Consider the following 57,671-nt stretch of genomic DNA (forward strand, 5'->3'; position numbering starts at 1 on the left):
CTAAATGGAAGCCTTTTAATCGCGAAACAGTCCTGCAAGCCTAGCGGGCTAAGTTAAAGGACTGTGACAAAGAGTAAAAGGCTTCCATAACGACCCCTTTGGGCAGCGCCTTTGTGCCATCTATACTGCGTTGAATGTTCTCGATTTAGAATCACTAAACCGTCAAACATTCGCCTTGCCTAGATGGCACACAGACCGCAGCAAAAATGTACAGCAAAGGTCAACAGGCCCTAGCTAAACACGTTTAATTAGAAAGAAAAAAGCTAAACAGTGCAGGAGCAGCGTAGCGTGAAAGTGTGGTTTTATTGGGTAATTTTTTTATCATTGTTTATACACTTAAGCGCTGGCGCTCAGTCGCAAGAAGACGAACGCGACGCTGCTAGGCAGCTTGCTGATAGCGCTGTACAAAATGCTCAATCAAACAACGCAACAATAGATACATCTCCTCTTACAGAGCTCGGTGACGAATACACCAACTCCATTCAATTGTTACAAAACCGCTTTCGCGTTGACTATAACGTTAAAGAAATCACCATGGTTTTCTTTAGGGAGTACGGTTCTGCTCCTGTAGTGCTGGTTAGACCCGATGGTTCAAAGCTATTTCAAGGGCGGGTCGACGAAGAAAAGGTGCAGTGGTACGACGCTGATACCTTTGACATGATCACCATCAAAGATCCTGTGCCTGGGCCTTGGCAAGCTGTAGGTCAAGTATTACCGCAAAGCCGTGTAATGGTTTTGTCTAATGTTGAACTTCATGCTGAGCCGCTACCGAATGTGCTGTTTGCTGGCGAAATACTTAAATCCACAGCCTATTTAACCAACAACGGCAAGCCTATAGAAAACAAACAGTTCAGAGATGTCGTCGACTTAGAGATTGAGTTTAAGAGTACCAATAACCCTAACTACGGCAACTTTGGTACAAATGACCAGCGCATAGCGACATTTAAAGACGATGGGCGAGGGATGGATGAGCGACCAGGAGATGGCATTTTTACTGGCCAGTTCAACTTGAAAATACCGGCTGGTGAATGGAAGCCTAATTTTCGCGTGAGTACACCAATGTACACCCGCGAGCAAATAGGCGAACTTATCGTTTTACATGAAAATCCCGTCTCTATTGATGTTGAAATGGATGGAGGCGGAGAGGGCTATCATAAAATTGTTATTGATGTAGACCGTGAACTAGTCGACATCGAGTCACTGCTAGTCGATGGCAAAGTGAAGTTTCCTAATTCCGATATGCAGAATTTTTCGCTAACAGAAGGCGGTGTGGATCCTCGAGAGCACTTAATTGTCGCCTACGAAGAAGGAATTTTTAGGGTAAAGCTCACTGCTTACGGCACGACAATGGATGGGCGCGATTTTATATTAGATGTCCCTGAATATAGTTTTGTGGCAGAGGGACCAGCCGAGCCTGAGATTGAAGACCCTTTAATCAATGGAAAAGATCCTATCGTTGATGGCAGTGCACCCTTAATAACGCAACCTGAAGTGCCAGAAGACGATATGCAGCCAAATTCGGTAGAAGATGAAATGGATGATGGGACGCTAACCCTCATTCTGGTGGCCGTAAATGGGTCTATAGTGCTCATCGGAGTAATCGCTGCTGCTGTGATTATTATTATGCGAAAAAAGGCGTCTGCGCCTAAGCAAGCAAATAGTACTGCAAAGCCATCGGGAGAAACCACCGATGCTGACCTTACTATGGAATCTGAACCTAAGGGGTTTAAAAAACTATTAGGGCTATTCAAAAAGCGTGAAAAAGCTGAAAAGGAATAGCAGGGAGACCAGCGCTTCAGTTTAAGGCGTCGCTAATTTGTTCACTTTGAATTTTATTTCGACATAATGCCTATTAAACAGGCAAACAAACCGCAGATGACAATTTTATTAATAAAAAGCGTTGACTCCACATAGGGGAATACGTATTATCTGCGCCGCAGTCAGGGGACAGGGCAACAACAGCCAAGTCAACTCACTGATAACATTGAAGATGTGGAGCGGTAGTTCAGTTGGTTAGAATACCGGCCTGTCACGCCGGGGGTCGCGGGTTCGAGTCCCGTCCGCTCCGCCACTCTTTCAATGGTATAACTAAAAGGTCTTCGGAGCGGTAGTTCAGTTGGTTAGAATACCGGCCTGTCACGCCGGGGGTCGCGGGTTCGAGTCCCGTCCGCTCCGCCATTTAGTTATACAGCGCAATCTCGATTATGTGGAGCGGTAGTTCAGTTGGTTAGAATACCGGCCTGTCACGCCGGGGGTCGCGGGTTCGAGTCCCGTCCGCTCCGCCATTAATCGAATAAAGCGCGCTTCCCATTATGCGGAGCGGTAGTTCAGTTGGTTAGAATACCGGCCTGTCACGCCGGGGGTCGCGGGTTCGAGTCCCGTCCGCTCCGCCATTAATGATAAGTTTTCTTCTTAGATAATTCCCCCTTCTGGGGACACTCAAAAAGTTCTTTTTTTACTCTGCAGTTAAAATTGCTGTTCTCGCAATCGCACTTTATTTATTCTTACCCTCTTGTCAGTTAGCCATTCAAGAAATTGCTCCATTTCCCAATTGCACAATGTGACACTAGAAACATTATTCCTTTTCGATTAATAGTCATCTATAAAGTAAAAAAACACCGAACAAACAGTAACATGCCCTAAAGTCGTAGTGTCTTTTTTTTAATTTGTACTAAAGTTAGGTCGTTCACGCTAAAAAACTCGGAAATTATGAATAAAAGCGACCAAAAACAGTACTTTCTTGCTGATAATTTAAAAGCAATTGGGGTGTCATTGCTAAGCGTAGTGGGTGTGACCCTATTACTCGCTATCGTTATGTTTGTGTTTATTCGAGAACAAGAGGAAAGTCGCGCTACAGAAATACTAGATAATGTGCGCGTAGTATTTAGAGATGCTGAGATCACGCTCGATTACCTAAATGCGCTGCCGTATCAAACCTGTGAAATGGATAACTTAGCGGAAATGCGAAAAACCTTGTTTCGCTCTCGATTTGTAAAAGAGATAGGCTTTTATCAAAATAACGAGCTATTGTGCAGTACTTATTTGGGCATTCTAGAAGAGCCCATGAAAGAGGTTAAGCCTGATTTTTATACTCAGCTTGGCGACGCTTTTTGGATAAATACTCCTCTTCAGCTTTTCGATAAACAAGCTACCGGTACTATAGTACAGCGCGGACGTTACAACGCAGTATTGGATATGGATAGTGTCATTGGTTACAGCTACACGCAAGATTGGCAGCTGTTCTACAATGGCGATCAGTTTTATCATATGGCAGGTAATCCTAGCCTTGTCGGTTCTACCCTCAGCCAAGATGAGATGGACGCAGGCACTGGCTATTTTTCCTTACAATTTATCCAGTGTGATGAACGCTACAATCATACCTGCCTAAAAGTGAAATCTGATCACGGTCGCGTATTAGATTTGCACATGGGCAAGCTGGTGTTGTTTGTGTTTGCTATGTTAATGACAGCAGCGTTGACGCATATGCTTACCTTTAACTATTTAAGACGACGACGTTCACTTGAGTCTCGCGTCAGTAAAGGGCTAAAAGAACATAAGTTCTATTGCTTGTACCAACCTTTTGTAAACTTGGAATCGGGAAAGGTCATTGGGTGCGAAGTATTGAGTCGATTTGAGGATGAATTTGGGCCGATTTACCCTGACGAATTTATTCCTCAGGTAAAAGAGCAGGATATGACCTGGGAATTTACGGTTGATATGATTACCACCGCCATGAGAGAACTCAACGAAAACCCAGAGATCCCCGAAGGCTTTAAGGTATCGTTTAATCTATTCCCCTTCGATTTTACCCGCGAAGGTTGTTTGGACCTAGACTTTGTACTAGATATGAACGTAAAGAACTTCAAGTTAGTTTTAGAGATCACTGAAGATGAGCAAATCGCCACTCATAGTGCGGTGAAGCATATTAAGTCACTGAAGAGTAAAGGCTTCTTATTTGCAATTGACGACTTTGGAGTGGGTTATTCAAATTTAAGCCAGCTTAAAACGCTAAACTGTGATTACCTTAAAATTGACCGCAGCTTTGTTATGGATATGGAAGATAACAGCATTCGTTCATCGCTTATCCCTCACATTGTGAGCATTGCCGAAGGACTTAATGTTGATTTGATTGCAGAAGGGGTTGAAAACATTGATCAATGCAATGAACTGAAAGGATTAACCATCGGCTTTGGTCAAGGGTGGTTATTTGGCAAGCCACAGTCTGCGGATGCGTTGGCCAAAAGCGTTCAAGGCACGCAATAATACAGATTGATATTTACGTTTTAGCGCTGTTATTTTTCAGTTGGTGTTGGTAGTGTTTAACGCTACCATTCACCGTCTGGAAATTAAAGAAGAATACTCGCATGCAGGACGTGCTAATTTGCCGCAATATTAATAAAACTTATCAAGATGGCAGTAATGCTACCCCCGTTTTACACGATGTCTCTCTTTCAATAAAAGCTGGCGAACATGTTGCTATTTTAGGTAGCTCCGGCTCAGGTAAAAGCACCCTTTTACATATTCTTGGAGGGTTGGATAAACCTTCTAGCGGCGAAGTCGAATTCAATGGAAAATCACTCGGTCAATTATCTGGAAATGCATTAGCAAAGCTTCGCAATGACGAAATGGGCTTTATCTATCAATTTCATCATTTACTCGGTGAATTCACAGCGTTAGAAAATGTAGCAATGCCGCTAAGAATTAGAGGGCTCTCGACCAAATTGGCACAAGGCAAGGCTCGTGAAATGTTAGATGAAGTTGGGCTTTCTCACCGCGTCGACCATTTACCATCGACCATGTCAGGCGGTGAACGACAGCGTGTGGCAATAGCACGAGCTTTAGTTACCGAGCCATCAGTGGTACTGGCCGACGAACCTACAGGAAATCTTGATGACTCGACGGGTGAGCAAATTTATAAACTGCTTACTAGCTTAAGTGATAAAAAAGGGACAGCGTTTGTTGTCGTTACCCATGATATTACCTTGGCCGGGAAAATGGACAGGGTACTGAAGATAAAGGACGGCAGATTAGCGAGCGATACGTTATTCAAGGAGAACCAAGATGCTCGCCTTTGAATTGGCCCAACGCTTCAGAAAAACACGTTCAGAACAGCGTTTCATCTCTTTTATTTCTATGTCATCCACCATTGGGATTGCCCTTGGTTGCTTTGTACTAATTGTGTTGCTGAGCGTAATGAACGGGTTTGAAAAAGAGCTTACAAGTCGTATTTTGAGTGTGGTTCCTCATGGTGAATTATATAGCAAGAGCGAAAGCGGGATAGAAAATTTAGACGCGCAGCTCTATCGTTTGTCTCAAGATAGCCGTATTGCCTCTGTCACGCCATACACAGGGATAACCGGAATGTTGCAGTCAAAGGGGGAGTTGAAGGCAATTAGCGTTACTGGTATTCCGGTTAACAGTGTTAGCGACAAATATGCTGAAAGAGTCACAAGTGACGATTGGCAACGTTTTTCGACGCAGAAAAATGGTCTCATTGTAGGAAAGGGTATTTTCGCTTCCATGGACCTTAATATTGGTGACATTGTTCAAATACTCATTCCCCAAACAACACAGGATCTAACCTTCAAAGCCCCACGTTCAATTACGCTTTCTGTTTCTGGAGTGCTATCTGTTGGCGGTGAACTCGATAACCAACTGGGTTTAATGCACTTGGAAACAGCGTCTGAAGCTATTGGTATTTCATCTAAGTCACAAGGAATTCAGTTTACACTTAACGACCCATTTTCAGCTTACGACACGATGCGAGATATAGGTTACAGCTACCCTCAGGGTGTTTACATGTCTGACTGGACACGTACCCAGGGCCATTTATATAACGATATTCAGCTAGTTAGAGCTGTGGTGTATATCGCCTTGACGCTAGTCATTGCCGTTGCTTGTTTTAACATTGTGTCGTCACTGGTTATGGCGGTTAGAGACAAACAGGCTGCCATCGCAATATTAAAAACCATGGGTGCGACGGATCGTTTAATTCGCAATACCTTCGTGTTCCAGGGCGTTATCAATGGCGTTATAGGCATTACTGTAGGTGTGGTTTTAGCGCTACTGGTAGCACCTAACCTCTCTGAGATTGTTCGCTTTATTGAGGTGGCGATAGGCATAGAAATTCTATCAGGCGATATATATTTCATCGATTTCCTACCATCTGATCTACATTGGCAAGACGTTGTTGTAACCGTGGTTGTTGCTATGTTCTTGAGTGTGGGCGCTACTATTTACCCGGCGCAAAAGGCAGCTAAAGTATCACCTTCATCAGCGCTTCACTAACTTTAAGCTCAATAGGGTAAGTAATACCAATCCGCATAGATCATTACCCACTCAGCGAGAGTTAAAATGTTCGTAATCGCGGCGTGTTACCGCAGGTATAAAGGTTCTACATCAAGGTGACACAACAAAGAGTACGGACATTTTAAACTCGCCCTTCGGGAAGGTCTGGCAAGCTTCCTAGCTTCATTCTGGGAATTTGAAGGGCAATTATCTATGCGGATTGGTATAACGGAGCAAGCAACTAACTAAAAAGGCCAGCAATTGATGCTGGCCTTTTTTAGTTTGCGACTGCTTATGTAAACTCATATGTAAATCGAGCTAAAGAAGCTTTTGTAGTCGTTACTTATTCTTTTCAAAATGTTCGAAGTCCACATCTTCCTGCTTCAAACCGGCTTTAGGATCGTTATAAACGCTTTCGTCCAACGCACCTTCGCTTTTAGCTACAATGCACGACACCATACAGTCGCCTGTAATGTTTACCGCAGTGCGTGTCATATCCAGCAGTCTGTCCACACCGATAATTAGTGCGATCCCTTCAACCGGTAGGTTCACTTGCTGCAATACCATAGCTAGCATAATAAGGCCCACACCTGGCACACCGGCGGTTCCGATAGAAGCAAGGGTGGCGGTAAGTACTACCATCATATAGTCGCCAAGGCTTAAATCGACAGCGTAAACCTGGGCAATAAAGACCGTGGCAACACCTTGCATTATGGCCGTGCCGTCCATGTTAATTGTTGCGCCTAGCGGCAGGGTGAACGACGATACCGAGTTACCTACGCCAAGCTTGTTTTTCGCCGTTTCCATTGTGACGGGCAAGGTAGCGCTACTGCTTGAGGTACTAAATGCGAATAGCGCAGCGTCACGCATTTTCTTCATCAAGATAACAGGGTTTAATCCCGATAAAGCTTTTAGCAGCACTGAGTAGGTTACCAGGCCGTGAAGGATTAACACGCCAAATACTAAGAAGAAATATTTCGCCAGGCTCAGAATTGTTTCGCCACCAATAGTGGAGAAGAGTTTCGCCATCAACACGTACACGCCGTATGGCGCTAAGTTCATGATGATGGTAACAAGTCGCATGATTACCGTATTAATATCTTCAAAGATAGCGGTAAGACGCTTGCCCGCATCACCTGTCATCGCCATAGCTATACCAAACAGTACGGCGAACACAATGATCTGTAGCATGTTGCCCTGTGCCATTGAGTTAATTGGGTTGCTTGGGAACATGTTAACGATAACGTCAGACAGGCTAGGGGCCTCTTTCGCTTGGAAGGTAGTTTCTGTTGTTAGATTTAGCCCGTCACCCGGAGACACCACTAAAGCTATACTCATGGCTAGTGTTATGGCAATGGCGGTTGTGACAACATAGAGTCCGACTGACTTTGCGCCAAGTCTTCCCAATTTACTAGGGTCAGACAGTGTGCTGGTTCCGCAAATTAAGGAAACAAACACAAGAGGAACCACAAGCATTTTTAAGCTGGCAATAAATATTTGGCCGAGAGTGGAAAATATACCTTCTACAAGAATGTTATACGTTGAGAACTCTAAACCGAATATCGAAAAAGTAAAATCTCCGCTATCATCAAACAATAATTGGAGAAAGACACCAGTCAAGATACCGGCAGCCATGCCGATAAAGATGCGGGCGGTTAAACTATATTTATGTGCAGATGAAGACATTAATGTTCCCTGTGCATTTTTATATTTTTAATCTTTCGTAGTGTGCCAGATTCAGTTGATTTTTAAACATAAAAAACGACGCAATTGTCAATAAAAGAGGTTCAGGAACGAATTATGTCGACATTAGCGAAAACGCTAAGCCTAATTAGCGCATTATTTATGCTAACAGCATGTGGTGGGGGCGGTTCATCAGTCTCTCGAGATAACACGGATAACGGAAGCGGAGACGGCGGTACCACATCACCAACCTATTCAATCGCTTTGTCATTAGAAAATGAGAGTGGTGCGAGCGATAACAGCCTTTCTGAAGACAATAGTCTGTTTGTTGTTGCGACCGTGTCAGATCAAGATGGCAATCCGCATGCAGACGCGTTATTAACCTTTACGCTAAGCAACGAACAACTAGCCGAGTTTGGCAACGACACGGGAACGGCGCGTACAAATTCAAATGGTGTAGCTCGATTACGCCTTAATGCCAGTACGGCTTCTGGAGATGGCGAAATTACCGCTGCGCTCGGTAGCGGCGAAACGGGAACTACCACGTTTTCAGCCACAGCGGTGACAAGCACCGACCCAACCACAATAAGTGTATCGCTAGCCCTACAAAATGCAGCTGGGGAAGCAGACAACAGCTTATCTTCTAGCAACGCATTAGTTGCGCTGGCAACCGTGACTAATTCTGAGGGTGAGCCTCAGGCCGATTTGCTCCTAACTTTCTCATTGAGCAATGATGATTTAGCGACGTTTTCTAACGATACTGCCACTGCACTGACTAATGCAGAAGGCGTAGCGTCGATCGGTATGTCGGTGGGAAGCGCATCAGGGGATGGTGAAGTAACGGCTACTTTGCCAACGGGTGAAGCGGATTCAACCACATTCAGCTCTACAGGCAGTACAACGGTAAGTGAAGAACCAGCATCACTGGAGCTTTATGCTAACAGCATTCAACTCGCCTCAAGCGGTAGTGATGAAGTTGAGTTGATAGCACTGGTTAAAAATGAACAAAGTGTGCTGATGGAAGGGGTAGAAGTAAGCTTCTCTGCCGCATCGGGCGATGGGGTTGAACTTCAACTAACTCAACCAGAAACCGCCGCAGATGGTACAGCGCGCGCAATATTAACGTCTCAAAACGATGCGTCAAACCGCACCGTCACCATTACAGCAGGTGCAGGCAGCCTTACGCAAACAGTTGAAATTACCATTGCTGGTACAGAAGTCACCATCAACGGTGCGTCGTCAGTTATTTTGAACGACAGCGTAGATTATACAATTCGTGTTCAGGACTCTGACGGAACATCAATTCTCAACCAAGATGTAGTGCTAAGTGCGGTTAACGGAACGCTTAGCAGCACGACTGTTAATACGGGCGCAAACGGACAAGCGACAGTGTCTTACACTGCATCAACGTCTGGCGAAGATACTATCACTGCGGCAGCACTTAACGCTGAGACAAGCTTTACGGTGCAAGTTCAGCAAGACGAATTTAACTTTGTAAACTTGCCTACAGAGGAAGTGCCGCTAGGGCAGACTCAAACTATTACGGTCCAGTGGCGTCAAGACAACACGCCTGTGGTAGGTCAGAATGTTACTTTTAGCGCGTCACGTGGCGTTATCGCGGGCAACGCAACTGTAGTGACCGATGCAGAAGGGCAAGCAAGTATTGATATCAGTGCGAATAATGCAGGTATCTCTTCAATTACTGCATCAGCGAGTGACGGAAGTGGGAATGTGTTGGTTTCAGCACTCACTCAGATTGAGTTTATTGCTACCACACCTCACACACTGATTGCCGATGCATCACCTGACATCATTGGCCCTGACGGTCAAACCAGTACCATCAGTGCAGTTGTTCGCGACGTTGATGGAAACTTGGTGAAGAACAGTGTGGTTAACTTCTCTGTATCTGACGTATCGACCGGATTTGTATCACCTTCTCAGGCAACCACCGACAGCAAGGGGATAGCGACCACCGTTTTTACTTCAGGATCGGTATCGACTCAAGACGCGGTAGTGGTTACTGCTTTTGTTGCTGACGACCCAGCCATTGACGACGAGGTTGTGTTAACAGTGGGCGCACGTGCTTTTGATATCTCGCTAGGAACAGGTAATGAGCTAGAAGAAGCCACATCGACTTCTTACCTAAAGCGCTTTGGTGTGTTTGTATCAGATTCTGCAGGTCAACCAGTCAGTGGCGTTAACCTGACTGCGTCAGTTGCGCCGGTAAAATACGTAAATGGCGGTGAGTATAGAACCGGCTTTTGGGTATTCGACGATGATGCTTCTCAATGGGTTGCAATAGTAAATCAAAACTGTGAAACCGAAGACGTTAACGACAACGGTATTTTGGATACAACACCAAGAGATGAAGATACCAATGAAGACGGTATGTTAACTCCTGGATTAATTGGAACCATCGCGTTTGCCAACGGTGCAGCGGTGACAGATGAGAATGGCTACGCGGAATTGGAATACCGTTATCCTCGCAGTTATGCAATCTGGTATGACGCCGTCATTTCAGTGTTCGGGCAGTCTACAGGCAGTGAAGCAAGTGCGAAGATGCGTTACACCCTAAGTATTTCTGCTGACGATGTGACGGATGAAGGGGCGTCACCGCCGGCAAATCCATTCGGCGTAACTGATCAGTGTACGCTGGTCACACCATAAAGAGTTTATACTTAATAAGTAACAAAAAGCCGGCTTATAGCCGGCTTTCTTTTTCGCTTAATTTTAATCAGACTTAACTTACGCCTGTTGGAATGGGTAAACCGAACCAATTTTAAGGATTTGTGTAAGCTCATCAAGCGCAGTACGAGATTCAATTAGCAGCTGCGGATCGCGCAAGTCATCTTCACCTAATTCATCGCGATAGTGCTTGTCGACCCAAGCGTTTAGGCGAGCGAACTGTGTATCGTTGATTAACGTATTTTGATTAACTGCGGCAAGTTCTTGGTCATTCATCGCAACGCGCAAACGCAAACATGCCGGACCACCGCCATTACGCATGCTTTGTTTAACATCAAAATAATTAACCGACTTAATGGGCGTGCCCAGAGTTACCAGCTTGTCTAAATAGCGCTTAACGGCTTCATTTTCCTCACACTCAGTTGGCGCGATGATGGTCATATCACCACCTGGAAGCGTTATAATTTGCGTATTGAACAAGTAAGTTTTTACTGCGTCTTGTACAGAGACTTCAGCAGTCGGCACTTCGATAAAGTGAAGCGGTTCGCTACCAAATTTAGCTTGAAGCTCTTTAAATCCTGCGTCTTTTTGATAAAACGCTTGCTCGTGGAAAAACAACACATTTTGGTTACCAACAGCGATCACATCGTTGTGGAATACGCCCTGGTCGATAACGTCTGGGTTTTGCTGCATGTAAACTACGCCATCGTTGTCTAGACCGTGTAAGCGAGCTACCGCTTGGCATGCTTCTAGCGTTTGGCGGGCCGGATATTTTTTCGGTGCTGGTTTGCTGGTATCAAATGCATGACGACCATAAACAAACAATTCTACGCCTGCCTGACCATAGTTGCTGCAAAGTCGCGTGTGGTTGGCTGCACCTTCGTCACCAAAATGCTCGTTATCTGGCAGGTGCTGGTGATGAGCAAAGTGCTTTTCGTTGGCAAATGTACCGCGCAGGATGTTGCCTGTAACCTGAGGCTCTAATGAACGATGGAACTTATTAGTCAAGTTAGCAGGGGTAAAGTGAACGCGACCATCGGCAGTATCGGCACTAGGAGACACAGTGGCGGCATTTGCAGTCCACATGCTACTGGCAGAACAACAAGCAAGGAAAATCTCGCGAGATTGCTTTGCAGCGCTTTCTAGCACACGAGCATCAGAGCCTGTGAAGCCTAATCGGCGCAGTGCGGCGATGTCAGGACGCTCTTGTGGGGCTAATACACCTTGAACCATTCCCATATCGGCCAACGCCTTTGCTTTGGCTAAGCCTTGCTTTGCAGCTTGTTTTGGACTGCTCTTTGCGTTTGCGTTGTTCAGGGAAGCGACATTGCCAAACGACAAACCGGCATAGTTATGGGTAGGTCCTACAAGACCATCAAAGTTAACTTCAAACTGCTTCATACTTTCCCTCATTCTTGGAGTTTTGGCGCTTGACCCTATATGTTACTTTTCCATACGCACTGCGATTAATTTAATAGCAGCGGCAACGCTTTCGTTCTTTTATAGGGGCAAACGATGCACTTCTTCACACCTGAACATGTTGTCAGGCTAGGTTGGAATGGCTGGCATTATACGGCTTTTAAGGCCAATGCCAATCGCGCTGTTTATTTATTGTACAGTTTTTGCGCGTGTTTAAAGCAAAGGAAAGAATAAGTATGAAGAAGATCTTGTTTTCCATTCACTTTGTAGATATATGTTAAAAAAGAGCGAGTACCCTATATATAGTGCAAGGTTGCTCCAATTTTCAGAATTTGACGTAAATAGTCATTAAAAATCAATAGGTTTAGTTCAATTATATGGCAAAATCACTGGTCATAGTCGAGTCACCAGCCAAAGCGAAAACGATAAATAAATATCTCGGTAAAAATTTTATCGTAAAAAGTTCGGTTGGCCACGTGCGAGATCTTCCGACGAAGGCTTTAGGCAAAGTAGAGCCTAAAAAACCGGCTAAAGAACTCAAAACTTTAAGCGAAGAAGAGCGTCAAGAGTATCTTCGCCGTCACGAATATTTGAAGCTTGTAGACAGAATGGGTGTGGATCCAGAGAAAGACTGGAAAGCCCACTATCAAGTGCTACAGGGTAAAGAGAAAGTCGTTAACGAACTTAAAAAACTTGCTAAAGATGCTGACACTATCTATCTCGCGACCGATTTGGACCGCGAAGGAGAAGCGATTGCATGGCATTTACAAGAGCTGCTAGGTAAAAAAGACAAAACTTACCAGCGAGTGGTGTTTAACGAAATTACTAAAAACGCGATTCAAGATGCGTTCTCAGATCCGGGCGAACTAAATATCTCTCGCGTCAACGCGCAGCAGGCTCGTCGATTCCTAGACCGTGTTGTAGGCTTCATGGTATCGCCACTTCTGTGGAAAAAAATTGCGCGAGGCCTCTCAGCAGGGCGCGTTCAATCGGTAGCGGTTAGGCTTGTTGTAGAGCGTGAGCGAGAAATTAAAGCGTTTGTACCTGAAGAGTTTTGGGACGTACACGCAGATTTAACTAGCCAGCAAAAAGCGGCACTGCGCATGCTGGTAGCAAAGCACCAGGGCAATGCGTTCAAGCCTAAAAACAAGGCCGAAACTGATAAAGCGCTTGCTGACTTAGAAGGGGCTAACTACACGGTAGAAAGCCGCGAGTCAAAGCCTACGCAAAGTCGTCCTTCTGCACCATTTATTACCTCAACGCTACAACAAGCGGCAAGTACTCGATTGGGCTTTGGTGTTAAGAAAACCATGATGATGGCACAGCGCCTTTATGAGGCGGGCTACATCACCTATATGCGTACAGATTCAACCAATTTAAGCCAAGAGGCGTTAGACAGTGCTCGTGCGTATATTTCAGATAATTTTGGTGAAAAGTACTTGCCTGATTCGCCAAATCGCTACGGAAGCAAAGAAGGTGCGCAAGAGGCGCACGAAGCGATCCGTCCTTCAAACGTGAGCATAAGTGCTCCAAGTTTGGGCGATATGGAACGCGATGCACAGCGTCTTTATGAGCTTATTTGGCGCCAGTTTGTGGCCTGTCAAATGACTCCAGCTAAGTACGATGCAACCACTATCAAAGTGGCGGCGGGCGATTACGAGCTGACGGCGAAAGGCCGCGTACTTAAGTTCGATGGTTGGACTCGCGTTCAACCTCAGCTTCGTAAGAAAGGCGAAGAAGAGCTCATGTTGCCTGATGTGCAAAAAGGCGATGTGCTTGACTTAAAAGCGCTTGATCCTAAACAGCACTTCACCAAGCCTGTAGCGCGATTTAATGAAGCTTCGTTGGTAAAAGAGCTTGAAAAACGCGGTATTGGTAGGCCATCGACCTACGCCAGTATTATTTCGACGATTCAAGATCGCGGCTATGTGCGCTTAGAGAACAAGCGTTTTTATGCCGAGAAAATGGGCGAAATAGTAAACGATCGTCTGATGGAAAACTTTGACGATTTAATGAGCTATGACTTTACTGCCAACATGGAGCAGCATCTTGATGATATTGCTGAAGGCAAGAAAGATTGGAAGGACGTGCTCAACGACTTTTACAGCGGCTTCTACGGAAAACTCTTAAACGCTGAGAAAGACCCTGAAGAGGGCGGTATGCGCTTGAATCAGGCAGTACCTGCAGGTGTTGAGTGCGATAAATGCGGCCGTGAAATGAACGTGAGAACCGCGTCAACTGGCGTATTCTTGGGCTGTTCAGGCTACAATTTACCGCCGAAAGAGCGCTGCACAAACACCATGAATTTAACGCCTGGTGACGAAGTCGTGAAAGTGGACGATGAAGAAGAGCTCGAAACAGAAGCGCTTCGTTCTAAAAAGCGTTGTCCTAAGTGCGGCACGGCGATGGATAGTTACTTGGTTGACGAAACCCGTAAACTTCATGTGTGTGGTAACACGCCAACATGTGATGGCACCTTAGTTGAAACAGGCACATTCAAGATAAAAGGCTATGACGGCCCCATTATTGAGTGTGACAAATGTGGCAGCGATATGGAGCTTAAAAACGGTCGATTTGGTAAATACTTTGGCTGCACTAACGAAGAGTGTAAGAATACTCGTAAACTACTTAGAAACGGCGAAGCTGCGCCGCCAAAAGAAGACCCAGTAGATTTACCTGAGCTTCCGTGTGAAAAGTCTGACGCGCACTTTATGCTACGTGATGGCGCTTCGGGTATTTTCTTAGCAGCGCATAACTTTCCAAAGTCGCGTGAAACTCGTGCACCGAAAGTGGAAGAACTTGCTCGCTTTAGAGATAGAATTTCGCCGAAATTCTACTATCTTGCTGATGCGCCACAAACGGACCCTGATGGTAACCCTGCAATAGTTCGATACAGCAGGAAGACCAAACAGCAATACGTGATGTCTGAAAATGACAACGGTAAAGCAACAGGATGGTCTGCGTGGTACGACAATGGCAAATGGCAGGAACAAGCCGCTAAAAAGCCAGCGACCAAAGCCAAGAAAAAGTAACGCCGTTACATCGGAAAAGGTAAAAATAGACCTTTAATTGAAATTCACAAGCCCGGCATTGCTCGGGCTTGTTACGTAGTTAAAAGACGGTAAACGTCTGCAAAGCGTATCAATAGAAACAGAGTAACAGAGAGTAATTATGGCCTCCTTACAAGACCAACTACTGAAAGCCGGTTTGGCCGATAAAGCGTCTGCAAAGCAAGCGCGTGCAGATAAACGCAAAAAACAAAAGCAAAAGAATAAGCAAAAACAACCTGTCGTTGATGAAGCGACTATTGCTGCTCAACAAGCAGCTGAAGAGAAAAAAGCGCGCTCACGTGAGCTAAACCAGCTTCAACAGCAGGAGCGAGAGAAGCGCTCAATTATTGCGCAGGTAAGGCAGCTTATTACTGTAAACAAACAACCGCGCAATGGCGAAACCTTACTTAACTTTACACACGATAACGTAGTAAAGCGTCTGTATGTGAGTGAAGAGATGCACAAGCAAGTGACAAAAGGTCGTTTGGCTGTTGTATTGTTAGATGACGCTTATGAACTAGTACCAGCCCCCGTTGCTGACAAAATTGCGCAGCGCGACGAGGCTTCAGTTATTTACCGTGCTGATTTAGATAAGAGCGGAGCCGATGGTAAAGATGAAGAAGAAGATGATTGGTACGCCGATTATGAAATTCCAGATGATTTAACCTGGTAGGCCCTCTAATTCATTCTCGCAGCCGCGCTCTGTATCACAGAGTGTGGTAAGCGGGAAGGTAGACGTAAAAAAGTTTCAATAATTCGCCCCCTCCCAATACGTCATTGTGCCATTGGCGAACGACTTACCACTAAAAATTCTCTGTTAAAAAATTCAACACGTTGATCTTTAGTAATTTTTACTTTTGCCGTTAACAAGCAATCTTTCTCATAACTACTTACGGTTTTCTCTACTATAGTTCTTTTAGTTCTTACCCTGTTGAGCTTTGAAATACAGCAAAGGTAAACAGGCCTACGTTACTAATTTTATTTGCATCGAACGTTTTTTCTTAGTTTTGGAGGGGTGCTATGGGTGTCTCAATTAAAGGGTTCTTCAGTGTTGTGCTGTCGTTCTGTGTGTCTTTTTCAGCAAATGCAGGACTATTCAAAATTTCTATTAACGATCTTGGAGGTTTAACACCTTCACAATCCAGCGTTTTTGATGATGCAATCGCTTATTGGGAGTCTTACCTGATAGGCGTTCAAAGCGAGTTTAATCACAATATTGTTATAGATGCGAGTGGCGTTGCACTTGATGGTGTGGGTGGCGTATTGGGTAGTGCTGGCCCAACGGGTATCACTCAGCTACCAGACAGCACTTTTGTTTATGCAAATAAAGGCCGAATGCGTTTTGATACGGCAGACCTTGCTAGCTTAGAAAGTCGCGGTACGCTTTTTGATGTCATCGTCCACGAGATGGCCCATGTAATTGGATTTGGAACATTGTGGACGACCGACTTTTTTATTGCGGGCAGCCAATCTAACTACGCCAGCGGTTCAGGGCGTTACACCGGAGAGTACGCTTTGGAAATTTATCGCCGGGAGTTTGTTGAAAACGCCACATTTATTCCTGTAGAACTGGGGGGAGGAGCCGGCACTGCCAACAGTCACTGGGACGAACCTTGGCCTGGTGGTTCATCAGACCTTATGACAGGGTATTTGGGGCCATATCCAATTTCGTTAAGTGATACCACTGTAGCGTCGTTTGCTGATATTGGCTATTTGACTACGGTTACTCATGCAGTAAGTGAAGCCGCAACGGTATGGCTACTTCTATTTTCAATGGGACTTGTTGTAAGAAGGCACCATCAAAGGTCAACAGGCGCTAGTGCACGTCGTCTACAAATTTTTCAGGCCATGTCGGTCTAGCAGCGTTGCAGCGCTTGCGCAGAACAAAATGCTAAATCTATGCTGGGCGAATAATCTTGATTGATAGTTTCTATCAATCAGTATGTGCACATATTTTTGGGATTTTTGGCTTATTCTAAAAACATGCGTTTAATGTACTTACAAGTCAAGCGTTCCATTGGTAGAATCATGATAGAAGCTATCTATCATGATTAAGGTATTGGTCTTTGGATATTCGTCAGCTCCGGTTTCTGGTCGCGTTAGATGAGACGCAGCACTTCGGTAAAGCGGCTAAGTCGTGCAATGTTACACAACCCACGCTTTCTTCACGCCTTCATAATTTAGAAGATGAGCTTGGCATTCAGTTGGTGGCTCGCAACCACAGATTCCAAGGCTTTACGCCGGAAGGTGAAAGAATTTTGGCATGGGCAAGGAATATCTTAGCGGCGTGTGACGGATTACAAGCGGAAGCTGCATCGTGCAAAGGTGCCTTAGTTGGCCGACTTCGGATTGGTGCCGTTCCTCTAGCGAGTGTCGATCCTATCGACATTATTGACACCCTCTCAAAACAGCACAGTGCACTACAGTTTTCCTTACAAACACATAGCAGTGAGTATATCGTTAACGCGCTACACGGTAACGAGCTTGACTTGGGTCTTTGTTACCTTGAAGGCATGAGCGCGCAACACTTCCATATTTTGCCGTTTAAAGCTACACCAATGGTGTTGCTGTATCACCCTAATCATTACTGCTTTGAGCAAGATACCCTAAGCTGGCAGTCTCTTTCATCACTGCCACTTGGGTTATTAACACCTTCAATGCACTTTAGGCAGTCAATCACGTTAAACATGGCAAATGTGGGCGTGAACAATGAGCCTGTTATTGAATCAGACTCGGTTCATTGTTTACTGCAAGCAGTGAAAAAGGGGATGTGTTGTACGATCCTTCCAACGAACGTCGCAAAGGCCAATGATGATTTAGGACTCGCCTATGTTACTGTTGACGATGGTAAAATCATTTCGCCTCTAGGGCTTATCATGCGAAAAGGCGAGCCCAGTTCTCCCATCGCCAAGCAATGCTTTGAGTTTTTAAAAGGATATGAGGAGATTTTCAATAAAGGAGGCATATGCAGTGAGTAAAGTGAATACGACACTCATCGGTTTAGTGCTTGCGGGTGGTCAATCGCGTAGAATGGGGCAAGATAAAGCACTTATGCGTTATCAGGGCCGTACTCTCATCGATAATGCTTCGTTACTTTTACAGTCTGCGAGTTGCGATAAAGTGTTAATTAGCCGCAACGCGCCAGGCTTTTTGAATGACAAAATTGAAGATGCAGGTCCGCTTAGCGGAGTACATGCTGTTTTAGACGCACTATCCCAATCTGATAATCACAATGGCAATCCTTGTGAACTACTTGTTCTTCCCGTTGACATGCCGCAGATGACGCCCGAGCTTTTGAGAATATTAGTTTCGCGAGGGCGAGAGGCTGAAAAGGCATGTTATGTGGAAAAACGCTTTTTGCCTTTCTACTTACCCGTTACGCAGAAGACCAAAGCCCTCTTAGCCAACTATCTAGTTGAGCAAAGTAAAAGACGAGTGGTAGGATTTTTAGAAATTCTCAATGCAGTTTCTCTTAAAGAAGGCGACCTCAAAAGAACAGCGCGTAAAGAAGAAAGCGATAACAAAAAGCGTCTCGCAAATATGTCGAATGAAGATGGCGTAGAGTGGTTGAATGTGAATATTCCAGGTGATTGGCCACATGAAAAGTAACACTGAACAGCACGCATTGGTTTTAGATGCTGCACCCTATACTCAAAAGTTTGCCCTTGCCGAAGAAGTCGCTTTAAGCATTAGTTATAACGGTATTAATTATGCCGTAATGCTGATAACGCCAAACGACATTGAAGATTTCATTGTGGGCTTCAGTTTAAGTAACGACATTATCGAACATCCCCGCCAGCTTTACGGTATTGAGTTGACGCATCACAAAGAACACATCAATGCGGAAGTTGAAATTGCCAATCAGGCGTTCTGGAAGTTAAAGGAAAATAAACGGCAATTGGCGGGGGCGTCGGGCTGTGGGCTCTGCGGTGTTGAGGCATTAGACAACGCTTTGCCTCAATTGACGTCTATTGGTGTATCGCCTTTGCCTGATGTGAGTTGGTTTAAAGGATTGCGAAGCCTTATATCTAATGCGCAAGCATTAGCTCAGCAGAGCGGTGCAGTGCATGGAGCGCTCTACATTGATGCTAAGCGCAATGTGCTGGCATGCCGAGAAGATATAGGAAGGCATAATGCTTTTGATAAATTAATTGGTGCTATCGCCACCCAAAAGCTCTTTCAACCTGAAGGTATTGTTGTGCTTACAAGCCGCTGCAGTTTAGAGTTGGTTCAAAAAGCGATAAGAGCTAAATTACCTTTGGTAGTAACGCTATCTGCTCCTACAGCCTTATCAGTAAAGTGGGCAAGCCGTTATGGTCTCACCCTGATCCATGTACCTAAGTATGACCCTCCAAGAGCTTACGCATCGCAAGAAAAGTAGTGCGCAACGAACCAGTTAGAAACAAAGGGCCTGTACTGATAAGTACTGGATAAGCAAAGAAAAAATTACACCGCAGAGACTGCTATTCGGCCATCTGATTCAGATTTCGAAAGTTTGATCGCGATAAATTTCGATGTTGGTGTGAACGTGCCATCACCGTAACTTTCTAGTGGTACTAACGGATTGGTTTCGGGGTAATATGCTGCTGCTTGACCTTGCGGGATGTCGTAAGCCACCAACATAAACTGTTTAACTTGGCGTGTTTTGCCGTCGTTCCACATTGACGTAATGTCGACTCTATCGCCATCGTTAAAACCCAGCTTCTTAATGTCACGCTCATTGACAAACAGAACGTCCCGCGCGCCAAACACGTTTCTGTATCGGTCATCCATACCATAGATAGTTGTGTTGTACTGATCATGAGAGCGCAGTGTTTGTAAAATGAGGTCCGGCTCTTCACCTTTCGCAACGAGGTCAGCATTTAACAGTGAATCAGGCAGGGCGTTAGCAGCAAACTCGGCTTTGCCCGATGGTGTTAACCAGCGTCTCTCACCTGCTGCATTACCTAAATGAAAACCACCTGGTTGAGCGAGTTTGGTGTTAAAGTCTTTAAAACCGTCTATGGTGTCGGCAATGAGCTCACGAATATTGTCGTAATCGCTTATTAAGAAGTCCCAGTCTACCGGCGTGTTGCCTAACGTCGCCTTCGCGATACCAGCAATAATAGCGGGTTCAGAGCGAAGTTCGGGCGAGCTTGGCGGAAGTTGGCCATAAGAAATATGGACCATAGAAAACGTATCTTCCACAGTCACGCCTTGTTGCCCGCTAGCCTGCATGTCAATTTCAGTACGTCCCAAGCAAGGCAAAATAAGGGCGTCTTTACCTGTTGTCAGGTGAGAGCGATTTAACTTGGTGGCGATATGAACGGTTAAATCGCACTTTGACAACGCGGCATGAGTACGCGGGGTATCCGGCGTAGCCTGTGCGAAGTTCCCGCCCAATCCAATAAACACTTTGGCCTCACCTTTCTCCATTGCTTGAATAGCTTGTATGGTGTTGTGACCCCTTTCTCTTGGTACCGCAAAATTAAACTTACTTTCCAGCGCGTCGAGTAATGCTTTCGGCGGTACTTCATTGATACCTACGGTTCTATCACCTTGCACATTGCTATGACCTCTAACAGGTGACAGCCCTGCACCAGGCTTGCCCACGTTTCCTCGTAGTAGTTGAACGTTCACTATTTCCTGAACCGTAGCTACTGAGTGCTTGTGCTGGGTGATCCCCATTGCCCAACACATGATCACCCGTTCTCCACGTTTGTACATGGTTGCCGCGTGACGTATTTCGTCTTTTGATAAACCGCTCTGCGCTTCAATATACTCCCAGCTCGTCGCTTCAACAGTACTCAAATAGTCGTCGATTCCATTGGTATGTGTGTTAATAAAGTCGTGGTCGAATACGGGAGGAGCATTATTTGCTTTGGCTTCTTGTTCCCAAGTTAACAGCCATTTTGCGATGCCGCGCATAACCGCCATGTCACCACCAAGAGCAGGCCTAAAATAGGCGGTATTAGTTGGCTCAGAGCCATTGGTTAGCATTTCAACGGGATGCTGCGGGTTTTGAAATCGTTCAAGTCCACGCTCTTTTAACGGGTTGAAGCATACCACTTGCGCCCCTCTTCGTACTGCTTCGCGAAGAGGTTCTAGCATGCGAGGGTGGTTAGTTCCCGGATTTTGGCCGATAACAAAAATGGTGTCTGCTTTTGCAAAATCATTGAACGTAACTGTACCTTTGCCCACGCCTATCGTAGGTTTCATACCTTGCCCCGACGCTTCGTGGCACATATTTGAACAATCGGGAAAATTATTTGTGCCAAATGCGCGCACGAATAACTGATATAAATAGGCGGCTTCGTTACTCGCCCGCCCGGAGGTATAAAACTCCGCCTGATGAGGGGAATCTAAACCCTTCAAGTGTTTGGCAATAAGTGCGAAGGCATCGTCCCATGATACTGGTTGGTAATGGTCTGCTTGAGCATTGTAGCGCATAGGGTGGGTGAGTCTCCCTTGTGACTCAAGCCAGTAGTCGGTGTGCTTTTTCAGTGAGTCGACCGAATACTTTGAGAAAAATGTTGGGTCTACATAGCGACCGGTAGACTCCCAGTTCACTGCTTTAGCACCATTTTCACAAAACTTCACTAAACCACTTTCTGGTGATTCACCCCACGCACAGCCTGGGCAGTCAAAGCCTTTGTCTTGGTTCGTCTTGAGCATGGCTCGTAGATTCTTAAGTGGCTTTTCGCTTTGGATCCAGCTCTGGGTTACACTCTTAAGTGCTCCCCATCCGCCAGCGGGTTTGTTGTACGTTTTGATGTTACGCTTATCACTCATGTTCTGCCCCTGTGTCTACGCGGGCATTTGCCCTTGTCTACAAAACCTAACCAAGACTTTTTGTCTAAACAGCGTAACCATTCTGATTACGGTATTCCAATTGATTACGCTAACTAGATGATAGGGTTCATCAATTAACCGCTTATTTCCAGTCGCCTGTCTTTAGTGCATAGGGTGACATGTCTGTGATCTCATGGGAGTAAGGATACACAGCCGAAATATGTGTTACCGAGAGTACCGAAAGAGACACAAAGCGCTCTGCACCTTCAAATGCGGTTATATTCGATTCTAGGGATTTGATACTCGCCTTTGTTTTAATAAACAGAAGGTCGCCTGTTTCATTATCCCAAAAACATAGACCGACGCGTGGGTCTAGTAGGATGTTGCCCAAGGTATTAAAGAATTTATTACCGCTAAAATCGGGAAAGATTAACGAATTCCCTTCCACTTTAACAAAGCCTGCTTTGCCCCCCCTGTGAGAAACGTCTAGCCCTTCATTCGCTGCATGGCCTAAAGATTTATGTCGTGAGGCAATAAAAAACGTCTCAGCCCTTGATATTAGCGAGCGTGCGCTTGGGGTGAGCACATTCGATGTTGAAGTCATCAATGTAGAATCACCGGCACCTACTGTGTTTTTCATTGGGGCAGTCTGAACGGCACGTTGTTTTTTGACTGTGGTTCGTTTGTGAATGTATTGGGGGCAGTTACCGAAACTTTGATCTACCAATACCGTAAGGTTTTCATTCGTTGCGTGACTTATCGTACCGTTCAACCGATTTCTTCGCCTTGTAGCGTATTCAATGCCGACAATTCCAATTTTGCTGCCTGAAGTCACGTCGAGGTTTAACGAGTGTTGCATCATATTCCAAACTTCTAATGGTAGGCTAAAGCGCAATTGGGTAGCAGAGGGACTTTCTATGAAATCTCCTTCTCCCCAAACAGGCGTGGCTACAGGGTGGCCTTTTTCGTCTACCAAGGCGAAAACAGTGAACGGACTGGATGTAAAGAACTGCCTGTGTTGTTCCGGCATAAAACTACGGATAAAACCATTCGTCCGCTCACCGATTTCCCTGTCAATTCCCAGCTTTTTTTGTAGTGCAATTTCGCCTTGATGAAACGCTGGGTTCAAGGATGACAGCTTAGGTAGCGACATAACGACCTCAATTAACTATGCGGACTGGTATTGCGCTCTGGTGCGATGTCTGACGCTGGCATTGGGACAAAATTATCCAGACTCTCAACCTCATTTATCCAGGCATTGATAAGAGGAAACTTGGACAGCGATATTCCTCCTTCAGGGGCATGAGCTATATACGAATACATAGCGATGTCTGCTGCGGTAACGTGTTCGCCAACCAAAAAAGAACTTACCGTGTTTTCTAGATGAGCCTCCATGTTTGCAAGTAACGTCTCACTGGTGGCTAGTACGGTGGGCACATGAATAGTTGCTCCAAATACGTATTCTAATCGCGCGGCGGCTGGCCCTTTAGCAAGTTCCCCCGCTGAGACTGATAGCCAGCGTTGAATTAGCGCTTTTTCTTTGGCGTCCTTTCCTAGCCAATAGTCACTGTCTGCGTATGCGTGGATCAAATAAACCAGAATGGCATTGGAGTCAGCCAAAGTGATATCACCGTCTGTTATCACGGGGACTTGTTTAAACACGTTAAGTGAGCTGAAGCGTTCACTCTTGTGCTCGCCTTTGGCCATGTCAGGCTCAACGGTTGTGAAAGGGATGGCATTCAGTGTCATAAACAATGAAACTTTGTGACAGTGGCCAGATTTAGGGTTTTGAATCAAAACAATAGGGCTTTTGGGCAACGTATTGTTTGTTGGGTTTGTCATAAATTCATCCTCTCAATAGAAATGGTTTGTTGGGTGTTATTATCAACATTGTTTACAGCTCAAGCTCGGACAGAGTGGGAAAATCGTCAGGGCGTCGTTCGCCATCCCACGTGAACTTTCGGTCACTTTCTGAAATAGGATGTTCGTTGATACTGGCAATACGTTTTTCCATTAGGCCATCAAGGTTGAACTGCCAATTTTCATTACCGTAAGCTCTATACCATTGACCAGAATCGTCCTTGTACTCGTATGCAAAGCGCACTGCTATGCGGTTTGCGTTGAACGCCCATAACTCTTTTACTAATTTATAGTTGAGCTCTTTGTTCCACTTTCTCGTCAAAAAACTCACTATGTGAGCACGCCCTTCAATAAATTCTGCTCGGTTGCGCCAATGGCAGTCAAAGGTATAAGCACCTGCAACTTTTACCGCATCTTTGGTGTTCCATGCGTCTTCAGCAAGGCGCACTTTTTGCGCTGCGGTTTCAGGTGAAAAGGGGGGAAGCGGTGGTCTCATAAATAACTCCTGTAGGCATTGGGCTGTAATGTAAAAACGTTAAGCTGAACGAAAACGTGTAAAAGCTGATAGCGATATTAGAACTTTCCTTTTATTTAATAATTAGCTATTTTGGAAATTTATAATTTCATTGAGTGAAATAATATGGACAAGCTTTTGTGCATGAGAGTGTTTGCAGAGGCTGCTAAGTCGGGAAGCTTTGTAGGAGCTGCAGACGCGATGTCGATGTCAGCGCCTGCGGTTACTCGGTGTATTGCACATTTAGAGGCACAGTTAAATACTCGACTTTTTCATCGCACAACGCGGCAAGTGAAATTGAGTGAGGTTGGTGAACATTACCTTATTCATGTTTCACGTATACTGGCAGATATTGAGCAAAGTGAAGCTGCTGTGTCTGGCATTGATTTAGTGCCCAGAGGTGAGCTTAATATCACGGCACCCATTTTGTTCGGCGAACGTTATGTAACGCCAATAATATCCCAATTCCTTAAGGACTATCCCGACATTAGGGTTAACGGGCATTTTCACGACGATGTGGTGAATCTAATTGATAGCAATATGGATGTAGCAATACGTATAGGTAACCCGAAAGACTCCTCGCTTTACGGTGTTACGGTAGGATACGTACGGCGTGTAACCTGTGCGGCGCCTAGCTACTTGGCGAGTAGCCCGGCCATAAAAAAGCCAGAAGATTTAAAACGGCATAGTGTGCTTTATCCGACGCGCTTTAACGAGCCAGCGGTATGGACGTATCACAAAAACGGCAGACCTATTGCCATTAAGCTCACACCTCGTTTTCAATCCAACCAAAACAGAGCGGCTATTAACGCCGCCATTGCAGGCGTTGGGGTTGTTCGGTTGATGTCCTATCAGGTTGCTGAAGCACTTAGAGGTGGTGATTTGGTAAGTTTGTTGGAAGATGTGGAAGACAAAAAGTTGCCTATACAGGTGGTAAGTGTTGAAGGGCGTAAGAACCTTACTAAGGTTAAAATGTTCATTGACTATGTCAAGGCAGGCTTGACGAACAACGAGTATCTTAACCCTAGGGCTTGAATAATCCAGAGTATCTTGACCTACGCGTGTGGTGCTCAGGCTGTAGCATAAGTTGTGAGTAAAATGGGTTGCGTTACACTAAACCGATCGTTATCGTCGCAGAGATTTTAAAGTTAGTATTTTAAAATTGGCATCTTAAAATTTGTATTTTGACATCTAAAACTTTAACAGGATCTGTTAAAGGCGCTACTCAAACGTTAATAATAAAAAATCATCGAGGCAACATGGTTTCCTGGCAATCACTTACATTTAATGAACTGACTAATCATAAACTCTTCGACTTGCTCAAGCTGCGTGTCGATGTTTTTGTCGTTGAGCAAAACTGTGCCTATCCGGAGCTTGACGAAAAAGACCGCCATCCAAAAACTCATCATTTAATGGGGTTTCAAGATAACAAATTGGTAGCGTGTGCACGATTACTTGGCGAAGGGGTAAGTTATCCATCGGTGAGTATCGGTCGAGTAGCTACCAGCGAAGCTTTCAGAGGTAAAGGGGCGGGCAGAGCACTTATGCGTGAAGCCATTGATCATTGTGAGGCGTTATGGCCAGGCTGTGATATTGAAATTGGCGCGCAAGAGTATTTAAAACGGTTTTATGAAGGTTTTGGGTTTGAAGCCACCTCGACTATGTACTTGGAAGACGATATTCCTCACATCGATATGAAAAGAGCAGGCACGGCAACAGCGTAGCTCAGCGCCTAGCTCAAAATATTGGTTGGCATGACCTTTTAAGGCCCAAGCGTTTAACCTAATAATTATGTTTACCCGTGCCAACCGATAAGCTGTGCTTTTATGTGCACCTAGATACCATAACCCTAACGCTTATTTGGCATCGGGTAATTGGGAGACTAATTCATCTAGTCCGCTTACCACCGTGTCAGGCGCTATTGCTAACGGGTAAAGTACCTTACCGGGGCGTGCAATGAACGCGGCTTGCCAGCCTGCCTGTTTAGCACCAGCAATATCCCAACCGTGTGCCGCCACTAACATAGCGTCTTCTGCTGCTATACCCATTTTTTCAATAGCCCACTCATACGTGTGAGTATCGGGCTTATATAAGTTAATGTCTTCAACACTTAGTCGCTCGTCGAAATAAGACAAAAGATCAGCATTCTTAAATTGAGTATAAACGCCTTGATTAGACGAGTTGGTAAGGCTTACTAGTTTATAACCCTTGTTTTTAAGTGCCTGTAAGCCATTGCGCACGTCAGGATGGGGTGGTAGGCTTCGCAAAGGCGTGACAATTGCCGTTTTCGCTTGCGCTTTGGTCAATTCAATATCTTCAATTTCAGCGACCATCAGCAAGGAGGCTACGCCAATTTCTCCAAAGGTATGAAAGCGGCCAGTCGTTGAATCAACCAGTGAATGATGCAGCATAGTAGAGAACCACAGTGGCAACAAATCATCTCGACCGCCCAAGGCTTCGCCTACCGAGCTGCGCATGGCGGTGAGGTCTAGCAAGGTCTCATTAACATCGAAAAAGATAACCTTTGGTGCTCGCAATTCCCGTGCAGACATTGCTGTATTCTTATCAGGCTGCGCGGCATCTCTGGTGACTGTCTGAGCGAAGACTGGTGATGACAATAGACTAATGCCTACAGCGGTTGCGCAACATAGCCTTGAGAGTAATGAAAAAGGTGAGCGAGCCATAATTATCCTTTATATAAATTTTGAACGAGTGTTCAAATTAGGCAGGATAACATATGAATGCAATAGCTAACGAGACGAAACGACTATTTTCTGGTGGTCAACCGATAGCCGTTGCCTCTCAGAGTTTCAATAAATATGGCATCACTGCTGTGAAGCTTTTGTCGCAGCCTACTGATATACACATCAACAACATTAGTTAGCGGATCGCTGTGACTTCGCCATACTCGACTTAATATGCGTTCTCGAGACAGCACTTTCTCAGCATTTTCTGCGAAGTAGTAGAGCATGTCGTATTCTAGTTTGGTGAGTGAAATCTCTTCCCCAGACAATGTCGCAATACGTGACTCGTCATCGATGTTTAACGGTCCGATGGTGAGGCCTAATTGGGTAACCGGTGTATTCGTCACTCTTCGGCTTAAGGCCGTTATGCGCGCAAGTAGTTCGTCAAAGTCAAATGGCTTGCACAAATAGTCATCCGCGCCTTGTTTTAAACCGTTCACGCGCTCGCGTACTTCGTCCACCGCGGTTAGCAACAAAACCATAGGGGCATGGGGAAGCGACTTGATTGCGGGCAGCAGCTCTACGCTATCTTCATCACCAAACATGCGATCAAGTACAATAATAGCAGGGGCTTCATGACGAATGCGCGTGACTAAGTTGTGTAATGCCGACTCTTCGATGCACTCAAAACCTTCAGCGCTTAAGCCTCGTGATAGAAAGCGTAGCAAGGGGGCTTCGTCATCAGCAATAAGAATTTTCATTGTTGTTATGATCCTAGTCGTTCGATGTTACTTAACGGTTGTTATTGGGGCCTGTTGACCGTTGGTGTACGAATTTTGGTCTAAATGGAAGCCTTTTAATCGCGAAACAGTCCTGCAAGCCTAGTGGGCTAAGTTAAAGGACTGTGACAAAGAGTAAAAGGCTTCCATAACGACCCCTTCGGGCAGCGCCTTTGTGCCATCTAAACTGCGTTGAATGTTTTCGATTTAGAACCACTAAACTTTCAAACATTCGCCTTGTCTAGATGGCACACAGACCGCTGCAAAAATGTACAGCAACGGTCAACAGGCCCTAGTCGCGTGGTCTTGTAACACCGGCAGCGTCAACGTGAACTGCGAGCCTTCACCTAATGTGGAATGCGCACTCAATGTACCGCGGTGGGCTTCTGCTATCGCTTTAGCGATAGACAAACCTAGCCCCATTCCATTGCCTTTGCGCTTTAACCTAACGAAGCGTTCAAAAACGTGCTGCAAATCACTTGAAGAAATGCCTTCACCGCTATCAATGACCGATACATTAATATTCGGGCCTTCGCTCTCAACGCGCAGCACAATGGGCGTATCGGGATAAGAATATTTGTGCGCGTTTTCGATAAGGATGGTCAGTACCTGCGCAATTCTGTCTTTGTCGATGAGCACTTGGACCTCATTATTGGCAAGCCATTTAAGATCTAAGTCTCTTGGCTTTGTAAGCTTTTGCCATAACGCCATATTTTGTGTTAGCAGGTTATGTAAGTCAGATTTAACCAGATCTACAGTAAATTCGTGCATCTCGGCACGCGCTAGCAGCAGCAAATCATCAACCAACTTACTTAAATTCACGGCTTGCTCAAGTATGGTTTCTAGCGTTTCTTTATAAATCTCGTTGCTAGCCGCAGCCTGCCTAAGGGTTACCTGCGCTTCGCCGCGAATAATGGTTAACGGCGTGCGCAATTCGTGACTTACATCAGCCATAAATTGTCGGCGTTTTGCGTCCAGCTGAGTGAGTTTGTTGTTGGCTTCTTTTAACGCCCGGGTTCGGCTCTCCACTTCAAACTCTAAGTGCTTACGATGGGCATCAGCCTGGTCTTCGTGTTCTTGTAGTCGCGCTATCATCGAATTTAGTGCTTTGACCAAGTCAGTAAATTCGCTATCCAGGGTTTCAGGCAATCGATAGTGATAGTTTCCCGAGGCAATGGCATCGGTACCCGTGCGAATAACTGTAAGCGGCTGATACAGGGCATTGAATAGCCAATAACAACCCAGCAGAATGAAAGGACAGGTGATAAGGCCTAAACTGATAGTAAACCACACAATGCTGCTGTTTAGCGTTTCAATGCTAGCGTTAATGCGCGATACAACGCCTGTCTGGCGGTTTACTGCAGAGTTGATGGCCTCCCTAAACTGGTTGTCGATAGTTACTTCTAGTAGTGTTTGAAGGCGCTGCTGTTGATTAAGTGGAGTACTGTCGTTACTTAGCGCAATAGCTCTAAACTCTTCCACAATGCCTTGAATCAGCGCTTCAAGTTCATCGGTATCTTCAACACTTCCTAGTGTTGCCTCAAGACCTAGTGCTTCGCGTTGGGCAAGCTCCAGAGATTTTATACGGTTCAACGAGTTTTCTATTTGTTGTTGCTTGTTTCTCACTTTCGCTTGGTTCGCATTCTTGCCAAAAATAAGCTCATCGGTTAGCTGTTTGAAAAGCCTGTAGGAAATACTTGATAACTGCTGGTGCTCTGACAGCAGGGATTGAGCGAGTTGAGCTTGCGCTAAGTTAGTGCGCGTTAAATGCGCAGATATGGCTGCACTGGCTAAAGCAATCAACAGAATAAAAGTGGAAAGTAGCCCAAAAAGGTAGAGTTTACGTTTGTACATTGGCAACAGCGTTATGCTTATTTATCACTATATACGCTAAATGTAATTTAATGGTGCAGTTTCACGGCGATAAAATAGTAAGTCTGAGCAGATGGGCTACCAGCGACATGTCGCCTGAATTGGTGTAAAAATAGAACGTAAAAAGGGCGCGAGAGAGAGGAGAAAAGTACGTTCATAAAAGTCGTGATCACTATGAAAACGTAAACGTTTAAGCCGAGCGCTCAAGAATAGACAAGGCAATATCTGTTTGATATTGGAGCTCTTCATCTATTTTCCAGTGTTCGGGGCTCCAACCCGCTAAGAACCGATAAAAGTCAGCGCAGGCGAAGGGGTACAGGCACTTCCATTCAGCAATGATAAGCGCAATATCAGCACGCTTGAAACAAGCCGAACTATCATTGTTAGCCAATCGAGTGTGTAGCGCATCTTCGAGCGCTTGAAAGTAGGTATTGAGCAGTGCGTCACGATGCTTCATGTGGGTTTGGGTTGATAGCGCACTGCCCAAAAAATACGCCACGTCCTTTATGCCTGCGCCATAACCCACGTACTGAAAGTCGACAGCTGCACAGTCAGAAAAATCTTCGGTAAAACAAAAGTTAGCCACTTTAGCATCGCCGTGCACCAAAGTGTGATAGTGAGCGTCGCCTAACGTGGTAGATATATCGACAGCATGTTGCTTTAGTAATCCATCCGACATGGCGTTGAACTCATCTTCACGGGTTGCCAAGTGCCAATAAGTGCCTTCAGGCCATAATTGTAAACTTCGGCTATCAAATTCATCTCTCACATTAACAAAGCGTGCATGAAAGTTGGCAAGCCATTTTAGAACAGTGATGCATTGCGCAGCGGTAAGTGAAGAGGCCGTGCGAGAATAGCCACTGTGTGCTAAGTCTTCCATAACAAGAAGGGAGGCTTCGCCCTGTTGGCTGTGCCCTAAACATTTAGCTGTACGGCACGACGCATCAGTTTGGACTTGAACATCGCTATAAAAACAGTTCTCTACCTCAAAAGACTGGCACTTACGGTTGTGGCTAGCTTCGCCATTCCAGCCTTTAGGGTGTGAGAGCCTGTGTGGCGGAGTGGCACATTTCACGACTACTTTTAGCGCTGCTTCGTCTCCACCTTGTTGCGCGCCAAGTGGGTTTTGTTGAGCTTGGTGATACTGACTTTCTTGGAAAGGGCTTCTCTCGTCGTGATTCTTTGAAAACCTATTATTAGGATAGCCCAAAGTGGCACGAAAGCACGCTCCGTAGCCACTCCAAAGAGGTTGAATCATTTGTGTGTCTAATACTTGCGCGTTACATACTTGGCTTAACCAATCTATATACTGCTGGTTTACCGTATCTGACATTTTATTCTCAACTCGGACTCGATGTTAAACGTACACTAACAAACAAAAAAGCCGCTCGAAAGCGGCTTTTACATCAATTAGCTAGTAGCGCATTAGCGACTGAAAATTATTCAGCCACTGCTGCTACTTCGGCAACGTCATCTACCGACTGAGGAAGCGTTGTTACTGCTGATGCACGTGACGTTACGTGCGACATCGCTGCAGTTTTACCCGATACTGTCAGTGCAGGTCGTGTGTCGTCAGCTTTAGCGGTAAGCGCTACATCAACAAATGCGTCGTTTACTGCTGCAGGCAATGCCATAGGGTGCGATGCACCACGCTTTCCTTTGCCACTCGCTGCTAGGCTCGAAGAAGGCGCTGCTGTTGTTTCAGCTTCTTCTTTAGCCGCTGGCGTATCTGCTTTCGCCTCTTGTACCTGTGCTTCTGGTTCTGCAACTACAGGCGCGTCAGCCAAGTTTATTTCAACTTGCTCTGGCGATGCTGCTGCTTCATCTTTAGCTTCTGGCGCCGTATCAGCTTGCGTTGTTTTAGCTTCAACTGCCGGTTCCGCTTGTGCTGCCGGAGCTGTTTCTTCAACGTTGCTTTCTTGCACTGAAGTTTGAGCTTCTTTGGCAGGTTTAGCTTCAGTTGTCGTGTTATCGTCTGCTGACGTTACTTCATCAGTTGAGTCTACAGCTTCCGAAGGTTTATCGTTCGCTGACGGCTCTGCATCCGCTGAAGGCTCTGCATCCGCTGAAGGCTCTTTACCCGCTGAAGGCTCTTTACCCGCTAAAGGCTCTGCATCAAACTGAAGTTCGTCCTGAACGGCTTCAACGTCAAGCTTTGCTTTCTCTTGCTTAGAAACAGGTTGCTCTTCAGCTGGCGCTAGTTGCCCAGGCTCTTTTGCTTGTGTTTCTTCGATAACAGGTGCATCTGTCTTAGCTGTCGCTTCAACTTCTGCTTCTGGCTGCTGCGGTGACAACTCACCAGGCTGTTTAGCTTGCGTGTCTGAATCGTCAACTTGCTGCGACTCTTTCTTACGACGTTGACCAGCCGCACGAACGTGACGTGGAGAGCGGCGTGAACGGCCACGGCCTTCACGTTTTTGACCATGCTCTTCACTGTTAGCGTCGGTATTCGCATCAGTGCCGTCAACGGCATCACTAGTTACCGCTGATGAGTCATCTTCACCCTTAACAGCATCCGATACTGGCTTCGCTTCAGCAGGTTTATCCGCTGGCTTTTGCGCGGCTTTGACTGCTGGCTTTTGCTCATCCTTCTTCTGTTCAGCAGTGTTTTCAACCGGTGACTCTGCTTTCGACGCTTTAGGCTTGGTGTCAGCTTTAGCTTTGTGCTGCACTGGCGCTTCTTTGGCTACTGGTGTGGTCTGCGCTTCGCTTTGTTCAGCAGTATTCACCGCGTTGTCATCTTTCTTCACACGAACGCTGCGGCGTTTATCACGGCGTTTTCTACGTTCAGCAACTTCACGCTTCTTCTGCGCTTGGTTTTCTTGCTGCTCGCCATCTTGCTTTTCGTGCTTAGGCTTTTGTTGCTCATCGCGAGGTTGTTGTGCCTTACGAGGCTTACGACCTTTGTTATTGCGCTTATCATCTTGATCTTGGCGCTGGTCTCGCTGCTGATCGCCGCGCGGTTTGCGATTATCCTGCTGCTCACCATCGCGGTTTTGGTCTTTACCTTGAGACTGATTGCCACGACGATTGTTCTTATTGCGCGGCTTGCGGCGACGGTCGTCATTATTGCGGCTGCGGTTGTTTCTATTTTTATTACCAGACTGTGGCTTCTTGTCTTTATTGGTTTCTTCTTCGCTTTCGCTACCGAATAAATCACTAATCCACTTGCCAAATCGGGCAAACAGTGAAGGCACATCGTCGGCTTTCTTTGCTGCTTCTTCTTTTGGCGCAACTACAGGTGCAGCCGTTGGCGCAACAAGGCCCTTCAGTGCTGGCTCTTCGCGCTTAACCGGTGCTGAAGTCGTCATTTCCGTCTCAGCTTCTACCGCAGGCATTAACTCTACGTCGTAACTCGCTTCAGATATAACGTCATCTGGACGTCTGCGTAATACCTGGTAGTGCGGTGTATCTAGGTTCGCATTAGGAATAAGTAGCAAGTCAACACCGTGGCGCTTTTCTAGAAGCTGAATAGACTTACGCTTTTCGTTAAGTAAATACGTCGCAACTGGAACAGGCAACTGTGCTTCAATTTGCCCTGTGTTTTCTTTAATACTCTCTTCTTCCAAAATACGAAGAATAGACAGTGCCAAAGACTCAGTGCCACGAATGGTACCGTGACCAGAACAGCGAGGACAAACGTGATGCGCTGATTCGCCTAAAGAGGGGCGTAAACGCTGGCGAGACATTTCCAAAAGGCCAAAGCGAGAAATACGACCCAATTGTACTCGTGCTCTGTCGCTTCTCACCGCGTCTTTCATGCGGTTTTCAACTTCACGTTGGTGACGTACTGGGGTCATATCAATGAAGTCAATTACAACCAATCCACCTAGGTCACGAAGACGCAGTTGACGGGCAATCTCGTCTGCCGCTTCTAGGTTTGTGTTAAGCGCTGTCTCTTCAATGTCACCACCCTTTGTTGCACGGGCAGAGTTAATATCTATAGAGGTTAGTGCTTCTGTTGGGTCGATAACAATTGAGCCGCCAGAAGGCAAACGCACTTCGCGTTGGAATGCAGACTCAATTTGGCTTTCGATTTGGTAGTGACTAAATAACGGCACTTCACCACGATAGAGCTTTACGCGGTTTGCAAAATCAGGGCGCACTAATTGAATGTGCTGTAAAGCTTGCTCATAAATACTGGTTTTATCGATAAGGATTTCGCCAATATCGCGACGTAGGTAGTCGCGGATAGCACGAACAATTACGTTACTTTCCTGGTGAATCAAGAAAGGGGCTTCACGTTCTTCAGCAACGCTAGAGATAGCTTCCCAATGGGTAAGCAAGACTTTTAAATCCCATTCTAGCTCTTCGTAAGATTTGCCAACGCCCGCAGTGCGAACAATCAAACCCATACCTTCAGGAAGGTCTAATTTGCTTAGTGACTCTTTAAGCTCTGTACGCTCGTCGCCCTCTATTCGGCGTGAAATACCGCCAGCGCGAGGGTTGTTTGGCATAAGTACTAGGTAACTGCCTGCAAGCGATAAGAATGTAGTTAATGCAGCGCCTTTTTGGCCGCGCTCTTCTTTATCAATTTGAACAATTACTTCTTGGCCTTCTTTAATCACATCTTTGATGTTAGGGCGGCCTTCGAATTTGTAACCTTTAGGGAAGTAAGTGCGGGCAATTTCTTTGAGGGGTAGGAAGCCATGGCGCTCTGCACCGTAGTCAACAAAAGCAGCTTCTAAGCTGGGTTCAACGCGGGTAATTTTACCTTTGTAGATATTCGCTTTTTTCTGCTCGTGTCCTGGACTTTCTATATCTAAATCATACAACCGTTGCCCATCGACAAGAGCAACGCGCAACTCTTCTTGCTGAGTTGCATTAATTAACATTCTTTTCATTGTATCTAACTCTGTTTTCGTACAGCCGTTAAGACACAAAATTAAAGTGACATGTGCAAACCCTCACCGCGCAACCTCACGGCTGGACGGGGACCTTGTTGTAACGTCGCATTATCCCTGGTGGGTAAACATTCACGCGAATAAACAAGCGCCTTTATCTTAAGCGCAAATCCATACGACCGTGAATTGACACGTATAATCGTACAGATGCATTCATGTTCACACTGCTTTAAGGATGTCGGGAGCGACTAGCCCTTATTACTCATTTCATTTTTTCAAGCGGCATCATTTTTGCCACTCAATTGTCATTTAATTCTGTTAGCTAAACGGCAAACTTATTTTATGTTCGCAAGCATGGCCTCGCTTTTTACGGCAGTGTAGTCGTTGCCTCTCTCGCGGGGTCGGTATGAATGTGTTATTTCATCGAACACTTATCATTGCTGATGTCACCGACGCTCAAACCATGCTTTTATCATTTACAAGTTAAAACAACACACTCAGATGCGTGCTGATTTTCGGTCTTGTTGTTGTTTTTATAACGCTGTGTTTCACATTGTTAAAGTGCGGCAACGAAATGCCTGTTCCACACCTTTCTTTTTACGTGAATTTAATCGTGTTAAAAACATCGATAATTATCGCACTAAAAGTCAAATTTTAGCAAGGAAAGCGAATGAATAAATCCTATAAATTGAGATGTTAAATACAGAAAACATGCGCTTTGGATAAAAAGTATGCGCAAAGGTGGGTTTTCTAAGTCCTAGCTAAGCGCTGATATAATAATTATTTAGTAAAACGTAACTTTCAGTATGTTGGGCACTTTGCAATAGGGTATAATGCCCCTATGAAAGAAGAAGCTCCCCAAAAAGTACGTTTTGTAACGGTTGAAGCCGACTTAGCTGGTCAACGTATCGATAATTTTTTGCGCACCCAGCTAAAAGGTGTGCCGAAAAGCATGATTTATCGCATTTTACGCAAAGGTGAAGTGCGGGTGAATAAAGGTCGTGTTAAGCCTGAATATAAGTTACAAGCCGACGATTTAATCAGAATTCCACCGGTTCGCGTGTCGGAAGGTGCGCCTGCGCCATCGCCAAAGCTCGATAAAATTGCATCATTAGAGTCGCATATCCTTTTCGAGGACGACCGTATACTTGTTATCAATAAGCCATCGGGAATGGCAGTTCACGGAGGAAGTGGCTTAAGCTTTGGTCTAATCGAAGGCTTCAGAGCCTTGCGTCCCGATGCCAAATTTATGGAATTGGTACATCGACTAGACCGTGACACGTCGGGCTGTATTTTAATTGCTAAAAAACGTTCTGCCCTTCGCCACATGCATGAGCAGCTTCGCACGGGTAAAATGGACAAGCGATATAATGCCCTAGTTGCAGGTGAGTGGCCTAAAACTCGATTTAAAGTTAAAGCGCCGCTTCGTAAAAATGTGCTGCAATCGGGTGAGCGCATGGTAAGTGTAAGCGACGATGGTAAACCGTCAGAAACTCGCTATCGCATATTAGAGGAATACGCAGGTGCAACCTTGGTTGAAGCGTCGCCTATTACAGGTAGAACCCACCAAATTCGCGTTCACTGTTTGCATGCGGGTCATCCTATTGCTTGTGACCCAAAATACGGTGATACGGATTTCGACGCGGCAATGCGCCAAAAAGGGCTGAACAGACTGTTCCTTCACGCTCGCAGTATTTCACTGCTGCACCCAGCGACTGAAGAGCGCGTCACATTTACCGCGCCATTAGACGACACTCTCTCAAATACACTTAAAACGCTGTAAGTTATGCCTTCAAAAAAACAGGCTGTGGAAACACAGCCTTTCATTTCGTTAGATAAAACACTGCCTAAGTACAAACTTGTTATCTTCGATTGGGATGGCACGCTCATGGATTCGGCGGCAAAAATTGTTAGCTGCATGCAGCTTGCCGCAAAACAATGTGATATGCCTGTTCCTACGTACGATGAAGTAGGTCACATTATTGGTATAAGTTTAAAGCCTGCCATTAAACAGCTTTTTAATATCAAAGACGATGAGTTAGCCGAACGTTTAGTCGCCGCCTATAAAAAGGCATTTGTCACTCGCGATACAACGCCGTGTCCTTTGTTTGATGGCGTTGAACAGTTACTTAGCAATTTGAAAAAAGCGGGATGCACATTAGCCGTTGCGACAGGTAAAGCGCGCCGCGGTCTTGATCGAGCGTGGGCACAAACAGGAACGGGACCTTTCTTTAGTGCGTCACGTACCGCCGATGAGGCAGAATCCAAGCCTTCTCCCGACATGTTGCTACAGTTACTTGATGAACTTAGTGTAAAAATAGAAGACGCCGTTATGATTGGTGACACAACCTACGACATGCAAATGGCGAAAACGATTGGTATGGATAGGATAGGTGTGTCATATGGCGTTCACGCGCAGGTTCATTTAGAAGCGTTGTTACCTGTTGCACTTGTACACTCTATAAGTGAACTAGAAACAGCGCTATTCAAATAGCGCTGGTTTGTAGCACTGCTTTGATACAACTGCTCTGACAGAATTAGTGGCTTACTGTGCAGCCATTGCTAATAAATCGACATCGAAGTGTGCGCCCAGTAATTCATTTAGCAGCATTATCGGAAGACCGATTAAACTGTTAGGGTCGCGGCTTTCTATTTTATCGAACAGTAATACACCCAAACCTTCGCTTTTAAAACTGCCGGCGCAATCAAGTGGTTGCTCTTTATCTACATAGGCGCGAATGGCAGTTTCACTGTTATGGCGAAAGAAAACGCGTGTTTCATCTACCTGTGTTATCGTTTTATTGGCACTAGGTTGGTGAAGGCAAAGTGCAGTATAAAATGACACTTGCTTACCTTGGCATGCCATTAGCTGGTTTACTGCATTTTCAAACGTGCCAGGCTTGCCAAGTAGCTGCGGGCCCGCATCGGTTTGGACCAAAGCTACTTGATCACTACCTATAATAATGGTGTCGTTATTTACCTTTTCTAATTCAGCGGCAACCTTGTGCGCCTTTTGTTCGGCTAAACGTAAACTCAATGCAGTAGGGCTTTCGTTTGCAAAGGGCGTTTCGTCAATATCTGGTGCGTGGGTGTCTACCTGAATACCAATGTTGGCGAGCAACATTTTTCGGTATTGCGATGATGAGGCAAGAACAAGGGAGGCCACAATTACTCCTTTTATAAAATCAATATGTTGCGTACTTTCAGTTAGTAGTACAATGTTACATTATCACTGCGTACCACATACAGCGTTTTATTGTAGGTTAAAACGCAATTTTGCTTTGACAGGAAGGGGTTGACCCTATATCATGCGCGCCCTATGCAGAAAGTGAAACTCCCTCATTCGGTTGAACCGACTAAAAGTGCCATGAAACGTTCCGATTACCGGGGCGTGATTGCGTCTAAAGATATGGAACGATTGAGTGAAGCAGTTGTCCGATGCAATGACTATGTGGACGCAGAAGTACAGTTCGAAAAAGACGCGCAGGGTCTTACTGTCTTTCACGGCCATCTAGCCACGCAGGTAACACTTATCTGTCAAAGGTGTAATGGTGAACTCGATTATCCCGTGGAAGCGGAATTCTGTTTTACTCCAGTGCAGGGAGAAGAACAGGAAAGCGATGACATCATTCCCGAGGCTTACGAACCGGTAGAGGTCAACGACCACGGAGAAGTTAATCTGCTTCAAATATTTGAAGACGAGCTACTGTTATCTTTGCCAATTGTGCCCCTTCATGCAGAGTCGGAGTGTACAGTGAAGCAGGACGATATGTCGTTTGGAAAGATTGAACCGGAACAAGAGCGACAAAACCCTTTCGCGGTTTTGAAAGAACTTAAGCGAGACCAGGAGTAAGTTATGGCAGTACAACAAAATCGTAAAACGCGTTCTAAGCGCGGTATGCGTCGCTCACACGATGCATTGACAGGCGCGACTTTGTCTGTCGATTCAACGTCGGGCGAAACTCACCGTCGTCACCACGTGACCGCTGACGGTTATTACAAAGGCAAGAAAGTAATCGGCGCGTAATACGGCGACTACATTTTGTCTAAACTAACCATCGCGTTAGATATCATGGGGGGCGATCATGGTCCCCCTGTTATCCTTCCCGCAGCCGTAAAGGCTATTCAACTTCACCCAGACGTGCACTTCACGTTATGCGGTGATGAAGATACCATCAAAGCAGGTATACAGCCCCTTACTGATTCTGAGCGCAACCGCGTCACTATTGTGCCTTGTTCACAAGTAGTTGAGATGGGCGAAGCGCCTACGTCAGCGCTACGAAATAAGAAAGATTCTTCTATGCGTCGCGTTATTGAGCTTGTCGAAAGTGGCGAGGCTAACGCGTGTGTAAGCGCAGGTAATACCGGTGCATTGCTTACCTTATCGTTCTATTTGCTTAAAACCTTATCAGGTATTGATAGGCCCGCACTCATTAATATGATGCCTACAACAGGGCACCATAACGTTTTTCTTTTGGATTTAGGCGCTAACGTAAACTGCACGCCAGAAATACTTTTCCAATACGGCGTTATGGGCTCAGTGCTTGCGCAAGAGGTGGCGGGCATAGCATCGCCACGGGTTGCCTTATTGAACGTAGGCGAAGAAGATATTAAAGGTAACGCACAGGTAAAATCTGCCGACCAGCTTTTTAAAGACGCGCCAGGCATAAATTATATTGGTTATGTAGAGGGCGACGACATTTTCACCGATCATGCCGATGTAGTGGTAACAGATGGTTTTACCGGAAATGTAGCGCTTAAATCGAGCGAAGGGCTGGCTAAGTTAGTGATAAACGAAGTAAAACGCCAGTCACAGAAGAATTTTTACACCCGATTATTGGCAAAAATTGCCTTCCCATTACTGAAATCTATCTATAACAGCGTGAACCCCGACCAGTATAACGGTGCGAGTCTGATAGGATTGCGCGGCATTGTTATCAAGAGTCACGGAAATGCACAAAAAGACGCCTTTTATTACGCCATCGTGCAAGCAATGAAAGAAGCAAAGATGCATTTACCTGAAAAGATAAAGACAAAGATAGAAACGGTATTGTTGGAGCAGCTTTGAGCAAATATTCACGCTTTATAGGAACAGGTAGCTATTATCCCAGCGACGTGCGTACAAACGCAGATTTAGAGCAAATGGTGGACACCAGTGACGAATGGATCACTGACCGTACCGGGATAAAAGAGCGACGTATTATTGGAGCAGATGAAACCGCTGCTACCATGGGGGCAGAAGCCAGTAAGAAAGCCATTGAGATGGCTGGCATTGACCCGAAATCTATCGACATGATTGTGTGTGCTACCACGAGTGGTCGCTATGCACTTCCAAGCACAGCATGTGAAATTCAACGCATTCTTGATATTGACGGTATCCCTGCATTTGACGTAGCTGCTGCATGTGCAGGTTACTGCTACGCATTAAGTGTTGCCGATCAATACATTAAGTCTGGCATGGCGAAACGTATTCTTGTAGTCGGTACCGACTGTTTGAGCCGCTTGATAAACCCTGAAGACAGAACCATGGTTATCTTGTTTGGCGATGCGGCAGGCGCAACGATTATTGAAGCGAGTGATGAACCTGGCATTCTTTCCACACATATCAACGCATCAGGCTCTCATGGCGATTTGCTGTACGTGGGTAATCCAACCCGTGGTGACGAGCAGTCGGTTCACGAGAACTGGGGTGTGATGCGTGGTAATGAAGTCTTTAAGGTTGCGGTAACCAAGCTTTCAGAAGTGGTAGAACAAACCCTTGCTGCCAACGGTATGCAAAAATCTGATCTTGACTGGTTAGTACCTCACCAAGCAAACTTTAGAATTATTAAAGCGACAGCTAAAAAGCTGAATATGTCTCTTGATCAAGTAGTGCTTACGTTAGAGCAGTATGGTAATACCTCTGCTGCTACTGTGCCTACAGCGCTTGATACAGCTATCAGAGACGGGCGCATTCAACGCGGACAGCATTTATTACTAGAAGCATTCGGAGGCGGATTTGCTTGGGCATCGGCGCTTGTACGCTATTAGCCTTGCAGATATTTGCCTTGGTGATATTTGCCTCGATAGGGGCACTCCAACTCCAACGTTTTCTCGCTTCTAGTAAATTAAAAATAATAAGGAATCGACATGACAAAGACAGCCTGTGTATTTCCAGGACAAGGTTCTCAAAGCGTAGGTATGCTAAAGGAACTTGCTGAGACTTCTCCTATTATCGAAGCAACGTTTAAAGAAGCCTCTGACGCGCTCGGCTACGATCTGTGGGATTTAGTCCAAAACGACGCAGACGGTAAACTTAACGAGACGCATATCACGCAGCCAGCGTTGCTTGCTGCTAGCGTAGCAATTTGGCGTGTTATTCGCGAGCAGGGCATCGATGTAGATTACCTAGCGGGTCACAGCCTTGGTGAGTACTCAGCATTAGTATGTGGCGGCGCCATGGATTTTGCTGATGCTATCAAGCTTGTAGAAGCCCGTGGTAAATATATGCAGGAAGCTGTACCAGCCGGTGCGGGTGCCATGTACGCCATTATCGGATTAGACGATGCCGCCATTGCTGATATTTGCCAGCAAACCGCCATTGCTACAGGCGATGTGGTTGCACCAGTTAACTTTAACTCTCCAGGCCAAGTGGTTATTGCAGGGGAAAAGAACGCCGCCGAGCAAGCTGCTAATGCGTGTAAAGAAGCAGGCGCTAAGCGCGCACTTCCTCTTGCGGTGAGTGTTCCTTCACACTGTGAGTTAATGCGTCCTGCAGCAGACAAGTTAGAAGACGCGTTATCGTCATTGAACGTTAATGAGCCTGCAATCAATATCGTGAATAATGTTGATGTCACTATTGAAACCCAAGGTGATGCAATCAAGAACGCATTAGTGAGACAACTATATTGCCCCGTTCAATGGACACGTACTGTTGAATATTTGGCGGCAGCGGGCGTTGAGCGCGTTATTGAAATAGGTCCTGGTAAAGTACTTACTGGATTGAACAAACGTATCGACAAGAGCCTAGAATCTCTTGCAGTTAATACACCTGATGGTGTTGAAGCATTAAAACAATAAGGAAACGCAATGAGTCAATTGGACGGTAAAATTGCGCTTGTTACCGGCGCAAGCCGAGGTATAGGCAAAGCGATTGCCACGCAGCTTGCTCAGCAAGGTGCTACGGTTATCGGAACCGCAACCAGTGAAAATGGTGCGCAAGCGATCAGCGATTATCTTTCTGAATTCGGCGGCAAAGGCTTTGCACTAAATGTCACCGACAAAGAAAGCGTAGATACCACGATTAAAGCGATTAATGAAGCACATGGAGGTATCGATATCTTGGTCAATAATGCAGGTATCACACGTGATAATCTGCTAATGCGCATGAAAGATGACGAGTGGCAGGACATTATCGACACCAACTTAACCTCAATTTTTACACTTTCAAAAGCGGTACTTCGCGGTATGATGAAGAAGCGTTTTGGTCGCATCGTGAATATTGGTTCAGTGGTGGGCAGTGCAGGTAACGCCGGACAGGCAAACTATGCTGCAGCGAAAGCAGGGGTCATTGGTTTTTCTAAATCAATGGCTCGTGAAGTGGCTTCTCGTGGTATCACCATCAACGTTGTAGCGCCTGGTTTTATCGATACCGATATGACAAAAGCGCTGACCGATGACCAAAAAGAAGCCATTTTCAAAGATATTCCGGCTAACCGATTAGGCGAGCCTGATGAAATTGCAGCCACTGTTGCCTTTTTAGTAAGCGATGGTGCAGCCTATATTACAGGCGAAACTATCCATGTAAATGGTGGTATGTATATGGGGTAAATTCGCAAAAATTGCGAATTTTCCTTAGTTTGGGGTGGTATTTACCCGAACTTGGATGTAAAAATAGTATTTTACGAATTTCGAATGTCGCTGGTTTGACCAGAAAATTTGTTTAAACTGGTGCTTGCAAGGATGCACCTTGCAAAATAAACTAGCGGCACTTTTATTATCTAGTGACGTTTAAGGGAAACCTAGAATTATGAGTAACATTGAAGAACGCGTTAAGAAAATCATCGTTGAACAACTTGGCGTGAAAGAAGAAGAAGTAAAAGCAGAAGCTTCATTCGTTGACGATTTAGGCGCTGATTCACTTGACACTGTTGAGCTAGTAATGGCTTTGGAAGAAGAATTTGATACTGAAATTCCTGACGAAGAAGCAGAAAAAATTACTACTGTTCAATCAGCAATTGATTACATCAACGCTAACAAAGACGCTTAAGTCTTAAGTAGCGACAAAACGGCTCTTCTAACAGAGCCGTTTTTGTATCTCCTACCTTAGTTCCAAAGCGAGGGCTTTTTGTGACAAAACGTCGCGTAGTGGTTACTGGTCTTGGAATGCTTTCACCATTAGGTCTTAATAGCGAAGACACATGGCGCAAATTGCTCGCGGGCGAAAGCGGCATCGGTGAAATCACCCATTTCGATTGTAGTAACTATTCAACCCGTTTCGCAGGTCAAATTAATGATTTTGATCCGCAGGAATACATTGAAAAGAAAGAAACCAAGAAGATGGACCGCTTTATCCAGCTGGGTATAGCAGCAGGCAAGCAAGCCTTGGTCGATTCTGGTTTAACTATTTCACAAGATAATGCGCATCGTGTAGGTGTAGCTATTGGTTCAGGTATTGGTGGTTTAGAACAAATTGAACAAAACCATTTGAAACTGACAAATAGCGGTCCTAAGCGCGTATCGCCATTTTTTGTACCTTCAACCATTACCAACATGATCTCTGGCTTTTTGTCTATCATGGAAGGGTTGAAAGGACCGAATTTAAACGTTGTGACTGCTTGTACGACAGGCGTTCATAACATTGGTATTGCCGCAAGAACAATTGCTTATGGCGATGCTGATGCCATATTGGCCGGAGGCGCAGAAGCGTCTATTACTCCGCTAGGCATGGCTGGTTTTGCCGCAGCACGTGCGTTGTCATCTCGAAACGACAACCCTCAAGCAGCAAGCCGCCCATGGGATAAAGACCGCGATGGTTTTGTCATGGGTGAGGGCGCTGGCGTGGTAATGCTAGAAGAATACGAAGCAGCAAAAGCGCGTGGCGCGACCATTTATGCAGAACTGGTTGGTTTTGGCATGAGCGGCGACGCATACCACATGACTTCTCCACCTGAAGATGGAGAAGGTGCGGCTGCGTCAATGCAAAACGCGATAAATGATGCGAAGTTGGATGCAAGCGAAATAGGCTATGTTAACGCACATGGTACGTCCACGCCTGCAGGTGACATTGCTGAAGTAGCCGCGGTGAAACGCGTGTTCAACGACCACGCTTATAAACTACTTGTAAGCTCAACTAAGTCAATGACAGGGCATTTGCTAGGGGCCGCCGGTTCGGTTGAGGCAATTTTCACTATTTTGGCACTGCGTGACAAAATGGCGCCGCCAACCATTAACTTGGACGAACCAGGTGAAGGCTGTGACTTAGACTTTGTTGCACACAAAGCAAAAGCATTCAATGAAGACTACGCACTGTGTAACTCATTCGGGTTTGGCGGTACGAACGGCTCGTTGATTTTCAAGCGTATCTAATACGGCCTGACTAACGCTGTTTAAGTGTAATTCACGTATATTTAAAAGGCAGCTTCGGCTGCCTTTTGTTGTTTATACAGTTAAATCTCACAGTGAATATCATAAAACTCAGGTCTCTTTGAGCACCGCTACAGCCAAATCAATTCAGCTAGACGTTGTCTGACCAACGCAAGTTGGTATACTTCCACCAACCATAATAACGGCGAACAAGAGTAGGCAGTGAGAATTATTCCTAGCACTACGCCTATTTCACCAAGTGACAGGGCGTTCAATTACGGTGACGGTGTGTTCACCACTTTGCTGGTAGACGAACACAAAGTGCAATTATTGCCCTATCATATTTCACGTTTAGAGCACGATGCGGCAGCCATCAAGCTCAATATTGATATCCGCGCGCTTGAAGCCGCAATTGCTGACCAAGTTAAGGCGATAAAGAACGGCTCAGGTGATAACGCTTCTGCAAAATATGTACTAAAAGTTCACGTGTCGGGAGGTCAAGCCGGAAGAGGGTATGCGCGAAGCGAAGACAGTGAAGCATTAGTCAGATTTAGCCAACACCCTTTCCCTGTCCATTACGATAGTCTTGCGAATGAAGGTGCAACGGTAATTTGCGCTCAAACACGGTTAGCCATTCAACCATTGCTTGCGGGTGTAAAGCATATGAACAGGCTAGAACAAGTCTTAATTAAGCACGAAGTAGACGACGCTGGCGCACACGATGCTATTGTTTGCGATACCCAGGATAACATTATTGAAGCGAGTGCTGGCAATGTATTTTTCTACCTCAATGAACAATGGTATACCCCGTCTTTGAAAGGAAGCGGTGTCAATGGCGTAGTCAGGCAGTGTCTTATTGATTCGCTGTTAAACGACAATTGTTCGCTTCACGTGGGGGAATATGATCTTTCTTATTTGCGAAAAGCGAGTGCAGTGGTAATTACCAATGCACTAATGGGCGTAATGCCGATACAGAAAATACAAATGCCGGATTTCTCTTATGTCGATTTTGATGTAAGAAGCGATGCGATTGTAGCACTAAAGACACGGCTTCAGACTGCGCTTCAAAATTAATTAAAACGCACTTCTTACAACGGGGTTCGTCAACGTTTTACGAGCTTCACGAGATTAGTAGTAAAAAGAAATAAAATGGAATGTAAAGCAATGAAGAAAGGGGAAGTTCAAGCATGAAGCGGGTAATTGTTATTCTATTATCTCTTGTCATGCTTGCCGTTGTTGGGGCAGCCTCTGGCGTAATGTATGTCTCGAGCAAGGTTACCGATGAACTAGCATTAAAAAGTGACACCTTATTTACGATAGAGAGCGGCAGTAATGCTTATCGTACCGTGAAATACTTGCGTAAAATAGGCTTGACCGATGTGTCGCCCTTTGTTGCTAAGGTGTGGCTCAAATTCTTTGCAGGCAGTACGTCTGTTAAGTCTGGCACCTACATGCTGCGCCCAGGGCAGTCACTAGTAGATGTGTTTACCTTGTTTACTGAGGGCGATGAGCATCTCTTCGCAGTGAGTCTAGTTGAAGGGCTAACCCTTGCACAGTGGCTTGAGGCGCTTAAACAAAACACAGATTTGGTGTTTGATTTAAACGAAGGGAAATTAAACCAACTCACTCAGGATAATGGCGTAGATTGGTGTTGCGAAAACGTTTCGCAGACAGAGGGCGTATATTTGGCTGATACATATTTCTTTACCAAAGGCACAACCGCTAGCGAGGTATTGAAAAGAGCACACCGCGCGCTAATTGACTTTATCTCTAGCGAATGGGAGTTACGGGATGCCGAACTGCCGTTAGCCACACCTTACGAGGCTCTTATCTTGGCGAGTATCATTGAAAAAGAAACGGCTGTGCCTGCGGAACGTGACATGATTTCAGGCGTTTTCGTCAATAGGCTAAACAGAAATATGCGTCTTCAAACTGATCCCACCGTGATTTATGGTATCGGTCCTACGTTTGACGGAAACATTACCCGTAAGCACTTGCGAACAGCAACGCCTTACAATACCTATGTTATTAAAGGGCTCCCACCTACGCCTATCGCGATGGCAGGTAAGGCCGCCATTCACGCTGCGTTGCACCCACTGACAACGGATGCACTCTATTTCGTGGCGAAGGGCGATGGCAGCCATCAATTTTCTACGACACTAGCTGAACATAATGCAGCTGTGCGAAAATACCAGTTAAAACGATAGCCGTATTGATGCAGACAACCGATACGTTATAGCTAAATAAAAACAGAGTTTAAAAAGTAATGCGCGGAAAGTTTATTGTAGTTGAAGGCCTTGAAGGGGCAGGAAAAAGCTCAGTGATTGGGCTGATTGTTCAAGCATTAAAAGGTGCAGGAAAGCGCGTTGAGCAAACTCGTGAGCCAGGCGGCACACCGATGGCAGAAGCCATTCGAGAATGTGTAAAACACGACTGGGATGAGACCGTGAGTGAGGAGACTGAACTACTTCTTATGTATGCGGCGCGTGTGCAATTACTTACCAATAAAATCTTACCTTCACTTGATGCTGGTGCGTGGGTGGTAGGTGACAGACACGACCTGTCATCTCAAGCCTATCAAGGCGGTGGTCGGGGCGTCAGTGGAAAAACAATGTCGGCCATCAGCGATATCGCCCTTAAAGGGTTTAAGCCAGATTTAACTTTATATCTGGATGTCGAGCCTGCGGTTGGACTAGAGCGCGCCCGTGGGCGAGGGGAGCTTGACCGCATTGAGCAAGCGGGGCTCGCCTTTTTCGAACGAACTCGTGCAAAATACTTGTCTCTTGCTAAGCAAGATGAATCTATCGTCGTGGTCAGCGCAATGCAGCCTATGGAAAAGGTTCATCAAGACGTGATTGCGATTATCAATGACTATGTGACGAACACAAGTAGCGAAAGCAGTAACATTGCTCGAAACGAAAGCCAGCAGGGGAAAGGCTAATGCAAGTAATGCCTTGGTTTGCTACAACGTTCTCGACCTTACTGTCGCGATATATGGCAAAGAAACTACACCACGGTTTATTGCTGACAGGGCCAAAGGGAATTGGAAAATACCAACTCGCGTTAGGGTTAAGCAATGCGCTATTGTGTAAACAGCCAAGCATAAATGGGCCATGTGAACAGTGTCAAAGTTGCCATTTGAGGCAAGCTGGAAACCACCCAGACTTTCATGTTTTAGAAAGTGAAAAGCAGTTAGGTGTGGATAAAATTCGCGAGGGTATTGGCAAGCTATCAGGTACTGCGCAAATGGGGGGCAATAAGGTGTTGTTAATCCCTCGTGCCGATACCATGACGGAAGCGGCAGCTAATGCACTGTTGAAAACCTTGGAAGAACCCACAAATAATACCTTCTTGCTACTGATCACTGACAGTATCAATAAAATTATGCCGACCATATTAAGTCGATGTGAACGGCAGATACTCTCACTCCCGTCAGTGTCAGCCAGTTTGAACTACTTAAACGCTAAGGGCGTAGAAGATGCAAGCGAAGCGTTACTGGCAGCTTATGGCTATGCCCCTCTTCGCGTAGAAGAGGCCCTCAGTGGTGAAGAAGACATTAGCTATCGCAATTTTAGCGATGGTATGCAAGCGCTCTTAGCAGGCGATGCAAATTTGCAAGTACAAACGCTTGCGAATAAGTGGCAGGACGATGCGCCTCAAATCGCATTGTGGTGTCAACAGATGGCCCACGACGAATACATAAAACGTCAACAGGCTGTTGATTTTAAACGCTATGAAGCGTGTGTTGATGCGGTAAGAACGCTTCAGCACGCAGGTGTTAACAAATCAATGGTACTTTTTGGGTTACTAAAGCTATTTCAACGTTAATAGGCAAATGCTGGCTTGTCGAAGCCCTTTTGTCTGACAGCAACTTTTTAAAACAGGTGTAGTTTGTTCGTAGATTCTCATTGTCACTTAGACCGACTCAAGCAAGGGCCAGAAGAGCTGGCTGAAACCTTAAATTTCGCAAGAACCCGAGGTGTTGAACACTTCCTTTGTGTGTGCGTATCTGTTGGTGATTACGACAGCATGTTAGCAGCTGTAAGTCAGTTTGAAGATGTATCAGTATCTTGTGGTGTGCACCCACTACATCAAGATGAAGCGTGTAGCTATGAAGAACTGCTAGAGAAGGCGCAGCGTGAAGAAGTTGTAGCCATTGGCGAAACTGGGCTGGACTATTTTTATAGTCCGGAAAGTAAAGAAGTCCAGCTAACGTCTTTCGTCGACCACATCAAAGTAGCTAACGAAACTAAAAAGCCGTTAATTATTCATACGCGGGATGCAAGGGAAGACACCATTAACTTACTCCGCCAACACAAAGCTGCGCACACTAAAGGTGTTTTGCATTGCTTTACTGAGTCATTAGACATGGCGCTGGCAGCAATAGAGATGGACTTCTATATCTCTATTTCAGGCATCGTAACCTTTAATTCAGCAGATGAATTACGTGAAGTGGTAAAAGCGATCCCTTTAGAGCGACTACTTATTGAAACTGACTCACCATGGCTTGCGCCAGTTCCTCATCGAGGTAAACAAAACCAGCCAGGTTACGTGGTAGAAGTGGCAGAATTTATTGCTGAGCTTAAAGGCGTGACGGTAAAAGAACTAGCGGAAATGACCACGCAAAATTTCTACACGCTGTTTTCTTTAGCTGCGAAGAAGAAAGCCGCGTAGCGGTAAGTATAGGCGATTTTACTCTCGGAGGTGGTTATGCCACAGTGGCGACAAGGATTGACAAAGAGTCTTCACCAAACCCGCAGTATGCCAGAAAGTCGTTACTTTCAGTTAGCTACTGTCGACGGTAGTGGTGTACCGTACTGCCGTACCGTGGTTTTTAGAGGGATCACCGACGACAACCAACTGGTGGTTATTTCTGACACCCGCTCAGATAAATATGACCAGCTTGGCCAGAATCCTCACTCGCAGGTGTGTTGGTATTTTTCTAAAACCAGGGAGCAATATCGCTTCTCTTGTACTGCAACAATAATAACGTTGCATCAAGATGCTGACTTAGTTACTCAGCACTGGAATAAATTGTCAGATGCGGGCAAAAAGCAGTTCTTATGGGGCGAGCCAGGCACGCCAAGAAACGATGGTTCGGCACTACAGGTTGAAGGGGATTTTGGTGTAGTTCCACCTCACTTTTGCGTGATCATGCTGGCTATCGATAGCGTAGATTACCTGAATTTGAGAGGTAACCCTCAAAGTCGAGAGTGGCATCAAAAAGACGGGAATGGCAACTGGGTTAGTCAGTCATTGATACCGTAGGTGACTATCTCTAGCCTCTAAGTAGGCACATATTGAGTGTGTGATACTGCCTATTCTGGGCACCACCTAAGTCAGCAGTATACAAACCGGCGACCGAAGCAAAAAGTAAGCCCTCTCTAGCTTGGATAGACGCGATAACGCATTGGCAAATGAGAGGGCGTCGATCACCTAGAAAATATGGGAAATTGGTGTATCACCTTTAAATAAATAGGTGATCAAGTCAGCATTACTTTCTCTTGCAACGCTTTCGACAATAGCTGTCGCTACATCTTCTCTTGGTATTACAGCATCGTCCCTATTGCTTGGCATATCGGTTCGTACTAAATGCGTGCCCGGTTCATTTAATAAAGTGCCAGGTCGAAGAATTACGTGATGTAAGCCGCTATTAATTAAATGCTCGTCGGCCATGTGTTTGGCAACCAAATATGGTTTTATTGCTGACTCCACGGCATCAGGATCGTCTGCACCAATAGAACTAACCATAACAAATTTGGGTGTCCCCGCCGCTTTTGCATAGTTAACCGCGTTGCGGGCCGCCCAAAGATCAATCATAAGTGTTTTATCTGCGCCGGTGCTACCGCCTGAACCCGCTGTGAATACCGCAACCTCCACACCTTCAAAGTGTGCTGAAAAATCTTTTTCTAAATCCTGCTCAACCACTGTGAGGTTGGCATTTTGGATATCTGACAGTTTGTCTGGGCTTCTTACTGGCGCTACGACTTTATGACCAGCATCCAACAATTTCACTGTTGCTTGCTTACCGATTTGGCCTGATGCGCCGATTACTAATACATTTGCCATGTTTTCATCCTCCTTGTGGGTGATTTCGCTCATCTTAAGCTACTTAAGAATTGACAATACATAGGCGGGTAAAAAGGAAAGCGATCAATTACTGCGATAAAATGCATGACAAAACGTTTGCCTGCATACATTGCCGTTTAAACGGCAATGCAATGGGGGGGAGAAACTAATAGGTACGATGATCGGCTGGCGGCTATTTTATCACCGCATTTCGGCCTGATTCTTTTCCGACATATAGCTTTTTATCGATAGCGTGAATGCAAGCCTCGACGCTATCGTAATCTCGTATATCCGCTACACCACAGGTTATGGTAGCCGATACCGAGTAGGGGGGAGCATCGATTTCGTAATCCGCGACAGTTTTACGTAGCTTTTCTGCCACCCAAAATGCTTCTTGAACCTTTAATGAAGGCAGCATTATAAGAAACTCCTCACCGCCCCATCGCGCAATAACGTCACTTTCTCTTAAACTATCTTCCAGGATCCTAGCTATTTTGAGCAGTACTGTGTCACCCACATGATGACCGTATTCATCGTTAATACGCTTAAAGAAATCAATATCAACAATTAGCAAGGAGAAAGTATGATTATGGCGTTTATAATTTTGCCATGCTGCCTTGGCTCTTTGTGTAAAGTAGCGACGATTTTTGAGACCCGTCAATGCGTCCTGAGTTGAAAGCTGCGTTAACTTTTCTACGACCGCTTCTAAGTCTCGGGTTTTTTCCTCAACTTTTAGTGCTAGTTCAGCAGAGCGCTTTTTCAAGGATGCTATCCTCAGCCACACCATCGATGAAATCAACAGCATGCCTAGCAGGGTAATCGCCACACGCCATATAGGCTTATCCCACCACGGTGGAACTACAACTATTTCAAGTTGCGCTGCATTGGTGCTCCATTCATTCTCTTGATTTATAGCTTTAACAGTGAAGCGGTAGCGTCCTGGGTCCAAGTTGGTGTAGGTGGCCGTTCTTGTCTTGTAGTCAGTAAAGCGCCAGCTGTTCTCAAAGTCTGCGAGTTTATAGGCGTACCTAAGTTCGTTTGCATTCATATAATCAGTGGCGGCAAATTCAATCGTGAGCGCAATATCGTTATGTTTAAGTTCGATTACCTCGTCTAGGCGCTGTCTTTGCTGATAGGTTGTTCCGTTTTGCTCGTTCCTACTCACCGTTTCAACGTTTGTGAGGTGCACTCCAGGTGACCACTTTACATTTGCCACTTGTGAAGGGGTAAATTGCGTTACGCCTTCCGCTCCACCAAACATTATTGTGTTATTTTCAGTTACGGTGACAGAGCCAATATAGTAACCCGTAGACAGTGCGCCGTTTTCTGCACCGAAATAAGAAAGGGTAGACAAGTCAGGTGCTAAATACGCAATCCCTTCAATTGTAGAGATCCAAAGCCCATATTCATCATCTTCAACAATTGCCCCGATGGATACATTGCTCAATCGACTTTCAGGCTTAATTTGTGTCACTTTAATCGTTGACAAATCACTGCCTTCTTTAGACATAAAGAAGAGTCCAGCTGCTTGCGTTCCAATCCAATAACCACCGCGTTTCGACTGAGAAATCCACGTCACTACAGTTTGATCTGAAATCTTGTCCGTAAACTTACTGATGCTGGTTAAGTCTCCAGTCAGTTTATTCGCAACAAATAAACCGGATACCGTACTTAACCATGCGTTTTCATTGTCGTCCAAAACAATTCTCGTTGTCAGCGACAATGGCCATTGCTTTATTACCCTATCTTCTGACGGGCGATATACATACAGCCCATCGCTGTAGCCGCCATACCAAATGTCTCCGTCATCATCGATATTAATGCTGTAACCCGACTTACCATTCAGCGCAACAAATTCTAGGTTTCTGGTCTGAGGGTTCAGTTTGGCGAGGCCCGTGCGTGTGGTTACCCATAATGCATCGCTTTTCGTATGATAAAACACGCTCAACAGCTTATCGTTAGTGTCTTCGCTACTCGCAAATGCACCATTGGAAGTAAATGGGCCTTGTTGAGTTTTACTTATCGTGTCGTAAAGCCAAAGGCCCTTTTCGTTCGCTACCCATACTTGGTTATCTTTGTAATTCGATATAGAGGAGATGATTCGTCCTTCGCCTATTTCCTGAGTGTAGAAGTTGCTAAGCAGAGGGTTACTGATCGCAAACCCATCGTCTCTGGTGCCAACGACAACCAGCCCAGCTTTCGTTTGATAAAGGCTTGAAATTCTCTCTTTGGCCGCATCTTTCTCGTTAATCGGAGCACGCAGCACAGAGTTAGGGTTATGTGACGTTAAAATATTCAGCCCACGCTGAGTAGAAACCCATATATCACCGTTGTCCTTTAATAAGATGTCTGTAACGTAGTTATCAGATAATCCGTGAGTTTCAGAGGTACAGCTTTTGTCGATGGTAGTGCTTTGCTCGTCGGGATTGAACAAACATGCGCCGTGGGTAGCGGTACCCAACCAGAATTGAGATTTCTCTGCTGCCACCAGTCGAGTAAAGTTCGTGTTTTCAAAAGCCACTAACTCAAGAGACTTCTTAAACGGATCAAGTTTATACAGGCCCGAGGTGGAAGTGACATAAAGCGTGTTACCGATAAGTTCTACGTCTGTCAGCGTACTCGTGGTACTGGGAAGGTAGCTGACCAGTTCTACACTGTCTGATTCTGGAGAGTATGTGTAAAGGTTTCGCTCAGAGACTATCCAAAGCTGGCCATTGTGGGTGCTCTTGATCCTATTAATTACCTGTTTATTGAAAGGTTCTGACGCCGGTAACGTGTAGTGCTTGAACGACTCAGTATCAACATCTATACGGCTAAGGCCGCTGTATGTCCCCACCCACAGGTATTGACCGTCTAAGCTTGCCTCTATCTGAAGGGCGAACAGGGTTTGGAGGCCTGTTGACTTGTCTTCACCCCACAAGCCGAAGTTTCGAAATGTATAGCCGTCAAATTTATCAACACCAGACTGTGATGCCAACCACAGAAAACCATACTTATCTTCCGCAATATCTGAAATGGATACGTGGGCGATACCACTATCCATATTGTAGGAATGAAACGCTGGGGCAATAGGTTGCGCGCGTGAAGGTAGGCTGCAAGTTGCAGCAAAAACTATGAAAAGCGAAAGTACCAACAGGGTGCGCATAAAATAATCAAAAATTACATAAAATTTATACACTAACGTTACGCTAATCTACCGCTCTTACAATGGTACAAAAGTTTAAATTCAACAAAAAAAGCCTCGAAATTCGAGGCTTTTTGGACTGCATTAATTATGTTAGCCAGTGGCTAATCATAACGGATATAGTTACCAGCCACACTGGCGTGTAGCATTTTGCTCATCTAACCACGTTTTTAGTGGCGCAAAGTAGTCAGCGATAGTACTGGCATCCATTTGCGGTGAGCCTGTCAGTGTTTCTAACGCATTTTGCCAAGGTTGGCTCATACCCATCTCTAGCATTTCGTTAAGTGCTTTACCTGCTTCTTCACTGCCGTAGATAGAACAGCGGTTAAGCGGGCCCTCATCACCTGCAATGTCACACAGTGCTTTATGGAACTGGAATTGAAGGATATGCGCTAGGAAATAGCGTGTATAAGGTACGTTCGCAGGCACGTGATATTTTGCACCCGGATCAAACGCGTCGGCGCTGCGCTCAACAGGGGCCATCACACCTTGATACTTTTCTCTCAATTCCCACCATAGTTTATTGTATTGTTCAGGTGTTACTTCGCCTGACATTACTTTCCAGCGCCATTGGTCAACCATCAGACCAAAGGGAATGAAGGCAATCTTGTCTAACGCAACTTGCATTAACATACCGATATCGTTTGATGCGTCTGGGATCTCATCAATTAACTCGATTTGCTTAAGGTACTTAGGTGTTATTGATAAAGCGATGGTGTCGCCAATAGCCTCGTGGAAGCCGTCGTTTGCCGAACCACGGTAAAGAAGTGGTTGGTCTTTATAAGCGCGTTGATAGTAGTTGTGACCTAATTCGTGGTGAATAACATTAAATTCTTCGCCAGTCTTTTGAATACACATCTTTATACGAAGGTCGTCTTTGTCATCTAAATCCCACGCAGAGGCATGACACTGAACGTCACGGTCTTCAGGCTTTTGAAACATAGAGCGTTCCCAAAAGGTATCTGGAAGTTCTTCAAAGCCAAGCGATGAGAAAAATGACTCTGCTTGTTTAACCATGGCGATTTCGTCATACCCCTGTTCAGCTAATGCGCCTGTAACATCAGGAACTTTCATTTCTTGCTGAGGTTTAACGATATCGTAAATATTCCCCCACGACTGTGCCCACATGTTACCTAATAAATGGGCTGGGATTGGTTTGTCTTGAGGTACTACGTCTTCGCCATAGTGTTCACCTAGCTTAGCGCGTACATGGCAATGTAGTGACTCGTAGAAAGGCTCTACTTGCGTCCATAAGCGATCCAATTCCTTGGGAAATTCATCTGCTGGCATATCGTACTTTCCACGCCACAAGGCGCTGACGTTTTCAAAACCTAGCTCAGCAGCGCCTTCATTGGCAAGCGATACTTGTTCTGCATAGAGCCCTGCCATTGGTTTAGATACTTCACGCCAGCCTGTCCAATATTCTAGTAGCTTGTCAGCATCGCGTAGGGTGGCCATTTCAGAGCTCATTTCAACCAAGCTTTTGCACGTACCATCTTCGCTGCAATACTCACCAGAGCCGTACATGGCACTTAAGTCAGAGCCAATTTTTGCAAGCCGCTCTGCTTTTTCGGCATCTGCCGGCGGCGGCATTGTTAAACTGTTTTTAAGTAGATCAAGCTGTCTGCGGGTGTCGGCATCTACGTCTACATCGTTAAATTTCGCCGCTTCTTTAGCTAACTTTGCAACCTTGGTAGAAAGCACTTCATTAAAGTAAGCACTGACTGCTGCTGTATCGAAATTGATATTCGTGGCGTAACTCCACTCGGCGTGCGCGGCAGGAACTTACATTTTTGCAATATCATTTTGCGCCTGTGTTAAAAACTGCTTGGCGTCTTGTGCAGTGAGTTGTGGTTTAGTTTCTGTCTGTGTTGTACTTTCGCCACACCCCATAAGCGAAACGCTTACCAATGCTGCTATCAGAGTACGTTTGTGATTGAGCATACTTTGTCCTTTAATTATTGTGTTTTTTACGTGAATCGACGTTCACATAGACATGCTCTAGCATTGTGTAACGCAGCGTGGCTTTTGTAAAACAAATTTGAAAGCCCCTCCATTTTAATCAGCGATAATTTCACCTCTCGCCTTATAAAATGTTCGTACTCTTTGTTGTGTTGCCTTGATGTAGAGCCACTATACCTAGGGTAACACGCCGCGATTAGGAACATTTTAAATCTCGCTGAGTGGGTAATGAACTATGCGGACTGGTATAACGTTTTTGATAATACGAAAGTTGAGGTGTGGTCTGGATATTCGAAGGTTTGAGAAATTTAATTAGAGGCAGATGAATTTTGGGGGCGAACAATACGAACATGTAAATGTTTCTGGTACATTAGGATCCGGTACGGCGATAGATGCTTACATCTATCAAATTAAACCTGTGTAGATTTTAAGGAATAGTAATGTCAACGGAAGAACCACTCTACTGGGGCTTGAACGCTCGAAGCTACTGTACACTCATTCATGTTTCTCAGTTATCCAGTTTCATTATACCTGGCTTAGGTATCATATTGCCTATCGTGCTATGGATTGCTCACAAAGATCAAAACGAAGACATCAATCAGCACGGCAGGGTGACAGCGAATTGGTTAATAAGCTTGCTCATATACTCTGTTATTTGTTTTGTCTTGACGCTGATTATCATAGGAGCCCTAGGCTTCATCGCTCTTGGATTAATGAACATCGTCTTTGCTATCGTGGCAGCAGTTAAAGCGAACAAAGGGGAGTTGTGGGTGTACCCGCTAAGCTTTGAGTTTTTTAAACGTTAACCTAAAGAATCTTACGTCACGTCTAGCAAGAAAAACTGCGACTTAAGATCGCTTTCGAAGGGCGTTTCCATGTTGAAACGCTTTCGTGCTTATCCCATTGCAGATACTGCAATTGCCAGCGTGAACAATAACGCGATGTGTTTTGGTTTTAAAAGCATGTTCACCTCTTTCCTATGACTTCTTCTACCTGTGGTAATCTTGAAGATAGTTTTCAAATAGGTGTCGCGCTATTCACAATTAGTATAATTAACTCATATGTCGCTAATGTCGTTAAGAGTGCGCTACTTTTTTAACAGCGCTATTTCGTCGTTTAGCACTTATCTGTGCGGATTGGTATAAATATTTGATTCGTAGCATACTATTGCTTCGTGTGCGATAGAGTAAAAAAGAATAATAAACGCAAAGAATGGCTTTAAATAAAGGATTAACCTGATAGACGAGTACTCGCCTAGAAATTACTTTGCGCTGAAGCGGTGACTTGGCAGTGCGCTATGAATAAGGTATTGGCTTTTGGATTGTTTGGTGGTTTGGAGCGAAACATCAGTACCGCGCTTCACTGTGCTTAGTGCTAGCGGTTTATTTTGACGTTGCTTCTTTAATAGTTGCGAAGAAGGCACTTCCTTCATATTTACAAGCGTAGATTGGGCTTCTTGCGCAATACTAACGTTAATCAACGAATAGGTGATACAAAGTGTGGTAGCTAAAAAAATGTTTTTACTTGGCTTTTTCATCACATTTTTCTCTTTTTGTTCAACTTAATCGCTAAATAAAATTATTGGGTTTTACTTAATAGGGGTTCGATTGCAGAGGCGGTTGCACTCGCCTCATTCATCGATTTTGTTTGTTCCTCTTCATTACACCTAAAGTAGAACGAAAGAGAAACATGATGAGTCATACAAAGGTATGTCAAAAAATACCTTTGCATGTATTTCGAAACTGCGAGATAAAAATTACCACGCTGTAACACCACCATCTACTGCTATGGTTTGCCCGTTCATGTAAGAATTGCCAGGGGAAAGCATCAGCATCATGGTGTTAACGATTTCTTGCGGTTCGCCTAGACGCTTCATAGGACTTCCCATGCCTAGTTGCTCACGCGCTTCAGGGGTGTTGTACCCGTCTACGTTCAAAATATTGGTAGGACTATAGAATGGGCAAATTGCATTAACGCGAACATTCTTTCGGCCGTATTCCACCGCGGCTGTGCGGGTTATTCCCGAAACCGCGTGTTTTGCTGCAGCATAAGCACCGCCTTTAGGGGCTCCACCTAGTCCTGCAAGTGAGCTTACATTTAAAACGTGCCCTTGCTTTTGTGCAAGCATAACGGGTATTTGGTACTTCATTCCAAACATAACGCCTTTTACGTTCACAGCGAACTGCGAGTCCATGATTTCCTCTGTCATTTGATGAATTGGTGCAGGGTTATGCGCTATGCCTGCATTATTTACGGCTATATCCAGTTTGCCAAAGGTTTCAATGGCTGTTTCAACCAGCGTCTTATTTAGCGACTCGCTAGCAATATTACCCGCTAGCACCACGACATCAGTGAGTGCTTTTACATCCTTTTTCGTTTCCTCAAGGGCGGTTTCGTTAATGTCTGAAAGAACGAGTTTTGCTCCTCGGTTGGCAAGACCTAG

The 57,671-nt window shown here is 45.4% G+C and carries 46 protein-coding genes, 4 tRNA genes and 1 pseudogene (1 of these 51 running past the window's edge); 34 read left to right on the forward strand and 17 right to left on the reverse strand.

All coding sequences use genetic code 11. From position 1 onward, the window contains the following. Positions 1–288 precede the first annotated feature (288 nt). From MHN02_RS02750 to lolE, 8 genes are all read left to right on the forward strand, one after another. Complete coding sequence (locus MHN02_RS02750; RefSeq protein WP_171338712.1) at positions 289–1,779, forward strand: TIGR03503 family protein; 1,491 nt, start codon at positions 289–291, stop codon at positions 1,777–1,779. Between the two features lie 215 nt (positions 1,780–1,994). After that, positions 1,995–2,071: transfer RNA gene (locus tag MHN02_RS02755), tRNA-Asp, on the forward strand. A 30-nt stretch (positions 2,072–2,101) separates the two neighbouring features. Further along, a tRNA-Asp gene (locus MHN02_RS02760) sits at positions 2,102–2,178 on the forward strand. Positions 2,179–2,208: 30 nt separating this feature from the next. Further along, positions 2,209–2,285 (forward strand) — tRNA-Asp (locus tag MHN02_RS02765). 31 nt (positions 2,286–2,316) lie between these two features. After that, positions 2,317–2,393 (forward strand) — tRNA-Asp (locus MHN02_RS02770). 316 nt (positions 2,394–2,709) lie between these two features. Continuing rightward, positions 2,710–4,263: an EAL domain-containing protein gene (locus tag MHN02_RS02775; RefSeq protein WP_239244435.1), complete on the forward strand. Its 1,554-nt coding sequence runs from the start codon at positions 2,710–2,712 to the stop codon at positions 4,261–4,263. A 101-nt stretch (positions 4,264–4,364) separates the two neighbouring features. Continuing rightward, a complete protein-coding gene (gene lolD / locus MHN02_RS02780) occupies positions 4,365–5,075 on the forward strand; it encodes a lipoprotein-releasing ABC transporter ATP-binding protein LolD (RefSeq protein WP_239244437.1) in 711 nt (236 codons plus the stop codon). Further along, positions 5,062–6,288 (forward strand): lipoprotein-releasing ABC transporter permease subunit LolE, encoded by a 1,227-nt coding sequence (gene lolE, locus MHN02_RS02785; protein WP_239244439.1) that lies wholly within the window; start codon positions 5,062–5,064, stop codon positions 6,286–6,288. The genes lolD and lolE overlap by 14 nt, the downstream gene beginning before the upstream one ends. 339 nt (positions 6,289–6,627) lie before the next feature. Here the strand turns inward: lolE and MHN02_RS02790 are convergent, their stop codons facing one another. Then, positions 6,628–7,974 carry a dicarboxylate/amino acid:cation symporter gene (locus MHN02_RS02790; protein ID WP_014949187.1) on the reverse strand — a complete coding sequence of 449 codons (1,347 nt, stop codon included), beginning with the start codon at positions 7,972–7,974 and terminating at the stop codon, positions 6,628–6,630. A gap of 114 nt (positions 7,975–8,088) precedes the next feature. On the opposite strand from MHN02_RS02790, the gene MHN02_RS02795 reads away from it, so the two are divergent. Further along, a complete protein-coding gene (locus tag MHN02_RS02795) occupies positions 8,089–10,638 on the forward strand; it encodes an Ig-like domain-containing protein (RefSeq protein WP_239244441.1) in 2,550 nt (849 codons plus the stop codon). Between the two features lie 78 nt (positions 10,639–10,716). On the opposite strand, the gene astB is transcribed toward MHN02_RS02795, so the two are convergent. Next, positions 10,717–12,057: an N-succinylarginine dihydrolase gene (astB, locus tag MHN02_RS02800; protein WP_239244443.1), complete on the reverse strand. Its 1,341-nt coding sequence runs from the start codon at positions 12,055–12,057 to the stop codon at positions 10,717–10,719. Positions 12,058–12,452: 395 nt separating this feature from the next. Between astB and topA the strand changes: the two genes are divergently transcribed. From topA to fdhD, 6 genes are all read left to right on the forward strand, one after another. After that, complete coding sequence (gene topA / locus MHN02_RS02805) at positions 12,453–15,107, forward strand: type I DNA topoisomerase (protein ID WP_239244445.1); 2,655 nt, start codon at positions 12,453–12,455, stop codon at positions 15,105–15,107. Between the two features lie 139 nt (positions 15,108–15,246). Next, on the forward strand, positions 15,247–15,798 hold the full coding sequence (locus tag MHN02_RS02810) for a DUF2058 domain-containing protein (protein ID WP_014976306.1): 552 nt from the start codon (positions 15,247–15,249) through the stop codon (positions 15,796–15,798). Between the two features lie 347 nt (positions 15,799–16,145). Then, positions 16,146–16,985, forward strand: a complete 840-nt coding sequence (locus MHN02_RS02815) for a leishmanolysin-related zinc metalloendopeptidase (RefSeq protein WP_239244447.1) — start codon at positions 16,146–16,148, stop codon at positions 16,983–16,985. 206 nt (positions 16,986–17,191) lie between these two features. Then, positions 17,192–18,103: a LysR family transcriptional regulator gene (locus tag MHN02_RS02820; RefSeq protein ID WP_239244449.1), complete on the forward strand. Its 912-nt coding sequence runs from the start codon at positions 17,192–17,194 to the stop codon at positions 18,101–18,103. Continuing rightward, positions 18,096–18,734, forward strand: coding sequence for a molybdenum cofactor guanylyltransferase (locus MHN02_RS02825; protein WP_239244451.1), 639 nt, complete (start codon positions 18,096–18,098; stop codon positions 18,732–18,734). Before MHN02_RS02820 ends, MHN02_RS02825 begins: the two co-directional genes overlap by 8 nt. Then, entirely contained in the window at positions 18,724–19,506 is a 783-nt protein-coding gene (fdhD, locus tag MHN02_RS02830) for a formate dehydrogenase accessory sulfurtransferase FdhD (protein WP_239244453.1), read from the forward strand. Before MHN02_RS02825 ends, fdhD begins: the two co-directional genes overlap by 11 nt. Before the next feature lie 65 nt (positions 19,507–19,571). Here fdhD and MHN02_RS02835 read toward each other — a convergent pair whose 3' ends face one another. From MHN02_RS02835 to MHN02_RS02850, 4 genes are all read right to left on the reverse strand, one after another. Further along, positions 19,572–21,896 (reverse strand): FdhF/YdeP family oxidoreductase, encoded by a 2,325-nt coding sequence (locus MHN02_RS02835; RefSeq protein ID WP_239244455.1) that lies wholly within the window; start codon positions 21,894–21,896, stop codon positions 19,572–19,574. A 142-nt stretch (positions 21,897–22,038) separates the two neighbouring features. Further along, the gene (locus tag MHN02_RS02840) at positions 22,039–23,049 is read right to left on the reverse strand and encodes a pyridoxamine 5'-phosphate oxidase family protein (RefSeq protein WP_239244457.1); all 1,011 of its coding nucleotides are present in this window, start codon (positions 23,047–23,049) and stop codon (positions 22,039–22,041) included. 11 nt (positions 23,050–23,060) lie between these two features. Further along, positions 23,061–23,738, reverse strand: coding sequence for a glutathione binding-like protein (locus MHN02_RS02845; RefSeq protein ID WP_239244459.1), 678 nt, complete (start codon positions 23,736–23,738; stop codon positions 23,061–23,063). Between the two features lie 52 nt (positions 23,739–23,790). Beyond that, positions 23,791–24,252 carry a nuclear transport factor 2 family protein gene (locus tag MHN02_RS02850; RefSeq protein WP_239244461.1) on the reverse strand — a complete coding sequence of 154 codons (462 nt, stop codon included), beginning with the start codon at positions 24,250–24,252 and terminating at the stop codon, positions 23,791–23,793. A 144-nt stretch (positions 24,253–24,396) separates the two neighbouring features. Here MHN02_RS02850 and MHN02_RS02855 point away from each other — a divergent pair, with 144 nt between their 5' ends. After that, positions 24,397–25,305 carry a LysR family transcriptional regulator gene (locus tag MHN02_RS02855; RefSeq protein ID WP_239244463.1) on the forward strand — a complete coding sequence of 303 codons (909 nt, stop codon included), beginning with the start codon at positions 24,397–24,399 and terminating at the stop codon, positions 25,303–25,305. Between the two features lie 224 nt (positions 25,306–25,529). Then, positions 25,530–25,994 (forward strand): GNAT family N-acetyltransferase, encoded by a 465-nt coding sequence (locus tag MHN02_RS02860; protein WP_239244465.1) that lies wholly within the window; start codon positions 25,530–25,532, stop codon positions 25,992–25,994. Between the two features lie 132 nt (positions 25,995–26,126). Here the strand turns inward: MHN02_RS02860 and MHN02_RS02865 are convergent, their stop codons facing one another. The 5 genes from MHN02_RS02865 to rne all read right to left on the reverse strand — a co-directional run bounded on the left by MHN02_RS02865 (position 26,127) and on the right by rne (position 34,449). Continuing rightward, the gene (locus MHN02_RS02865; RefSeq protein ID WP_239244467.1) at positions 26,127–26,954 is read right to left on the reverse strand and encodes a haloacid dehalogenase type II; all 828 of its coding nucleotides are present in this window, start codon (positions 26,952–26,954) and stop codon (positions 26,127–26,129) included. Between the two features lie 83 nt (positions 26,955–27,037). After that, positions 27,038–27,715: a response regulator transcription factor gene (locus MHN02_RS02870; RefSeq protein WP_014949203.1), complete on the reverse strand. Its 678-nt coding sequence runs from the start codon at positions 27,713–27,715 to the stop codon at positions 27,038–27,040. Positions 27,716–28,015: 300 nt separating this feature from the next. Continuing rightward, entirely contained in the window at positions 28,016–29,587 is a 1,572-nt protein-coding gene (locus tag MHN02_RS02875; protein ID WP_239244469.1) for a HAMP domain-containing sensor histidine kinase, read from the reverse strand. Positions 29,588–29,795: 208 nt separating this feature from the next. Then, positions 29,796–30,938 carry an ecdysteroid 22-kinase family protein gene (locus tag MHN02_RS02880; protein WP_239244471.1) on the reverse strand — a complete coding sequence of 381 codons (1,143 nt, stop codon included), beginning with the start codon at positions 30,936–30,938 and terminating at the stop codon, positions 29,796–29,798. A gap of 106 nt (positions 30,939–31,044) precedes the next feature. Next, complete coding sequence (rne, locus tag MHN02_RS02885; RefSeq protein ID WP_239244473.1) at positions 31,045–34,449, reverse strand: ribonuclease E; 3,405 nt, start codon at positions 34,447–34,449, stop codon at positions 31,045–31,047. 841 nt (positions 34,450–35,290) lie between these two features. On the opposite strand from rne, the gene rluC reads away from it, so the two are divergent. Both rluC and MHN02_RS02895 read left to right on the forward strand, forming a co-directional pair. After that, positions 35,291–36,232 (forward strand): 23S rRNA pseudouridine(955/2504/2580) synthase RluC, encoded by a 942-nt coding sequence (gene rluC, locus MHN02_RS02890; RefSeq protein ID WP_239244475.1) that lies wholly within the window; start codon positions 35,291–35,293, stop codon positions 36,230–36,232. Positions 36,233–36,235: 3 nt separating this feature from the next. Beyond that, positions 36,236–36,943 (forward strand): HAD-IA family hydrolase, encoded by a 708-nt coding sequence (locus MHN02_RS02895; protein WP_239244477.1) that lies wholly within the window; start codon positions 36,236–36,238, stop codon positions 36,941–36,943. A 51-nt stretch (positions 36,944–36,994) separates the two neighbouring features. Here MHN02_RS02895 and MHN02_RS02900 read toward each other — a convergent pair whose 3' ends face one another. Next, complete coding sequence (locus MHN02_RS02900; RefSeq protein ID WP_239241643.1) at positions 36,995–37,615, reverse strand: nucleoside triphosphate pyrophosphatase; 621 nt, start codon at positions 37,613–37,615, stop codon at positions 36,995–36,997. A gap of 153 nt (positions 37,616–37,768) precedes the next feature. Between MHN02_RS02900 and yceD the strand changes: the two genes are divergently transcribed. The 14 genes from yceD (at position 37,769) to MHN02_RS02970 (ending at position 49,281) form a co-directional block, all read left to right on the forward strand. Further along, positions 37,769–38,302: a 23S rRNA accumulation protein YceD gene (gene yceD / locus MHN02_RS02905; RefSeq protein ID WP_014976324.1), complete on the forward strand. Its 534-nt coding sequence runs from the start codon at positions 37,769–37,771 to the stop codon at positions 38,300–38,302. 3 nt (positions 38,303–38,305) lie between these two features. Continuing rightward, positions 38,306–38,476 (forward strand): 50S ribosomal protein L32, encoded by a 171-nt coding sequence (gene rpmF, locus MHN02_RS02910; protein WP_012518206.1) that lies wholly within the window; start codon positions 38,306–38,308, stop codon positions 38,474–38,476. A gap of 15 nt (positions 38,477–38,491) precedes the next feature. Continuing rightward, complete coding sequence (gene plsX / locus MHN02_RS02915) at positions 38,492–39,517, forward strand: phosphate acyltransferase PlsX (RefSeq protein ID WP_239244479.1); 1,026 nt, start codon at positions 38,492–38,494, stop codon at positions 39,515–39,517. Then, a complete protein-coding gene (locus MHN02_RS02920) occupies positions 39,514–40,479 on the forward strand; it encodes a beta-ketoacyl-ACP synthase III (RefSeq protein WP_014949212.1) in 966 nt (321 codons plus the stop codon). Before plsX ends, MHN02_RS02920 begins: the two co-directional genes overlap by 4 nt. A 99-nt stretch (positions 40,480–40,578) precedes the next feature. Next, the gene (gene fabD / locus MHN02_RS02925; protein WP_239244481.1) at positions 40,579–41,508 is read left to right on the forward strand and encodes an ACP S-malonyltransferase; all 930 of its coding nucleotides are present in this window, start codon (positions 40,579–40,581) and stop codon (positions 41,506–41,508) included. Between the two features lie 9 nt (positions 41,509–41,517). Further along, positions 41,518–42,258 carry a 3-oxoacyl-ACP reductase FabG gene (gene fabG / locus MHN02_RS02930; RefSeq protein ID WP_014976326.1) on the forward strand — a complete coding sequence of 247 codons (741 nt, stop codon included), beginning with the start codon at positions 41,518–41,520 and terminating at the stop codon, positions 42,256–42,258. A gap of 199 nt (positions 42,259–42,457) precedes the next feature. Next, on the forward strand, positions 42,458–42,697 hold the full coding sequence (gene acpP, locus MHN02_RS02935) for an acyl carrier protein (protein ID WP_012518211.1): 240 nt from the start codon (positions 42,458–42,460) through the stop codon (positions 42,695–42,697). 80 nt (positions 42,698–42,777) lie between these two features. Continuing rightward, positions 42,778–44,016, forward strand: a complete 1,239-nt coding sequence (gene fabF, locus MHN02_RS02940) for a beta-ketoacyl-ACP synthase II (protein WP_239244483.1) — start codon at positions 42,778–42,780, stop codon at positions 44,014–44,016. A 219-nt stretch (positions 44,017–44,235) separates the two neighbouring features. Continuing rightward, positions 44,236–45,087 (forward strand): aminodeoxychorismate lyase, encoded by an 852-nt coding sequence (gene pabC / locus MHN02_RS02945; RefSeq protein ID WP_239244485.1) that lies wholly within the window; start codon positions 44,236–44,238, stop codon positions 45,085–45,087. A 113-nt stretch (positions 45,088–45,200) separates the two neighbouring features. Continuing rightward, complete coding sequence (gene mltG / locus MHN02_RS02950) at positions 45,201–46,220, forward strand: endolytic transglycosylase MltG (protein ID WP_239244487.1); 1,020 nt, start codon at positions 45,201–45,203, stop codon at positions 46,218–46,220. A 59-nt stretch (positions 46,221–46,279) separates the two neighbouring features. Then, on the forward strand, positions 46,280–46,954 hold the full coding sequence (gene tmk, locus MHN02_RS02955) for a dTMP kinase (protein WP_014979118.1): 675 nt from the start codon (positions 46,280–46,282) through the stop codon (positions 46,952–46,954). Beyond that, a complete protein-coding gene (holB, locus tag MHN02_RS02960) occupies positions 46,954–47,841 on the forward strand; it encodes a DNA polymerase III subunit delta' (protein WP_239244489.1) in 888 nt (295 codons plus the stop codon). The genes tmk and holB overlap by 1 nt, the downstream gene beginning before the upstream one ends. Before the next feature lie 63 nt (positions 47,842–47,904). After that, the gene (locus MHN02_RS02965; protein ID WP_239244491.1) at positions 47,905–48,687 is read left to right on the forward strand and encodes a TatD family hydrolase; all 783 of its coding nucleotides are present in this window, start codon (positions 47,905–47,907) and stop codon (positions 48,685–48,687) included. A gap of 36 nt (positions 48,688–48,723) precedes the next feature. Beyond that, a complete protein-coding gene (locus MHN02_RS02970; protein WP_156086316.1) occupies positions 48,724–49,281 on the forward strand; it encodes a pyridoxamine 5'-phosphate oxidase family protein in 558 nt (185 codons plus the stop codon). 168 nt (positions 49,282–49,449) lie between these two features. Here MHN02_RS02970 and MHN02_RS02975 read toward each other — a convergent pair whose 3' ends face one another. The 3 genes and pseudogenes from MHN02_RS02975 to MHN02_RS02985 all read right to left on the reverse strand — a co-directional run bounded on the left by MHN02_RS02975 (position 49,450) and on the right by MHN02_RS02985 (position 55,210). Next, positions 49,450–50,082 carry an SDR family oxidoreductase gene (locus MHN02_RS02975; RefSeq protein ID WP_239244493.1) on the reverse strand — a complete coding sequence of 211 codons (633 nt, stop codon included), beginning with the start codon at positions 50,080–50,082 and terminating at the stop codon, positions 49,450–49,452. A 193-nt stretch (positions 50,083–50,275) separates the two neighbouring features. Continuing rightward, positions 50,276–53,125, reverse strand: coding sequence for a ligand-binding sensor domain-containing diguanylate cyclase (locus MHN02_RS02980; protein WP_239244495.1), 2,850 nt, complete (start codon positions 53,123–53,125; stop codon positions 50,276–50,278). A gap of 264 nt (positions 53,126–53,389) precedes the next feature. Next, a pseudogene (locus MHN02_RS02985) lies at positions 53,390–55,210 on the reverse strand (M2 family metallopeptidase). Between the two features lie 458 nt (positions 55,211–55,668). Here MHN02_RS02985 and MHN02_RS02990 point away from each other — a divergent pair. After that, on the forward strand, positions 55,669–56,034 hold the full coding sequence (locus MHN02_RS02990; protein ID WP_014949226.1) for a DUF4870 domain-containing protein: 366 nt from the start codon (positions 55,669–55,671) through the stop codon (positions 56,032–56,034). 455 nt (positions 56,035–56,489) lie between these two features. Here the strand turns inward: MHN02_RS02990 and MHN02_RS02995 are convergent, their stop codons facing one another. Both MHN02_RS02995 and MHN02_RS03000 read right to left on the reverse strand, forming a co-directional pair. Beyond that, the gene (locus MHN02_RS02995) at positions 56,490–56,765 is read right to left on the reverse strand and encodes a hypothetical protein (RefSeq protein WP_014949227.1); all 276 of its coding nucleotides are present in this window, start codon (positions 56,763–56,765) and stop codon (positions 56,490–56,492) included. A gap of 219 nt (positions 56,766–56,984) precedes the next feature. Next, positions 56,985–57,671: the 3' portion of a glucose 1-dehydrogenase gene (locus MHN02_RS03000; RefSeq protein WP_239244497.1), read on the reverse strand. 78 nt of this gene lie beyond the right edge of the window; the window shows 687 of its 765 coding nt (coding positions 79–765); its start codon lies off the right edge, out of view — the gene reads right to left on this strand; the stop codon is at positions 56,985–56,987.

Source organism: Alteromonas sp. CNT1-28, from assembly GCF_022348345.1.
In the GTDB taxonomy this organism is placed as follows: domain Bacteria; phylum Pseudomonadota; class Gammaproteobacteria; order Enterobacterales; family Alteromonadaceae; genus Alteromonas; species Alteromonas macleodii.

What these genes read in the sequence shown, in the direction of transcription:
- fabG (WP_014976326.1), top strand. Translation starts at nt 41,518, where the DNA reads ATGAGTCAATTGGACGGTAAAATTGCGCTTGTTACCGGCGCAAGCCGA.
- MHN02_RS02895 (WP_239244477.1), top strand. Translation starts at nt 36,236, where the DNA reads ATGCCTTCAAAAAAACAGGCTGTGGAAACACAGCCTTTCATTTCGTTA.
- fdhD (WP_239244453.1), top strand. Translation starts at nt 18,724, where the DNA reads ATGAAAAGTAACACTGAACAGCACGCATTGGTTTTAGATGCTGCACCC.
- tmk (WP_014979118.1), top strand. Translation starts at nt 46,280, where the DNA reads ATGCGCGGAAAGTTTATTGTAGTTGAAGGCCTTGAAGGGGCAGGAAAA.
- MHN02_RS02815 (WP_239244447.1), top strand. Translation starts at nt 16,146, where the DNA reads ATGGGTGTCTCAATTAAAGGGTTCTTCAGTGTTGTGCTGTCGTTCTGT.
- MHN02_RS02835 (WP_239244455.1), bottom strand. Translation starts at nt 21,896, where the DNA reads ATGAGTGATAAGCGTAACATCAAAACGTACAACAAACCCGCTGGCGGA.
- MHN02_RS02855 (WP_239244463.1), top strand. Translation starts at nt 24,397, where the DNA reads ATGGACAAGCTTTTGTGCATGAGAGTGTTTGCAGAGGCTGCTAAGTCG.
- MHN02_RS02790 (WP_014949187.1), bottom strand. Translation starts at nt 7,974, where the DNA reads ATGTCTTCATCTGCACATAAATATAGTTTAACCGCCCGCATCTTTATC.
- rluC (WP_239244475.1), top strand. Translation starts at nt 35,291, where the DNA reads ATGAAAGAAGAAGCTCCCCAAAAAGTACGTTTTGTAACGGTTGAAGCC.
- MHN02_RS02970 (WP_156086316.1), top strand. Translation starts at nt 48,724, where the DNA reads ATGCCACAGTGGCGACAAGGATTGACAAAGAGTCTTCACCAAACCCGC.
- MHN02_RS02980 (WP_239244495.1), bottom strand. Translation starts at nt 53,125, where the DNA reads ATGGATAGTGGTATCGCCCACGTATCCATTTCAGATATTGCGGAAGAT.
- MHN02_RS02975 (WP_239244493.1), bottom strand. Translation starts at nt 50,082, where the DNA reads ATGGCAAATGTATTAGTAATCGGCGCATCAGGCCAAATCGGTAAGCAA.
- lolD (WP_239244437.1), top strand. Translation starts at nt 4,365, where the DNA reads ATGCAGGACGTGCTAATTTGCCGCAATATTAATAAAACTTATCAAGAT.
- mltG (WP_239244487.1), top strand. Translation starts at nt 45,201, where the DNA reads ATGAAGCGGGTAATTGTTATTCTATTATCTCTTGTCATGCTTGCCGTT.
- rpmF (WP_012518206.1), top strand. Translation starts at nt 38,306, where the DNA reads ATGGCAGTACAACAAAATCGTAAAACGCGTTCTAAGCGCGGTATGCGT.
- lolE (WP_239244439.1), top strand. Translation starts at nt 5,062, where the DNA reads ATGCTCGCCTTTGAATTGGCCCAACGCTTCAGAAAAACACGTTCAGAA.
- acpP (WP_012518211.1), top strand. Translation starts at nt 42,458, where the DNA reads ATGAGTAACATTGAAGAACGCGTTAAGAAAATCATCGTTGAACAACTT.
- MHN02_RS02875 (WP_239244469.1), bottom strand. Translation starts at nt 29,587, where the DNA reads ATGTACAAACGTAAACTCTACCTTTTTGGGCTACTTTCCACTTTTATT.
- rne (WP_239244473.1), bottom strand. Translation starts at nt 34,449, where the DNA reads ATGAAAAGAATGTTAATTAATGCAACTCAGCAAGAAGAGTTGCGCGTT.
- MHN02_RS02880 (WP_239244471.1), bottom strand. Translation starts at nt 30,938, where the DNA reads ATGTCAGATACGGTAAACCAGCAGTATATAGATTGGTTAAGCCAAGTA.
- yceD (WP_014976324.1), top strand. Translation starts at nt 37,769, where the DNA reads ATGCAGAAAGTGAAACTCCCTCATTCGGTTGAACCGACTAAAAGTGCC.
- astB (WP_239244443.1), bottom strand. Translation starts at nt 12,057, where the DNA reads ATGAAGCAGTTTGAAGTTAACTTTGATGGTCTTGTAGGACCTACCCAT.
- MHN02_RS02995 (WP_014949227.1), bottom strand. Translation starts at nt 56,765, where the DNA reads ATGAAAAAGCCAAGTAAAAACATTTTTTTAGCTACCACACTTTGTATC.
- holB (WP_239244489.1), top strand. Translation starts at nt 46,954, where the DNA reads ATGCAAGTAATGCCTTGGTTTGCTACAACGTTCTCGACCTTACTGTCG.
- MHN02_RS02850 (WP_239244461.1), bottom strand. Translation starts at nt 24,252, where the DNA reads ATGAGACCACCGCTTCCCCCCTTTTCACCTGAAACCGCAGCGCAAAAA.
- MHN02_RS02870 (WP_014949203.1), bottom strand. Translation starts at nt 27,715, where the DNA reads ATGAAAATTCTTATTGCTGATGACGAAGCCCCCTTGCTACGCTTTCTA.
- fabD (WP_239244481.1), top strand. Translation starts at nt 40,579, where the DNA reads ATGACAAAGACAGCCTGTGTATTTCCAGGACAAGGTTCTCAAAGCGTA.
- MHN02_RS02775 (WP_239244435.1), top strand. Translation starts at nt 2,710, where the DNA reads ATGAATAAAAGCGACCAAAAACAGTACTTTCTTGCTGATAATTTAAAA.
- topA (WP_239244445.1), top strand. Translation starts at nt 12,453, where the DNA reads ATGGCAAAATCACTGGTCATAGTCGAGTCACCAGCCAAAGCGAAAACG.
- MHN02_RS02840 (WP_239244457.1), bottom strand. Translation starts at nt 23,049, where the DNA reads ATGTCGCTACCTAAGCTGTCATCCTTGAACCCAGCGTTTCATCAAGGC.
- MHN02_RS02865 (WP_239244467.1), bottom strand. Translation starts at nt 26,954, where the DNA reads ATGGCTCGCTCACCTTTTTCATTACTCTCAAGGCTATGTTGCGCAACC.
- MHN02_RS02845 (WP_239244459.1), bottom strand. Translation starts at nt 23,738, where the DNA reads ATGACAAACCCAACAAACAATACGTTGCCCAAAAGCCCTATTGTTTTG.
- MHN02_RS02810 (WP_014976306.1), top strand. Translation starts at nt 15,247, where the DNA reads ATGGCCTCCTTACAAGACCAACTACTGAAAGCCGGTTTGGCCGATAAA.
- MHN02_RS02990 (WP_014949226.1), top strand. Translation starts at nt 55,669, where the DNA reads ATGTCAACGGAAGAACCACTCTACTGGGGCTTGAACGCTCGAAGCTAC.
- MHN02_RS02795 (WP_239244441.1), top strand. Translation starts at nt 8,089, where the DNA reads ATGTCGACATTAGCGAAAACGCTAAGCCTAATTAGCGCATTATTTATG.
- MHN02_RS02860 (WP_239244465.1), top strand. Translation starts at nt 25,530, where the DNA reads ATGGTTTCCTGGCAATCACTTACATTTAATGAACTGACTAATCATAAA.